Here is a 57671-nt window from a genome sequence, read left to right on the forward strand (position 1 = left end):
CGACAGCGTGATCTTGCCATCGGCATCTCCTTCACCAGACCCGTCATCTCCCCCGCCTCCGCAGGCGGCAAGAACTAGCGAAAGACTGGCTGCCAGGCTCACAGCGCCCAACATTTTCCTTCTCATGGTCAACTCCCTCGTTGTTCACGCCCTATGGTGAGAGCGCTCTCACTAGCGTGTGTCTGAGCTTACATTGATCACGGGAAGGCGTCAATAAAGTCACTGAAATCCGTGCGGGACGAAACGCTGGACGACCCCGAAAAGGTTACGTTGCCACGGCTCACAGGGATGCAAGACCACTTCGGCAAACGTACGCCCGCGCAGACTCGCTCCCTTTCAGCAGGTCTGCGCGGGCGTAGCTGGCGTCGTCGTCGGAAAAACTACAACTAGTCTCGCACCATCAAGGTGACCGTCTGGCTGTTCCAGATGCGCTCTTGATCTGGAAGGTCCTCGACGCCGTCCATGCCGCTTTCGTCCAGCGCCGTATCTACCGGCACGTAGAGGCCGAGCGGTGCGCCGTCAAGGTCAAGCGAGAGGACGCCACCATCATTGCTGACGGCAACGATCTCATCGGTCTCACCATCTTCATATTCCACGTTCGGATAGTCGATGGTATAGCAGCCATGAGTCGCGTTGCCCTCAGTGTCCGGCGTAGGGCACCAGCTGCCATTGACGATCTCCGGGCTGAAATCATCATCTGGCCCCTCAGGGATCACGCGGCCCGCCATATACCAGACCTTGTTGACCGTCTTGGTGGCAACGTCTTGGCCGCCATCTTCACCAACAGTGACCGTCCAGAGATCCTCGGACTGATCGAAGATGGGTGCCGAATCGTCATCCGGAATCAGGATCTCTTCGAGAGTCTCGGGATCATCGGCACGGCTATAGGCAACGAGGTAGCCGTCCGGCGGGCTCCACGCCCCGCCATGGACCGCCGCGAACGTGGAGCCATCATCAAGCTCCACCCATAGAGGGATGGGATCCTCGGTGGCGGGCGTCTCAGCAGGCGCCTCGCCATCTAGCGCCACATGCTTGAGGTTCTGCTCCCCTACCGCGTACTCATCCAGGCACGCGATCTGCATGCGATCCTCCGTGAGCCAGCAGGCGCCAAGGGACGCCGCCGTTGGTCCGCATGTCACCGTGTTTGGACCGGTGCCGTGCGCTGACTCGTAGCAATCTGCCGGTGCTTCACCATCTTCGGGCTTGCTATGTTCAACATTCCACCCGTCATTCAAGAACCCATTTTCGTTGTATGGGGTAATTTCGCCGATTTCAGTGGCTGGTCCTGCCGTTGTTTCGCTTGGACTTGGCGTAGATGTTTCGGTAGCGGTTGGGGTTTCTGTGCCGGTTGCAGAAGGTTCTTCCGAGCCACCTCCATCACAGGCAGCAAGGCCGGAGCCCGCTAACACCAGTGCCGCTATTGCGATAATTCGACGTTGAGTCCTCATGAGATTTTCCCTTCGTCACTCTGATCGGAGGGTATCCGACCCATGGTAGCCGAATTTTAGACGGTGTGCCGTGGCTCACTGTTTCGTTTCCGAATTGTGATGCGGGTGGGGCAAGAGACCCGGAAGTGCAACCTCGTTGCCACGGCCCCTACCTCACCATGCACTTGTAGAGCCGAAAACAACTCATCGACGGGATCGTACGATCCCATGTCTTATTGGGGGACATCGCGCGATTTCTCAACGCACAGACACAAGCGAAGAAACTCGCTTGCACTGGGGCCTAAGGGGCGTAGGGATTCTCCGTCAATGTGAGGGCACCATCAACAACTAGAACGGCACCGTTGATATGGCGAGCGCCTGGACTGGCGAGGAACTGGACAGCGGCAGCAATATCCTGCGGGGTGCCCATCGCTCCCCCGGGAATCATCGCGTCCATCAACGCCAAGCGCTCGGGCCCGTAGTTTGCCTCGAGTGACTCTGTTCGTATCAGACCCGGTTCAACCGCATTCACAGTAATCCCAACAGATGCCAGCTCAATGGCGGCCGTGCGAACTAAACCTTCAAGACCTGCCTTCGCCATAGCGTAGGGTGCCATGCCACTAAGTCCGGTTCGTGGGCCCGTAATCGAGGAAATAGCGATGAACCGGCCGCCACGATCTGAATCTGTAAGGTGATTGATCGCAGCGGTAAGTGCCGAATAGGCCGATAATAGGTTAACCGTCAAGCTCTCTGTCACTTGTTCAAGAGATACGGCACCGAGGCCGCCCCGTGGATCGAATGTGGCAGATCCGAATACTACTGTATCCAGCGCTCCCATCGCCGAGGCCGCTTGATCCACCACCTGAGCCCCCACCGCGGGATCGGTCAGATCCGCCTCGATAAAGGGAACGGTGCTGGCTCGGGGAGAGCGCGACGCATACATTACGCGCGCGCCATCGTGAACAAAACCATCGACGATCGCAGCGCCGATTCCCCGGTTGCCTCCGAATACCAATACGGCTTGATCCTTCATATTTCCGCCTATACAAGACCACGAAGCACAGAACTGGCCGAAACCTTCGAAGCAGATTTTAAGACTGCTAGGTTATCCGTGATATGCGAGTTGAGGTAGACACCGCGTTCCGGGTTGAGAGCGCTTTGATAATTGATCAGAAGCGTGCGGACTGCCACCCGGACCGGCGCCGCCCACACCACAACTTCGAGTTCTGTTGTAGTAAGGGGGCGAACCTCACGGTACCCGCGAACAATGCTCCGTGCCCGAACCCAAGGATCGGATCCGGATGGTGTGAGCTGGCTAGATGCCGCAATCGCTAGATCGAACGGAAGAGCCGTGTATACCACGTCCCCAAAATCGATCACACCGGAGATCTCAATACCAGTTTTCCAAGGAAAACGGCGGCTTCTTGGGTTACTAACCCCATGCCTAATGAGGACGTTATATCGGTTCATATCATTGTGCACAACTTGATGTGTAACATCTGGCAGCCGGGGAACAATCTGTTCGTCAAAAATGGCGAACTGACGCATGAGCAACTCGCGCATCTCTGCACTTTCGGTATAACGCAGAAGAGGTTCCAGCTTTGGAAAATTAGCGAGATCCCAAGCCAGCGGCCGTTTCGCTTTCGGATGACCAAAACTTGACAGCGCCACAGAAAGCCGCGCATCCAATCTACCGATTTGTTCATGGTTGGCACGAGAAACGTTCGTAGTGCCCAGAGGCTCGCCGTCAAGATAGCTTAAAACCCGAAGTATTCTAGGAAACGGGCCAGACCCTGAAAAGCAGCCAATCATGAGTTGACCATCAACAGTGCGAAGAATTCGGGGAACGGGAAGGAAGACATCTTCCTCGGCTACGTGTTCGAGCACCGCAGATTGGAAATCCACCAGATCGGGATCCTCAAAGGATGAAGAAATCTTTACCAGATACTTCTGGCTTGGGGGATCTCCTTTTCCTTCAGCGGTGAGAACGAACGTATCGTCCTTCTCAGTTGCTATCCGCTGCAACGTTCCGCGCAGACCATAGTTTTGCATCAGTTGCTCGCCCACGGCCTCTGGATCTAGGCGCGCTTCTTGCACTTCAAGAGCTGATTCGCCGAGCAGATCTGTGAGGTTGGCCAGCATCGGCGAATGCTTAGGTGGATCAGTCGCGTGTGGCATCAAGAACCTCCGCCAAAACCTCCACCAAACGTGCACCATCCTCTCGTCCAAAGACGAGTGGCGGGCGGATCTTTAATACATTGCCATCTGCCCCGCTGGCAGAGATGAGTACGTGTTTTTCCCTCATCGCGTTGACTACCCGAGAGGCCAACGCTGGATCGGGGACGCGGGTGCCTTCCTGACTGACAAACGCAACTCCCAGCGCTAGGCCTTGCCCGCGAACACACCCGATTCGGGGATCGGATGAAGCAAGACTCTGAACCTCCGTGCGAATCTGGTAACCCAAGACTTTGGAATGAGCTACAAGGTCCTCATTCTTGATCGTATGGAGGACAGCAGCGGCCGCCGATATAGCGGCCGAACTGCCCCCAAATGTGTTGAAGTAGCGAACGGTTGGACCGAACTCTTCAAGAAGTTCGGGGCGGAATACGGCGGCGGCCACGGGATACCCATTGCCCATAGACTTCCCCATGGTGACGATATCCGCGCTTACCCCGTGGCGGGTAAAGCCCCACATGCCAGCGCCAAGGCGCCCGAACCCGGCTTGGACCTCATCGGCAATGAACAAGCCCCCCTCACCACGCACAATCTCGGCTGCTGGAGCTATCCAAGAGACCGGGTTTGGCAAGATCCCATCAGAGGAAAACAGCGTGTCCAAAATGAGTGCACTCACGCCGTATCCGGATGCCACGAGATCGTCCACTGCGGCTCGCACGTGAGCCAGCATGTATTCCCTCAACTCATCATCACTCACGGCGAGCATGTACCGATCCGGCGCGGGAATCAACCTGACATTGGCCGGACGCGGCACACCGGGACCAAGCGAGGGAGAGACCCCCGCCATCACCGCAGTTGTTCCGTGGTACGCATTCTCTGTAATGATGAGGCCAGAGTTTCCCGTAACGAAATTCGCGACGCGTACCGCCAGATCGTTAGCCTCCGAACCCGTGCACGTAAACATCACGTTGCCCAACTCCGGCGGGAAAGTTGCTAGGAGTTCTTCGGCATAGTCCACCACCCCATCTTGCAGGTAGCGAGTGTTCGTGTTGATCAGACGCAGCTGCTCAGAAACAGCATTCGCCACCGCAGGATGTGAGTGCCCAATGCACGGCACGTTGTTATAGGCGTCTAGGTACTCCTCCCCAGCAGAGTCGTACAGATGCACGCCGGAGCCACGAACAAAGTGAACTGGATCATTGTATAAGAGCCGATAAGCCGGTCCGAGTGACGCAGCACGGCGGGCCATCAATTCCTCATCGGAGCCAGGAATGACGCTCTGAGACGCTCTCATGCTGGTACCACCGCGATATCGTCCGGGTTCCACGACACGTGTACCCTTTCTCCCTTCTGCGTTGCGGCCTCGGGCAAATGGGAACGTACGCGCACCTCAACATCGAATCCGAAATCCGTGTGAACGAAGAAGCGGTAGGCCGTACCCATATAAAGAACCTCTGTCACAGTTCCCGCGAGCTCACGCCCGATTACCCGCGCGGACTCATCCGTAGAGGTGGCACAACGAAGAGTTGCCTGCTCCGGGCGTACAACAATCGCTGCCCCAGATCCCTCGAAAAACTTGCGGGCACCGGGCTTAGCAGATAGTGGGAAAACCTCGCCATCTGAAACCAGAGTGTTACCTTTTACCTTTCCCACAAGCACATTAGATTCCCCGATGAACTCCGCAACAAACCGCGACGCAGGGTTGAGGTAGAGGCTTTGTGAGGTGCCGAACTGTTCAATATTTCCCTCGTTGTAGATGGCGATCACGTCACTCATCACCAAGGCCTCTTCCTGATCGTGGGTCACGAACACTACCGTGGCGCCCAACTGCTCTGTAATCCGCTTAATACTCACCTGCATCTCTTCGCGCAAACGGCGGTCCAGAGCGCCGAGCGGCTCGTCCATCAACAGCAAATCCGGCCCGAACACGAGACTTCGTGCCAATGCAACACGTTGCTGCTGGCCACCCGATAGTTCACGGGGCTTATCCTTCGCTCGATCTTTCAGATCCACAATCTCCAGGTACTCGAGAGCCTTCTTCATTGCCTCTTTGCGAGAGGCGCCTCGCACTTCCAGCGGAAACGCCACGTTTCGGGCAACAGACAGATGCGGGAACAACGAGTAGTTCTGGAACACCATCCCAATATCTCGCTTGTTCGGAGCAAGCCCCACGATGTCCCTGCCGCGCAAAAGGATCGATCCAGCACTTGGCTCAAGGAATCCGGCGATCATGTTGAGCGTGGTGGACTTTCCGGAACCAGAAGGCCCCAACATGGTGAGGAACGTACCGGTGTTCAGAGTAAAGGAAACATCGTCCACAGCCACGGAGGTCCCGAACTTACGTGTGACGCCACGCAGCTCCAAGGCGGGAGACTGAGAATTTGACTGTGTGGTTTTTGGAGAATCATCAATCAAGATGGTCATTCGCTCTTTCCTTTCTTCCTGCCCTGAAGCAGATTGACGAGGATCAACGCTCCGGTGGAGACGAACATCAGGAGGGTGCTGAGCGCCGCTAGCGTTGGTGTCAAAGTTGTACGGGATTGCGTCCACATCTCCACGGGTAGAGTTCGCAAGCCTGGTGCCGTAAGGAAGGTAGAAACGATTACTTCGTCCCAGGATGTAACAAACCCAAATAGAGCCCCAGAGAAAACACCAGGAAGGATCTGTGGAAACACCACACGGAAGAACGTTTGTCTAGGATTGGCTCCCAGTACCAACGCGGCCTTTTCTTGTCCCGGATCAAATTCAGCCAATGAAGCCGTGACCGAAACAACCACAAATGGCAGTGCGAGAACCGCGTGGCCCAACACAAAGCCCGTCATGGTGCCATACAAATTGAGGTTGAGGAATAGAATATATAGCCCGATGCCCAAGATCACCGGTGGGACAACCATCGGTGCAAGGGACATACCTTGCAATGCCATGCGAAACTGTGGAACCACTCGCGAGAGAGCAAGTGCCAGTAACGTTCCGGCGATGGTAGCAATGGCCGTGGCACTCAACCCAACTTGGAGGCTGACTAGTGCCGTATCTGCCCACACCGGATTGGAGAACAGCTGCTCGTACCATGCCAACGTCCATCCGTCTGTCATCGTTCCTAAGCTAGGACTGGCATTGAGGGACATTGGGACGATGAACAAGGTTGGCAGTATTAGATACAGCGCTACAAGGCCCACGAAGATCGCTAACACGACGTGGCGCACCGGCACTCTGAAGCGTGCCTTTGTTCGGATAGTGACAGTGGGCTGAGGCTCCGGTTGGCTTGAGTTACTCATCATTTTCCGCCTTTCGTTGCCGATGGCAGTTTCTGCAGCGCCTGGACGAATAAGAAGGAGAGCACCATACCCACCAGCAGTAGAATCCCGATGGCGCTAGCACGTACGGTGCCGATGCGCTGAGTCTCTTGCACCAGGAGCTCCGCCACCATCATGTCGCTAGGCGAACCCAGCATCGCCGGCGTGATGTAGAAGCCCAGCGCCATAACGAACACCAGAACACAACCTGCAGTGATACCAGGGACCGAAAGCGGCAGATGCACACGCACGAATCGCTGGAGGGGTGAAGCCCCAAGACTCTCCGCCGCCTGTAAGAGCCGCGAATCGATTGAGGACATCGCATTCATTAGGGAAATCACCATGTATGGAAGAAGTACATGCACCATACCGATCAACACACCCCAAGGAGTCCGGATCAGTTCGAGCGGTGCCGAGATCCATCCCTGTGACATCAAGAATGAGTTAATCACGCCGGTATCTTGAAGGAGCCCTACCCAAGCAAAGGTTCGTGTCAGCACACTCACCCAGAAAGGCATCATGACAAGAGCCGTGAGAATGAGACGAACGGTGCGCCCCGAGCGCCTGATCGCATAGGCGTATGGATAGCCCAGCAGCAGACACAGCGAAGTGGTTAGCAAAGCGATACGAATCGTATTGCCAAACACCTTGCGTATGGCCTCGGAAGTGAGCACATCCTGGTATGTTCCTACGCCCTCAGCTAGCGATTCGGCGGCCATCAGTGCAAGCGGCCCGATGAAGCACAGCAGCAAGAGGGCCAGTGCTGGGACAAGCAGGCCAAGTGTATTCAGCTTATTCGCGGTCTTAGCTGATTTGCCCAGCCTTGACCGCGGAGGTTTTCCTCCTTTAACGGTCAAGGCACTAGTTGGCGCAGTTTTTACCACAGACATGGTTTTACTCCGTCATCCAAGCGTTCCACCGCTCCGCAATATCGATGTAGTTATCAGACCACCACTCATCGTCCACCGCGATCTGGCCTTCAAGATGGTTGGTTGGACGGCGAGGATTATCCTCAAGGTCCGGTGATTCAAGTGCCTCGGTCGTTGTGGGTCCAAACACGATGTTGTTGGACCAATCCACCTGCTTCTCGGGCTCAGTTATACATTCAATGAACTCATTCGCCAGTTCCGCGTTCGGTGCACCCTTGGGTATGATCCAGTAATCATCTGTTTGGATCCACTTATCAAAGAGAACCTCGAATGGGGCACCGTCGATTTCGATGGCATCATCTGCACGGTTCAGCCATACCAATGCAGCGCTCACCTCACCGCTAGCGATAAGGTTTTGAGAGGATGCTCCGGTATCCCAAAACACTAGGTCTTCCTTGATCGTATCCAGCTTGTCAAAAGCGCGGTCCAGATCAAGAGGGTACAGATCCTCAGGTGCAACACCATCGGCTAACAGAGCCATCTCGAGGAGTCCAGCAAACAGGTTTCGTGGGACACCTCGCTTCCCAGGGAACGTATCCGTATCGAAAAATGCCTCTGTCGAATCGAAATTGGAACCAAAGGTCTCTTGGTTGTATGTGATCACCGTGGCCTGAACATCCGAGCCAACCCGGTACTCCTGAGCGTAATCCCCCGTGAACTTCGAGGCGTCCACAACATCGTAATCGATCAGCTCCAGCTCCTCAGGATTGGTGCCGAAATCATTTTGCACATTGACGATGCTCCAAGGAACATTTCCTGAGTTTATTGCGGTCCTAATCTTCGAGTAGTCGAGTGGTTCATCAACCACGAATTCGACATCTAGTTCCTCCGAACAGGTTGTGTAAAGCGCACGGATATTGTTTGCCTCATATCCGTTGCCCGTTGGGCCTCCCCAGTCAAAAATAGTGATCGAATTCGATGAGCTTCCAGAAGACGAGCCGGAGCTGTTACCAGAACCGCAGCTGGCAAGCATAAGCGCTGCGAAAGATGCGATGGCTACGCGAGCGATCCGGTGGTTGTTGCGTGTCATTTTGACCTCCAGTGATGGAACGAACGAGGCTTGGTGATGCAAAATGCGGCTTAATACCGCGGATTATCCTTTCCTTGCTACGTCAATTAGAGGCTTGACGCATTTGCGCTGATCGAGATCGGAATAGGCCGTTGGTACGGCGTCTAGGGGGTAGCGCGACGTGAACACAGCGCCAGGGTTGAGATTGCCAGCAAGAACTTCGGACAGCAGTCCCGGAATGAGTGCACGGGCGGGGCACACGCCTCCGGCGATCCCGAGATTCTTGGCGAACATCGTTGCCGGGTCAATCGCGACTCCGTGCGGAAGTCCTACATAGCCCACCGTTGTTCCGGCCGCGGCAACACTCAAGGCAGTCAAGAAGGACTGCTCGCTTCCCACACACTCAACCGTGGCATCCGAGCCCAGACCATCAGTAAGGTCCCGAACCTGCTCAACAGCTTCGTCTCCTCGGACGTTCAGAACAGCCTCAACGCCAAGGTTGGCTACAAGATCGCGGCGGACCGGATGGGTACTTCCTAAAACGATCACGCGTCCAGCGCCCATCCATTGCGCCGCCATGACAGCAGAGATCGCGACCGCGCCATCCCCAATCACGGTCACCGTATCTCCCGGGCAGACTTGAGCACTGCGAGCCCCGTGTAGGCCCGTCACCATGACATCTGTCAGGGCAACAAGACTTGGAATCAGGGAATCATCGGGGCGTTCGCCGCCGCTGTATGGCTTGATGAGTGTGGCATCGGCGAATGGAACACGAACGTATTCTCCTTGGCCCGCCGCCTTCACCTCACGGCTCCAAAACCCACCGTTGATGCATGAGCAAGTTAAGCCACGCACACAATACGTGCATTCCCCACATGAGTACCGAAAGGGAACGATCACCCAATCATCTACGGCAAAATCGCAAACATCCGTACCGGCTTCTACTACACGACCTACAAACTCGTGTCCTATTCGAGCACCAGGAACTACTGCTGATTGCCCTCTGTAGGTCCATAGATCTGAACCACACACACCGGCGGCCTCCACTGAGATGATTGCATCAGTGGATCGTTCAATCACAGGATCAGGAACAGTATCAATGGAAATGTCACCGATTCCGTGGAATACGGCGGCCCTCATACGGACGCCCCAATTTCAGCTTCAACATCGGTGATGACGTCCCTGAGAATTGCTAAGCCTTCATCTACAGTCTCGCGATCCACAACTAGTGGAGCAATGATTCGAACGCAATCATGGTTGGTCCCGCAACCTAGGAGAAGCAGCCCCCGCTCGCAACACAGGGCACGAATTCTCGTGGCAAGGTCCCCTCCTATCTGACCATCTGGATGAGTTAGCTTAACCGCCAGCATCATTCCGAGGCCTCGTACTTGGCTCACAATGGAAGAGTCAGCGCAGATTTCTTCAAGCTGAGAACGCATATATTCTCCCTGTGATGCACTCCGCGCCAGCACGTCTTCCTTTTCGAAGGCATCGAGCACTGCAAGGCCAGTTGCTGCGCACACCGGATTACCTCCGAATGTTGAACCGTGAGTGCCGCTTATCCACTTGTCCATAATGTTGCGAGTACTCACTACCGCGCTCATAGGCAAGCCGCCAGCAAGTGCTTTACCAAGCGTCATAATGTCCGGAGCAACTTGAAAGTGTTCGGAGGCAAACATCTTTCCTGTCCGGCCATACCCTGATTGGACCTCGTCAAAGATCAGAAGCATTCCGTGCTGGGTACAGATCTTGCGAAGTCCTTGAAGGAAAGAGGCATCTGGCACCACATAGCCGCCCTCACCCTGCACCGGCTCCACGATGATGGCCGCAACGGACTCAGGCGCAACAAGGTACTCGAGCACCTGTTCCAACTGGTCTAGCGCAAACGCTGCGCGGCCCTTGGCATCCAGCCCTGGCGAGCATTGTTCTTCAGCGGGGAAGGTACTGAAATACACTGATCCCATCAATGGTTCGTAGGAAGAACGATAATTCGCTGCGGAACCCGTCACGCTGGTTGCGCCGATCGTGCGGCCATGAAACGAACCTTTAAAAGCGATGATTCCAGGCCGGCCGGTTGCCGTCCGTGCCAGCTTCAGGGCCGCATCGGTTGCCTCGGCCCCCGAATTAGTAAAAAAGGTAGTGGACAAATCACCGGGAGCTATCTCAGCGATACGGCGAGCCAACTCCCCGGTTTGCTCGTACCCCACAAGATTGAAAGATCCCGTCATAATCTGTGCAATCTGTGTTGTCGCGGCCTCCACAACACTGGGATAGCAATGTCCAAGGGCATTTACTGCGATGCCTTGTACCCAATCGATGTATCGGCGGCCTTCGGTATCTGTGAGATATGATCCTTGGCCAGATTGAGCAACAACTGCGGTTGCCTGAGTGAGAACTGGGCTAAGGAACTGACGATCTTCTACAAACGTTGTCATAACCATCCATTTCATGTGATGAAGCAGAACGTCACGAACTAGGAGAGGCCAATTTGAACCACATTCCTAGATGAATGAGCGCTTATGATGATGGTATGGAGTCTCGATTGCCGAGCGATTACCCGCCTATTTCGGGATCGTGGAGATACGATTAAGGTCTGGTTTCCCCTGTATTTTCAGAACGAGTTGCACAGGTAGCCTGTCGATTTCACGGCCGTATCCATTTCATTACGTTTCAAGAATGAACAGGGCTGAAGGCATACGGTTACTGCGGATTCGACTCAGCATGGTAGGACTACCCCTACGATTTAGATCTTGGGCATGGGCGGAATGGCCCGTCGTCGTTAAAAACTACCCCACCACGTACTCGAAGAGCCGGAATGCGCTCAGATCCGTGGTGTCGTAGTGGAGATCGTGAAGCCCAAGGTCCCTGAAGCCGCACTTGCGGTAGAGCTCGATGCCCGGGAGGTTCTCTATCTAGACGTCCAGCCGGACTACAAGGCAGCCACGTTTCCGCGCCACCCCGATGATCTGATCGATCAGGAAGCGGGCCACGCCCCGATGCTGGAACCTGGGCGTGACGCCCAACCCGTGCACAATTAGCACCTGCTCGCGAGCCGCCTCGATCCCCCACGCTGCATCCGCATAACCACCGGGAGCGTTATGATCCAGCGCCACCAGACCAGCGATGCCACCACTCGCCTCGCCGCGAGCAACGTACAGGTTCCCCGTCGAAACCCACTCGGCCACCAGATCCGATCCCGGGTGGTTCTCACTGTGCCAGTGCGGGTAATCAACGGTAGCGGCGAGGTAGTCGATGATCTCGCGGTAGGCCGCCTGAACCGCGGCGGCCTCCCCCAATTTGGCCCGTTCGAAATTCAGGCCCGTCCTTCCATGCGTTTCACTCACCCGGACAAGTTTAGTGATTTGGGTGTCGGACGTGCGTAGTTCTGGGGCGGGCTAGTCATCTACTCCGACCCAGTTCTGCAGATCCCTCACGAACTCGTATGCATCTTCTTCAGCAAAGGGAGATTCCAACCCCTCGATAATGAGAGCCCGCAGCTCTTGCAGATCGGCGTCATGCTCCATGAGGCCAGCTTATAACGCAGCTCCCACACCCGCATTGACTTCGTAACCGGAAGAATTTGACTCATTATCAATCCCAAATGGACGAGATTGGCAGTGCCCATACTCCGTCACCGAGCGAAATACGATCCGGAACTAGGGACAGCACAGCACCTCCGCAAAACGCGGGGAGCCAGCAGCGGGGTACCCTCCACCTGACGTTCGCGGTAGCTCTGCCCGAACGTTTGCGGCAACGCGTGACCTGACACTATTGTCGCATTTCCGTTCCAGCCTTTCGGGCGTACCGGGCCGATTTCCGACGTTCCGCCAACGATCCGGGGACATCTCGCACGCCACCATGGGCCTCACCCTACATGAGCTTCGTGGACTCCAGATCCTCGCGCAGGCTGCGGTTGAAGCTGATGAGCGGGCGGCGTAGCACGAGCCCGAGCAGCAACACCGGCAACACGAATGCCAGAAGAAGCAGGATACTCTGCCAGTAGTCCCCACCGTAGGTTCCGGCCATCGCGGCTCGCGCCGCATCAATCGCGTGGGTGGCAGGCAGGAACGGACTGATGTTCTGGAACCAATTGGGCAGGAGCTCAAGCGGATAGGATCCCCCGGCCCCGGCGATCTGTATCACCAACAAGATCACGCCGATCGCCTTGCCCAAGTTCCCAAACGCGACAGTGAACGTGTAAATCATCAGGCTGAACACCAGCGAAGCCACCCAACCCGTCAACATGAGCAGGAACGGGTGCACCGGCTCAACTTCGATGAAGAAGATGAGGCCCAGCGTCACTAGGGTGCTCTGCGCCAGCCCGATCAAAGCGAAGATGCCGTACCGGCCAACATACTTCTGGGTGTTGGTGAGCCGGCCGCGCTCGGGCACCACTTCGCTGCCAACATCCGCACGTATGGCCACCGCCATGAGCAGCGCACCCACCCAGAGGGACAGAACCAGGTAGAGCGGGGTCATTCCCGCTCCGAAGCTCGCCACCGGGAACACCGGGGTGCGATCCACCCCAACCGGCTCGGCGAGCGAGGTTGCCAGTACGTCTGGATTGGACCCGATCGCCTCAGTCAACGTGCTGAGATCCCCCGATTCGGCAGCGTCGGCCGCCGCCTTCTGGACGTCCTCGAACTTCCCAGCCATATCTGTCAGCGTGTCGGACAGCTTGGCCGTTACCTGCTGGGCCTCCTCCAGAGCGCCCTTGATCGAGTCTCCGGCCCCGGACAACGTCCCGGAAATCCCCGAGAGATCCTGTTCGATCGCCTTCGCATCCGATCCGATCGCGCTGAGCTGCCCTGATAGATCGTCCAGTTTCGGCTTTAGCCCGGTCGAATACGCCGCCTTTGCATCCTCGATGGAAGCCTTCGTTTCAGCGACGGAATCCTTCAGCCCCTGATGGGTTTCCTGAACCGAACCATTGCCATTCGCAATGTCGTCTTGGGCGGCAACTATCTTGTCATGAAGGCTCTGCTGGCGGGCGATCGCATCGTCCACCTTGGCGATCACCGCATCGAACTGCCCCTGCAAAACATCCGGCACCAGTGGCCCAACGTCCGATTCCAGCGAGTCGCGCAGGTTCGTGTAGTTATCGATCTGCTGCTGGACCTGATCGGCTACGGTGCCGAGTCCTGCACCGCCGTCCTCACTCACCGAATCGAGGTTCGCGAATATATCGTCAATCTGCCCACCAAGGGCGTCGAAGCTATCCGCGGTTGCCCCCAGCGCCTCCTCAAGCGCACCCGTGGCACTGCCTAGATTCGACTGAAGATCGCCAACCGCGTCCACCCCCGTGCCCACTGCGCCCTTGGCATCATCGAAGGATGCCCCGGCCGATTCAATAATCCCGGCCGAACTATCGATGAGCGGAATGGAGGAATCGATCAGAGCGGTGAACATATCAGCGGTCTGGGCGTTGTTAAGCAACTGCGTGGAGATGTCCCCGAGCCGGCTCTCCAGATTGGTCAGGACCGCCTCCGTATCCCCGTCACTGAGGAAATCGGACAGTGAAGAGACCAGCCCGAGAGCCACATCCCCCAACGTCTTCGTGAATACCTCGTTGATCTGGGCGGACACGGCATCCGCCCCTTGCCCGGTGATGATGGGCGCCACCGAGTTCTTCTTATCGTTCGTGTAGTAATCGATGTGCGTCCGCTCGGCACCCTCGGCGTAGAACGTCAACATGTCCTCGCTGAAGGATTCCGGCAACACAATCGCGGCGTAGTATTCGCCAGATCGCGTGCCGTCTAGGGCGTCCTCCTCCGAGGTGATGATCCAGTCCAGATCATCGTTCGCCCGCAGTTCGGACAGCACCTGATCCCCCACATTGATCGGGATCGGCACCACGTCGCTCTGATAGCCCGCGTCCGAGTTGGCCACGGCCACCTTGAGATTCCCAGTGCTCCCGAATGGATCCCAGCTTGCCAGCACATTGAACCATGCGAATAGCGACGGAATGATCACCAGCCCGAACACCACGGTCCACGCCATCACGCTTTGCGACGCACGCCGGACGTCGCCCACGATCAGCCCCAGAATGTTCCTCACTTTGTGGTCACCTCCGCTGCTGCGGGCTGGGTTTCGTCGCGGTTATTAATATCGACGACGTCGAAGCTCGCCTTCACGTACTCCAACGCGATCAAGGCTCCGATAATCAGGAGGCACCACAAGGTGAACAGGCCAAGTACTAGGGCTTTGGCGCCGGTGACGTGAGCGGCGACGACGGCGAACGCGATCACGCCCACCAGTCCCGTTCCAACGATGGCGCGCAGGATGATCGGATAGCGGCGGGCGAACCTGACGCTGCGAACATCCCTGCCAGCGTGACGGCCACGGCGCCTCGTGAGGGCCGCGATCACGTCCGGGAGGCTGAGGCCACCGCCCGTCACTTCCACATTCTCGGCGGCGAAGAGGCCGGTTTTCGTGATCTCGCGGTTCACCAGCACGTGGAAGTTTGTGAGGCGGCGGCGCAGCACTAGGCCTAGGAGGAAGGAGAGAACAACGAAAACGGCGAGCATGCCGAGGTAATGCCAGTAGTTGCTGCCGTAGAAGCCGCCAATCGTTTCGCGCAGGGCATCGATGCCGTAGGAGAACGGCAGCAGCGGGTAGATGGCGCGGAAGAAGCCCGGCATCACCTCGATTGGGTACAGGCCGGAGGCGCCGGGGATTTGCATGCTGACAAGGACAACGCAGAGGCCGCGGCCGACGTGCCCGAAGGCCACCGAGAGCGCGTATATGACGGAGAGATACACCAGGCCGATGAGCACACTCGTACCCACGAAGGCCAGCGGGTTGACCGTTTGGACGCCGAGGATCAGATCGCCGATCGAGACGATGAGCGCCTGAGCAATGATGATGACCGAGAGGAGCGAGAATCTGGCCATGTAGGCCTGACGGACCGTCACGCCCTTCGCGTCCTCCGTATCCACCTCAAGCTTGAACATCACCATGAGCATGAACGCGCCAACCCACAGGGACAGGTTGGTGAACAGGGCGGCCATGCCGCTGCCGTAAGAGTTGACCGGGTAGACCACCTGCTCCTCCACCTCGATCGGTGAAGAGATAAAGGAGGCGATCTGGTCCGAATCTAGGCCCGTAATGGTGGAGAGCTCGCCCCACTGGTCCGCCGCAGCCAGGGCCGTGATGTCGGTTTGGGCGGCCGATATCGAATCCTGTGTGGCGGTGAGGTTTGTGTCCAGCGAGCCGAGGGCTTCAAGGGTGGTGCCGAGCTGGGCGTCTAGGTCCGCGAGGAGCTCGCTGGCTTGGGCCAACGTGTCCTTGTTGGCATCGAGAGCGCCGCTCAAGGACCCGGCCGATGCCGAAAGCTCCGACATCGCGGCGTTAAGCTGCGGCACTTGGTTCGTGAGGGTGGTCTGGAGATCCCCGGACGCGGCTTGGGAGGCCGCAAGGGCTTCATCCAGCGAATCGCTCAGGGACTGCACAGAATTAACGGTGTCCGACGTGCTGTTCTTCAGGTCTTGGAGCTGAGACAGGAGCTGCTGATCGGATTCGTTGCGCGTGGTGAGGGTGTCGATGGCGCTTTGGAGCTGATCGCTGAGGGCGGGGTCTAGGTCCGCTTGGTTCAGTAGGCCTTGAAGGGTTTCGATGGCCTGAGCATTGGCGTCAATCACAGCGGAGATATCGTCGATTGCACCGTCCACGCGGACACCGGCGGTCTCCAAGCCCTGCGTGACTTCGGTGATGGCCGTATTCGCCTTGGAGGAGGCGTCCGCGAGCTGGTTGATGCCGTCCGTGTAGGCGGCGGTTGCCTCATCCGCGAAATCAATGATCTGGGCTTGGGCCTCAGCCATTAGGGTTTCGGCTTGGGAAAGGGCGGTCTGGACGTCTGTCAGGAGCGCGTTGACGTCCGCGAGTGTGTCCTGAGTGCCAGCCAGCGAAGTTTGAGCGTCTGTGATCCCAGACTCTAAGGAGCCCAGATCATCTTGGACGTTCTCAAGGTCCTGATTCGCCATGCCGAGGGCGTTGAGCGCCGAATCCTTCGAATCGAGTAGCTGGAGCTCGATCGATTCGCCCGCATCCTTCAGCTGGTCCGTGACCGCGGTGGCGAGCTGGTTCTTGAACGCGCTCGTGATCTGCTGGTCGAGCTGGCTAGCGCCGGTGTCCGTCATCTTCGGGGCTACGGCGCTGGCCTTCTCATTGACGTAATACTGGAGATTGGGCTGCGTGAAATCCCCCGTGGCCACGCTTAGCAAGTTTTCACTGAAATCTTGGGGGATGACGATTGCGGCGTACACGTCCCCACTTTCGACCGCCTGTTGAGCCTGGTTTTCGTCCATGAACTGCCAGCCGAGCTGTTCGTTCTCTTTGAGCTGGGAGATTACCTGAGAGCCGACGTCAATGTCGCCCGTCAGGTCCGAGGTGGCTCCTTGGTCAACGTTCGCTACTGCCACGCGAATGTTGCCCGTATTGCCATAAGGATCCCAAAATGCGCGGATGTTAAACCACGCATAGAGCGCCGGAATAATCATGATGCCCAGCACGATGATCCATGCTTTGGGTACTCTGAGGATGCGCTTGACGTCGCGCTTCAGAATATGCCAACTCATTCTCACTTAGCACAGTTTACTGGCGGCGATCGTCGGCTTACAGTTCTTGCGGCGTTTCGCTAGTCACCATCACCGAACCTCGTTCTCGACAAGCCGACGGACCCATCTCGATACGCTCATATCTTCAGCCTCAGCTCTCTCCCGCACTTCCTCTGCAACCTGCTCACTCAATACCACCTGAATTCTTGGCGAGTGTTTGCCTTGACCAGAAAGGGACTTGCCTCCTGGAATCAGACCGCTCGGAGGTCCAGATTCTTCAGCAATAGCGCTGAGAGTGTCGATCAAGTCTTGATCGATTCTCTCGCCATCACGCGTCAAGTGCTCCTCTTCGGGATTGAAACGCTCGAACTCCTTAGTCATCGTTTCCTCCATCTCATTGGCATTGCGTGAATCAATATGATCGCTCCATCATCCGTCTCGAATCCGGCAACCTCGTATTGTTCACCATCACTTCCGCTTCCACACCACCACATCAAGTTTGATGAGTCGATACCGAGGTATTCACCACTCCGGCAGACCTCGACCACAGCTGAATACGACACCCCATGTTTCAGGGCGCTATCTGCAATACCAACTCTCATGAACCGAGCATATACTACTTGCTCGTTTAATTGGAAGATTCACGTAGCTGGATTATTCGTAGGCAATTGACGTTAATTGGCGGCGCCACGTCGTGGATAAATAGACGTAAGCGCCCGCAAAGTGGCACAGTGGCGAGGGCGGCTCCGCGCCGGGGCCGTCGGGACTTTCAGGAGAATTTATGTTGAATTCACTAGATCCAGACTTTAGTACCGAGCAGGCAGAGGCATTCCGCCACGATTCGTTTGCGCGCATCGTTCAGAATGCAGTGAGCGCGCAAGGCGCCGACGAGGTGAGTCTGGACCGGGAGACGGTGAACCGCATCGACGAATCCACGTCCGAGCGCTTGGACGCTTGGAAAGCTACCGATCAGAAGAAGTCCGGCCGGTGCTGGGCGTTCGCGGGGCTCAACGTGATGCGGGCGCGGATCATTGCAGAGCTTGGGGTGGAGGACTTCGAGTTTTCGGAGAACTACGTGGCCTTTTACGACAAGCTCGAAAAGGCTAATCACGTGCTAGTACGCGCGATCGAGACTGCTGGGGTTGGGGCTGATGACGAAGCGGTTCGGCGGATTCTGGAGAGCACCGCACCCGATGGTGGGATGTGGCACCAGTTCACGGACCTTGTCCGCAAGTACAGCGTAGTGCCCGAATGGGCGATGCCGGACACCGAATCCTCGGGTAACACCCTGCAGCTCAACCGAGCAATTTCCACGTCACTACGGCGGGCCGTGGGGCGGATTCGGGAAGCCGGGGCTGCTCAGGCTGCCTCAGAAGAAATGGACGCAATCCGAACAAAAGCGATGCAAGACGTGTGGCGCGTGCTCGCCATTCACCTCGGGACGCCGCCGGAGAGTTTCGTGTGGCAGTACCGAGACAAAGAGAAGAACTTCCACTCTGAGGGTTCGCTGACCCCGCGCGAGTTCGCGGAGCGATACGTTACCGAGGAAATCGCCGACTATGTGGTTCTTGGGCACGACCCGCGCGAAGAGAATCCCGTCGGCCGAAACTATGCCAGCGATAACACGCCGTACATGATTGGCGGCACCCCGTACTCCCACGTTTCAGCACCGATCGAAGATCTCAAGGCCGCCGCTGTTGCGGCAATTCGGGCGGGCGAGCCGGTGTGGTTCACGTGCGATGTGAAGAAACAATTCGATAAGAATGCGGGCATCTGGGACGCCAAGCTGCATGACTATGACGCGCTCTACGGAGTTGGTCTGGATATCTCTAAGGCAGATCGTTTGCGGTTGCGCGAGACTTCGCCGAGCCATGCCATGACACTCGTGGGCGTGGACCTAGTGGACGGGCAGCCAAGGCGCTGGCGAGTGGAAAACTCATGGGGCGACTCCGTGGGCAACAAGGGGTTCTTCACCATGGACGATTCCTGGTTCGATGAGTACGTATTCCACGTGGCTATCTCCCCCGAGCACGCCACGGAGGCGCAACGCGCTGCTGCTGCGGAGAAGCCAATCGTCCTTCCGGAATGGGACATGCTCGGCTAATGCTGAAAAGGCACGCCTTAATTGGGCGGGAGTAAGTGCTCATGTAATTGGGTTGGACAGGCTCGCCTAGTTGAGTCGGAAGCCCCCATTTGGTCAGAACTGCCTAACCGCCTGCATAATCTCGTAGGTGGAGGCCGAGCCTCGGATATAAGCACGGCAACGCTCTCTGACACGAAATCATGTACGCGCTGTGCCGGTCCCGACCACAAGATCGAGATTTTGGACCACGAAATCTGCTCCCGGACGGCAGAATCCTGGCGTACGCCATGCGAACCGGCGCGGGTCCCCACATCAACAGTTATCCTTGCGGGCTAAGGCTTTCGGTGCTTTCCTGCACGAATCATTCTCAAAAGGCTGAGTTGCGTTGCCTCCCACTCATGCCAGATTTGTTGATAGCTCAGTCGTAGGGGCTCATACCCCTGATCACGTGCTGCCAGATCGCGCCTCCTATCGTTCGCATAAGACTCTCGGGACGAGTGGTAGGCGTCGCTGTCGCACTCAACGATGAGCGAATCACCCACCACCGTATCAACCCATCCCACGTCGGGAATCAGAACTTGTGCAGCGACTCTGATCCCACGCCGTTCAAAGAAGTACCGTAGACGAGTTTCACTTCCAGACATCGCTCGCCCATTCACGTAGGGCGCAATCCTCTGCACTTTTCTCGGCATGTTTGTCAACATTTCTATGGCTTCCGAATGGCGAAGCAATCGCCTATTTATCGCAGATTCAAGAATGATCAGAGCTGTCTCGTGGTCGTGGTTCAGTAAGACCTGTTCGATGCATTGCCGAAGAGGCCATACTGCTGCCACCGGCAAAGGTACGCCGTACCTGTGGATCTGGGTGCGAGGCCTCTGGCGCGGCTTCTTGCCAGTTCCATACACAATATGCGTATCGGGGCCTCTTGGCACCCACAGTCCGTGGATCCTGCAGCCGGACAGGCATCCCAACCGTGCACCGTTTTGGATGGCAATGGTTGCATCCGAGGCATAGGTGGTGGTCGTGTAGATTCCCTGATGCAGCCTCAGCAAAATACCCTGATCAACAAGTTTCACAATGTCATGACGCGTAAGGCCCCTAGCGCGCAGGCCTTGGTATGAGAGTATTTCGGGCACATCCATGTTTGCATTATTGGGGTTCTCAGCGGCGGGTGCTGACGCTACTCACAGGTGTGGATAACAATGGCTGCATAATTTCGTAGGAGAAGGCATAGGTCCCGTTGTAGGGAAGCCAACGCTCTGAGCTACGAAGCTTTGCAAACAACTCGTCGGAAAACCCCTTTTAGCCGCCAATCCTTACTCAGAGCAGCATTCTCACCGTGGACCCAAACCTAGATAACCTCAACTGAATTCTGTTGGAACCCCACGCATACACAAAAGCGGTGGCAACTATCGGTTGAGTCCGATTGACTAGTAGTGGAGCTCCGGTGTTTCCACGTGAAGGGCCGCTGCCTCGCCGGTAATGTTCAGCCGCTCCGTGGCCGACCCCATTGGCCGACGTGGCGCCCAACGTAGCGATCGGCCCGCCTCGGCCCCCCAGACCAACCAGAGCAACGAAACGTCACTCAAGATCCCAGCCCAATCCGACAGCAAAGGAGAGCCCAGTGCCAACCGAAACCACGATGATCTTCACAGGCGATTCATTCATCACCCGCCGACTCCCGGAAGATGGTTACGAGGGATTCGGCGCTCTGCACCGGATCATCTAAGACTTCCAAGTGCGATTCACCAATTTGGAAATCACGGTGCACGACGAGGAGGGCTATCCGGATGCGCAATCGGGCGGAACGTGGGCGATGACCGAGCCGCCTGTGCTGGACGATCTCCTGCGCTACGGCTTCAACCTCTTCAATACGGCCAATAATCACGCGGTGGATTACGGCCATGGCGGACTACTCGCCACGATCGCTAACCTCAATAAGCGAGGCTGCATTTCGGCTGGCGCCGGCCGCAACTTGGCGGCAGCCTGCCGCCCCGCTTACCTCGAGACAAAGGATGCGCGCGTGGCCCTGATCGGCGCGTGCTCCACGGGTTTCCCCACGGGCATCGCTGGCAATCAAAGCCCCACGATGCAGGGCCGCCCTGGTCTGAACCCGCTCCGGTTCAACACCACCTATCACGTCACCCGAGAGAACTTCGAGCACCTTGAAGGTATCGCGAGCGCGACGAACCTCAACGCCTGGCAACAGCGGCTCATCGATCTTGGCTACGAGCCTCCACTGCCCGAAGGTTCCCTCAATTTCGGAGGACTGCAGTTCGTCGCTTCTGAAGAGGACTACCTTTCCACTACGGTCCACCCCGGAGACATGCAGCGGATCCGCGCCGCGATAGATGAAGCCACCCGCCAGGCCGACTACGCAATCGTCAGCATCCACGCGCACGAGGCGCTGGACGGCGACCCGGCCAAACCCGCAGAATTCCTCAGGGAGTTCGCCCACGAAGCCATTGACTGCGGGGCGGACGCGATCATCGGCCACGGCCCGCATGAGCTCCGCGGAATTGAGATCTACAACGGCAAACCCATCTTCTACAGCCTGGGCAACTTCATATTCCAAACGGAAACGGTCACCACTCAACCCGCCGACGCATTCGAGAAGCACGCCATGCCAACCGATACCGGCATCGGCTCCTACATGGACAGCCGCAGCCAAAACGGCACGCGCGGTTGCCCCACGGAACCGCATATCTGGACATCCGTCATGGCGGGCATCAGGTTCACGGATGGCGCCGCCACCCAAATCGAGCTTTACCCCATCGACCTTTCCATGGACAAACCACGAAGCAGACGCGGCACGCCCACACCCGCAGCCGGCACCGAGACGCTAGAGTATCTCGCCGATTTAAGCGGAGAATTCGGCACCAAGATTCGGATCCGGGACGGCGTCGGACTTGTTGACATCCGTTAGTGGTTTCCAGTTTTGTTTAACGACGACGAACTTGTCCCCTAACCACTCACCCAACAAAAGGAGCACACGGTGAAAATCAGCAACGATTTAGAACGGCAACTCATTGAATGGCGCCGCGACTTTCATAAGTACGCTGAGCCCGGATGGACGGAGTTCCGCACTACCGCGAAGATCGTCGAAGTGCTGCAGGGTCTCGGTTGGGAGGCTGTATACGGCCCTGACGTCCACGATGCCGAAACTCGTATGGGCGTCCCTGATTCCGAAACTCTGGTGGCAGCACGCGAGCGTGCCGTACAGCACGGCGCCAATCGGGAGTTGGTTGAGGCAATGGGCGATGGCTTCACGGGCGCTGTCGCGATCTTGAAGACAGGTAGGCCGGGGCCGGTTCTCGGGTTCCGCTTCGATATTGACAGTAATGATCTCAACGAATCGACGTCTCCAGAACACCGTCCTACCGCCGAAGGCTTCGCGTCGGTCAACCAAGGAGCCATGCATGGGTGTGGTCACGACGGGCATGCGGCAATGGGCCTAGGCCTCGCAACGGTACTGGCCGAGCACATAGATGAACTGACCGGCACCATCAAGATCTTCTTCCAGCCAGCCGAGGAGGGTGTGCGCGGGGCACACTCGATGGTTGCCGCCGGTTGGATGGATGATGTTGATATTTTTGTAGCCACTCATCTGCACTCGCGGCTCGGGCTCGGCAATATTTGCGTTGGCTCGGACCGCTATCTGGCCAGCACCAAGTTTGATGTAACCTTCACAGGCGTGGGGGCGCACGCTGGTGGCGACCCCCAGAGTGGAAAGAACGCCATGTTGGCCGCCTGCGCTGCAACAACAAACATGTTCGCGATTGCGCGCCATTCTAGCGGTGCATCCCGGATGAATGTCGGGACGCTCACGTCTGGCGAGGGCCGCAACGTTGTTCCACGCTCGGCGTTCCTTCAGGCCGAATGCCGCGGGGAAAACAGTGAGATCAACGATTACATGTTTAACCGGGCCAAGCAGGTTGTTTCAGGGGCCGCTGAGATGTTCGATGTCCAGTACGACATCAGGCTCACGGGCCGTGCGGAAACCGCACCGCCCAGCCCAGAGCTGCTCCCCTTTGTCCACGAAGAATTTGCTGCGCTGCACGGGGTCAATCAGGTGACTGATTCAGGCGGCACAACCGGTTCCGAGGACGCCACCGCCATGATGAATCGGGTCAAGGAACGGGGCGGGCTCGCCACCTACGTATCCCTTGGTATGGACACGCAAGGCGGCCACCATACGGAGAGCTTCGACGTATCTGAAGAAGCTCTCCGCATGGGGGTAGAAGCAGAGGCGCAGATAGTGTTCGAAGCTCCGGCGTTCCTAGAATCTATCGGGCGCTGACGTCTCCGGCAGCAACTACATGAGCGGCTCAGACTCTGCCGGGAACCGCTCGCCATACCCAGAGATCTGCCGGGGTACCGGGGTTAGTCGCTTATCGCCGGCCACTAGCAGTGCCTGTTGCGTCTGCGTCAGTGTCACGTTCATACGTCAGTCTCACGCCGTAGTGGCCCCATCGTGGGCCCCGCAGGATCCTCTTACTACCAGTTCCACGGGGAATATCGTTTGGTGAGGCTGGCCCTCAGCACTTGCGAGGAGATCAACGGCCGTCTTCGCCATAAGCTGCAGAGGCTGCCGCACAGTGGTAAGTGCTGGGGACACGTATTTTGATTCGGCGGTTCCATCGAGGCCAACAATTGCGAGATCATCAGGAACGCGAACGCCGCGTTCCTGAGCGGCGTTGAGCACTCCGATCGCCATGAGGTCTGATGCGGCAAAGATCGCCGTGGGAGGCTCTGGCAGAGAGAGGAGATCATTTGCGGCCTCGTAGCCGCCATCCCGCGTCCACGCGGCAGTTTTTCGTTCAAATTGCGGCAGCCCGCGCTCTCTTAGCACTGCTTCGTAGGCATCGGCTCGATGGTCAGTCTGCATGCCCGATAGGGGGCCGCTGATATACGCGATCGCTCGATGCCCGTGATCGGCCAAATGCTCCACCGCCATGCGTGCGCCAGCTCGGAGATCGGCATTAACAGTAGACAACATGGATCCGGACAACGATCGATCCAAGAGCACACACGGTTTGTCGGTAGCACCCAGAGACCGGAGCCTATCGTCTGTTAACCGACAATTGATGAGGAGCAGCCCATCAACTCCTCGCTTGATCAGATTCTGAATTAAGGCCTCTTCGCCCTCAGAATCGCCGTGGCTGATTCCGAGCATGAGTGAAAGACCATCTTCGTTCGCGGCCGCATCGATGGCCTCTACGAACTCCGCATAGTGGGGATTAGTAATGTCACTAACCACAACCCCAAGAGACTTGGTGCTGCCAGTCTTCAGCGCCCGGGCGCTGGCATTAGGACGGTAATTTAGCTGCTGGATGGCGCGGAGTACTTTGTCCCGTGTGGCGTCAGAAACCCCGCGGGGCCCATCATTGACCACATAGCTAACCACCGCGGTAGAGACACCAGCGAGCCTCGCAACGTCGGCGCGCGTTGTAGCGCGACCTTGTTGGTTTGCCATGACACCTCCGAAGTTGGAGCGATGCGGTTCTCGCCATGATTGCCGCGCGCAGATAACACCAATGCAATGGTACGTGAGCCGTGCTGATTCTCAGAGCGCTCAGCAATTGCGTTCATAAGTCTACACCAGTAGACTCCCAAAGTGTTAAGCAACCAATGAAGGTTTGGCGGATGCAAATTCGCGATGACTAGAAGGGCGGTTGGGCCGCTGTGATTACGCAGAATACTTTCGAGGTGGCACACCTCCGTGCAGCTGGTGTTTCCTTGATCGTTGAACTCCCTAATCATGGGACGCCGGCAGTCGCCTATTGGGGCAAGGACGTTGGCGAGCTATCCCCTTCGGCGTTATACGCACTGTGCCAGGCACGGCTAGCTCCGTTTGAAAAGGATCCACTAGATTCGTCTGTCCGGCCCTCTCTGATAAACCTTGCGTCCGATGGATGGATGGGCCGCCCAGGACTTGTCGGGCACCGCCCGGACGGCTCGGGTTGGGCTCCTCGCCTCCGAATTCGCTCTGTGGAGTTGACCTCTGATACAGGTATCAAAGCCGACACTGTCGAGCCAAAACCAGAGACCCAGGACAGCCCCATATCAGTAATATCGGGCGGGCCGGCACAGATCATCTGTCATCTTGATGACGAGGAAACGCAGCTGGCCGTTGACCTCACTTTGGAGCTCTTGCCACAGGGACTAGCGCGGTTCCGGGCCTCCTGTACCAACATCGACCCCGCGCGCCATTACACGCTAGAGGAACTTTCAATCACGCTTCCGCTGCCGCTAGAGGCAGATGAGATCTTGGACTTTTCGGGACGTTGGGGAAACGAGCGCTACCCCCAACGCTCGCAAGTTAAGCTGGGCTGCCACCTGCGGGAAGGCCGTCATGGCCGCGCCGGTTTCGATTCGCCCATGATGATGTTTTGTGGCTCGCGCGGTTTCTCATTCGAACGTGGCCAGGTTTGGGGCTTGCACGTAGCACATTCGGGCAATCACAGATCATGGATCGAACGCTTACCATCAGGCGTCCAAGTTATCGGTGGCGGCGAACTGCTGCTTCCAGGCGAGATGGTCCTTGCACCTCACGAAGCCTACGACAGCCCGTGGATCTACGCACAAACAGCAGACGGTCTGGACAATGCTGCCCGGGCTATCCACCGGTGGGAGCGGACCTTGACGTCTCACCCGGGGATTGATCGCCCGGTCTCACTTAACGTGTGGGAGGCCGTGTACTTCAATCATGATCTCGACGTCCTAAAACGCTTGGCAAACCGAGCCTCAAAGATCGGGATCGAACGGTTCATCCTCGACGATGGCTGGTTCCGAGGCCGCCGTGATGAACGATCGAGCTTAGGCGATTGGGAAGTAGATCCCGATATCTGGCCGGATGGCCTTCATCCGTTGGTCAATTACGTTCGGGACCGCGGCATGCAATTTGGGCTATGGATCGAACCGGAGATGGTGAGCACGGATTCTGAGTTGGCCCGCAACCACCCTGAATGGATTCTCCGTGCACGTTCTGATTCGCTGCCGATTGAACAGCGCTACCAACAAGTCCTCAATCTGACGCTCCCCGAGGTCTGGGAGTATGTACGTTCGCGAATGGATGCGTTAATAACGGAGTACCAGATCGAATACCTCAAGTGGGACCACAACCGTGACCTCGTAGATGCTGGCAACGGCAGCGCAGGCCGGGCCGCCGTCCATGAGCAGACGCTGGCGTGTTATCGGTTGATGGACCGGTTGCGCGCGGACCACCCAGGGCTAGAGATCGAGTCATGCTCCTCTGGCGGGGGCCGCGTTGATCTCGAGATGGTTCAGCACGCCCAACGGTTCTGGCTATCTGATTGCATCGATCCTCTAGAACGCCAACACATCCAACGGTGGAGCTCGCAACTTCTGGCTCCAGAACTCATGGGTACCCACATTGCCTCGGAGCACTCTCACACAACCGGAAGAGTTTCCGATCTTTCATTTAGGGCGGCAACTGCCCTGTGGGGCCATCTTGGCTTCGAGCTGGATCTGCTGTCCGTAAGCGATGAGGACTTGGAATCCTTGGCAGATTGGGTGGCGTTCTACCGGGACAACCGTGGTTTTCTGTTGGCCGGTGATGTGGTCCGCCGGGACGTAGCCGACGGAAGCCTGTGGCTCAACGGCGTTGTTTCTCCAGGACGCGATCGCGCACTATTCGCACTCACCAGTATGTTCCGTTCGCCTATGTCACCACGTGGAATGATCAGTCTCCCCGGTCTGGAGCCGGGCCGTTCCTACAAGGTCGAAACACTGCTCATTGGCGGCGGGCCGAACGGTCTTTTCCTCCCTCCATGGGCCGAAGGAATAGTCATGGATGGCGCCGCTCTGGATATTGGCGTGCACACTCCGAAGCTAATGCCGGAGCAGTCTTTGGTGATATCGGTCCAAGAGGTTTCAAGATGATTTGCAATGCAGCATCGGCCCATATCTATGGCCGCATGAACATTGACAGTGCAAGTTCTACACCAGTAGAATCCGAGGTGCTGAGATGATCGGGAAGCAGTCTACTGGTTTAACAAACGAATACTCGCCAGAGGCATCTAACCAAGTGCATCCAAGGTGGGAACTGTACTTCACAATCAATGGTGAATCGAGATCGCATAGTTCAGCCCAGGCGCAGGCGCATGGGGAAAACACAACAAGGGAGTTCTGATCATGAGAAATAAGAAGTCACGTTTGGGGGCGGTAGCGGCAGTTGCTTCTACTGTGTGCCTGACACTTGCCGCCTGCGGAGGTGGCGATTCTGATGCAACAGATGGTTCAGACAACGGAGATAGCGCGGCCATCGCCCAAGAGGCTTGGGAATCCGAGGCGCCGGTAACCATATCGGTCTCTGATCTGCCGCCAACATCGAAGCCAGAGATCCGGGAAGCGCGGCTCGCGCTGATCGAGGATTTCGAGGATAAGTATCCGTACATAACCGTCGAGCCTGAGGAAGTCACGTGGGCGGCAGACACCTTCCCAACGATGCTAGCTTCCGACACGGTGCCTACGGTGATGAACCTGCCTTTCACTGAGATGCAGCCGATGATTCAACGCGAGCAAGCAGCCGACGTTACCGATTACGTTGCGCTAGACGAGGCACTCGGAGAATCGAACGAGAGCCTCGTAGAGCTAGCAACTGGCCCGGACGATCGCCAGTACGGTGTCCCAATGGATGCCTACACGATGGGCCTGTATTACAACCGCTCCTTGTTTGAAGAGGTTGGGTTGGATCCAGATGCCCCGCCGCAGACATGGGACGAAGTTCGCGAAGCCGCAACGAAGATCAATGATGGGACGGACGCTCAAGGCTTTATCTTCATGACGTCAGACAACACGGGCGGATGGGTATTCACACCAATCGTCAACGGATTTGGTGGCGAGACCGTCTCTGAGGATGGAACCACGGCCACGCTGGACGATCCCGCCGTCAAGGAGGCGCTGCAGTTCTACCATGACGTGAGGTGGGAAGATAACTCGGCCGGGTCGAACTTCTTGGTTGCCTTTGATGACGCGAACCAGCTCTTCGGTGCTGGTCAGGCAGGGATGTACATTGCTCCCGGAAACCAGTTCAACAACATCGTCACCAACCTCGGCATGGACGTGGATGAGATCGGCCTAGCTCCGTTGCCACAGGATAGTGACGGCATTGGCACCTTGGCTGGTGGAACTCACGGGATGATCAACCCCAAGGCATCGCCAGAGGAGATCGCAGCGGCAGTCAAGTACCTGAGCTTCTACAAGTTCCAGCAGTACACGGATGAAGAGTACGCCGTTACTTCGGCCGAGGCTCAGGCCGCTGACGGCTCCTTGGTAGGAAATCCAGCGGTTCCGCTTGTGAGTAACGAGCTGGTTGATCAGTGGCTTACTTGGATCGACGACGACATCAACGTCCCCCGTGATCATTTCGATGCATATATCGCTTCAGTGACTCCTGGTGACCCAGATGAGCTTCCTCTAATCCAAGAGCCTCGCTTGGCCGCTCAGCAGATCTACGCAATCGAGGACACTATTATCCAGACGGTCCTAACTGACGAGGGAGCGGACATTGACGCTCTCATTGCGGATGCAAACGATCAGGCCCAAGCCGCGATTGACGAAGCAGCATCTGAATGATTGAGAGTTCAAGGGGTGCCCCAACGCTTTTAAGTCACCGGGCACCCCTTGATCTATTGAATTGGAAAGACAATGAAGAGGACCGGAGGTTGACCGATGAGCGCACCCGCTGTTGCGGAACCTAAGAGCGTTGCGCCGTTACCGAAAAGGCGCCGTCCCTCGCCGATTCGGTGGGTGAAAATGGGCGGGCTGAGCAAGCTCGGATTCGCCCTCCCCATCATCTTCGTGTTCGGCCTATTCTCGTGGTATCCCATCGTCAAGTCCGTCATCATGAGCGTTCAAAAAACGAACTTCGTGATGGACCCACAATATGTTGGGATGGAGAACTTCGGGAAAGTTCTCAATGATCCCTTGCTGGGTCAGGCCGTTCAGAACACGATCGAGTTCACGTTCTGGTCCATACTTATCGGCTTTCCACTCCCCTTGATTCTGGCAGTTGTTATCGGCGAGCTCACCAGAGGCAGGACCGTAGCCTCGATTCTTGCCTACCTTCCTGCCATTGTCCCTCCCGTCGTCGCCGTTCTTCTGTGGAAACAACTCTATAAGCCGGAGGCTTCGGGCCTATTCAATACAATCCTCGGATGGTTCGGGATGGAACCATCGGGCTGGCTAAACAACGTAGATCTGGTGATCCCCGCGATCGTGGTGGAGATGACGTGGGCTGGCGCCGGAACCACGGTTATCGTCTACATCGCCGCGCTCATGAGCGTGCGAACAGAACTTTACGAAACGGCAGAGATCGATGGCGCGGGTATCCGCCAGCGCATCTGGCACGTGACGCTGCCACAAATGCGGCAGATTATGCTCCTGATGCTGCTCCTTCAGATCATTAATCTGGGGCAGCTATTTACCGAGCCATACATCATGACCAGTGGCGGCCCACGCAATGAATCACTCACGGTCATGCTGCTGATCTACCGCTACGCATTTGCGGACGGGAACTATGGAAAGGCAACGGCGCTCAGCGTGATGCTGGCCTTGGTTCTGGGAGTGTTGTCGCTCGTGTATCAGTGGGTAACGAGGAAGTGGAGTACGTAATGGTGACTATGCAGCGGCGCCGCAAGAAAAGCGAAGATGCAGATTCAAATGACCGCGGGATTTTGTCCGCGCATGATAGGCAGAAGTTTGGAATCCGGCTAACGTCCGGAGGCATCGGAACCTTCCTCTTTATAGCTCTCATCATCGTGAGCATTGGTCCGATCCTCTTCATGTTCAAGGCCGGAACATCGACCGCGCAAGACACTATCCGAGAACCGTTTGGTCTGTGGCCATCGGGCTTCACATGGGAGTTCTTTGGGGACGCGTTCTCGAGGGTAAACTTCGGCACCTATCTCCTCAATACTCTGTGGGTATGTTTAGGTTCATGGGTGGTTGCCATTGTTGTGGCAACCACGGCGGGATATCTGCTTGCAATTCTGCGGCCACGGTACGCGATAGTGCTCGAGGTTCTGGTCATGGTGACGATGCTGATCCCTTCGGTGGTCTCCATGGTGGCGTTGTACTCGATGATTGTTGACGTCCCAATTCTGCACGTGAATCTCATCAACACTTTCTGGTCCGTATGGTTCCCTCTTGGGGTTAGCTCGTTTAGCGTGTTGCTCGTAACCAATTCCTTTAAGACCATTCCACGCGATCTGTACGATGCCGCCCGGCTGGACGGTGCATCAAACCTCAAGATTCTCCTCTCAATTGTCTTACCCATGCAGAAGCCGATTCTTGGAGTGGTTTCGCTACTATCTCTTGTGAGCGCCTATAAGGAATTCCTGTGGCCGATGCTGACGCTGCGAGATTCCTCTATGCAGCCGCTTTCCGTGGCACTGCCACAATTAGAGGGCACCACGGCCCTTCCAACCTACATGGCTGCCCTGTTCATGGCACTGCTGATTCCGGTCCTGATCTTCTTCGTCTTCCACAAGCAGTTCCTCAGTTCAGCCGGAGCTCAGGGCGCGATTAAGGAATGACAAATATGGCGAACAAGATGCACATGGGTGTGAACTACATACCCTCACAGGGATGGCTGTATTCGTGGACCGATTGGTCCGCGCAGTCAATCCGCGCCGATCTCACCGCTATCGCGTCATTGGGCGTTGATCACGTCCGCGTTCACTGCATCTGGCCGATATTTCAGCCAAACCGCCATCGTGTAAGCCCTACTGCGTTGGCGCATCTGCGCGAGCTGGTAACTATCGCGGGCGATCTCGGGTTGGAAGTGTCCGTGTGTGTACTAAATGGATGGATGTCAGGAATCTACTTCCGGCCGTTCTGGCAAGTGGACGGGGCAAGCGTCTTCACGGATCCTCAGGCGATAACTGCTGAGCGGGATCTACTGACCGCAGTCATCGATGCGACTGCAGACCTCCCAGGATTTATGGGGGTCGATATTGGCAACGAACCAAATTGCATGTCCATGTTCGCTGGCAATTCAGTGACTCGCGAGCAGGGCGATGCCTGGGCCACCGATCTCCTTCAACACTGCGAGACCCTCGACCCGGAGAAATTTCACGTGGTGGGCGTTGACCACTCCCCTTGGCTGAGCGACGATTCCTGCTTTAGCAGGCCCATTTTGGGGCAGATCGGACAGGCGAGCGTTGTTCACTCGTGGGTATTCTTCACGGGTGCGCTTGAACGATATGGTTCCGGCGGCGTGGGCACGCTCCACCTCGCGCGGTATCTCACGGAGCTGGCGCGAGCCTTCGGGGACGTCCCTGACCGGCCGGTGTGGATTCAGGAGGTCGGGTTATCCGAGGAATGGGTAGCGCCAGACGAGCTGCCTTCGATCGCTGGGCAGATCGTGGACAATGCCGCCAAAGCCGATCCATGGGGAATCACTTGGTGGTGCTCTCATGATATCGACCGCTCGTTGTCAGGCTTCGCCAGCTTGGAATACGGGTTGGGTCTATTCGACACGGAGAACCGTCTCAAACCAGCCGGCCAAGCCGTGAAGGAAGCGATCAGCCGGAATACGGGTAGAGAGGCGGTGGCCAGGCCGAGCGAAAGTAGCCGGCCAGCGCTCCACCTCCCCTCCAACGTTGTGCCTGATTTGGACTTCGCCGATGAGTATTTCGCCATGGTTGCTCGCGGCGAGGACCCTGAGATCAAGCTGGTCCCGGCAACTTAAATTCACGCTCGTTTCGGCAACTTAACTGTCAGCATAGATCCTTATAAGCGCGCTTGCGCCACCCTAGAGACTCGCTTTGTCCGGCTTTGAGACCGCGCCGCATTAGTGCGCCGAGCACACCGTGGGTTCCGAGTAAACGCGAAGACCATAGAGACTCGCATAGTCCGCGCCATTGGTTGCATGTATGAGGATCCGTACGCTGCTGGTGCGTACTGGCACTTCGAGATTGTGCACACGATGGGTCTGGACATTGCCGTTTACAACAACCACATCGAGCCACTCATCCTGCTCACAAGACCACACCTGCACAACGTAATCTCGAACGGTTTCCGGATCGGCTCGCCGCATGGGCAGCTGGTCATAGTCACGCAAAAGGTGCCCGCACCACTGCAAATCAACCTGCCCAACCAGAACAGGATCGTTCCAACTCACACTCACCCACTGGCCGTCAACATCCTGCTCCGACCTAGACCGCCACTGGTTGGTGGACTCTACTGGCCGCGCGACCCCGGATACTATCTGCTCCGCTTCCCACACTCTCTGCGCAGGCGAAACGCGATGGCAGAGTGAAACCCCGTGCCTGAATCGCTGGAGACGCTCTGGGGCCACGGCTACTCCCGCCAAGCATCCTGGAAGCACACCGTTAGCTCGCAGCCACGAGACCTCTGGGCAAGCCTGCACATTCAGCCGCACGTAGCCTGACGTGAGCTCAGCTCCAGCAACATCGATCTCCCAGTTCACCCAATGCGGGCCACCCGGCGGGACCAAGAGCACGGCCCGACGGAGAGCCCGCTCCGGACGCACCTCATAATCCCAGATACCATCCACGGGTTCCAGACACACCTGAAGCTCGATGGGCGTGGAGGAAGCATTGCTGAGGTAAAGACCAAGTGCATCAATCCCAGGCGCACCCTCCCCAGTCTCCACGGCGATCCATTGCGAGCGTCCGAACGTTAGCTCATCATCATCGGCCCCACTGGCAAATTCCTCTGGTCCGATATATTCCACGTCGAACGACGTCGCGTCGGGCCCCATGCCCTGATTGGTTTCGCATGAGGAGGCCTCCACGCTGGCTGCGCTCAGGGCAAGATCGCCTGGATCAGAATTGACCACATGAGGGAGAAACACCCCATCGCGCAGCAGCGTCTGCTGGAGGCTGGGGACGAACGTGGAGCTCAGATCGGATGGGATCCGGTAGCCATCATTCTGGATGGGCGGAGCTTCATCGCTCAGCAGCATCGCGGCCGCGGTTCCGACAGCCTGACCCATAAGCGATGTGGTTCCTTGCACCCGAACGGCCCCTAGTGCCACATGAGTGGTGGATATATCGCGTCCAGCGAGGAATAGATTGTCTACATCGCGCGCGATGAGCGCACGTAGAGGAATTCCGAATGGAGGAACGGCGGTTGTAATGGAGGCTGAGCCACCTAGCCGGTAGCCTTCGGCGGCCGTGGCCTCTGAACTGGAAGCTAATAACCCTCCCGGAGTATGGAGATCGATATTCCAGCCGCCGTATGCAACCTCGTCAGGAAAGCTGCCTTCTCCAGTGAGCCGCTCCCTTAGGAGATCGTGCTCTGTAATGCGATGTTGCCCCTCAATACGTCTGCTCTCGCGCTTGCCAGGAACTTGCCCAATCCAGTCCAATGCGAAGTTTGCGAAGCGGTCCTGATACTCGGTGGAACGGTTCTTGATCCAGTCCCATACCCCTAGAGCGTGGCGTGTCAGTTCGTGACGAATCACCTCGTTATCGCGAATCGTGTCCCACGGTGTTCCGAGTTCCAGCCACCACCAGCCCGATCGCGTCGAATCCGGAATACGGCCGCCTTCTTGAAAGAATTTTTCGTCGTCGTAATACTCTGCCCAATCTGGGGCCGTAAAGCCGATCGGGTAACCAACGTTCTTCGTCATAATCTGGATGGAGGTCCCCTGAACACCGTCAGATGGTTCAAGTGGTGCGTGCGGCTCACCAAATTCGGCCCGGCCCTCGCATCCCATCCGCCACGCGTTTCCCGCCATTGCAGCTACCACGCCATCGCCCGTGGAATCGACGTACAGGTTACCGGCCAGCCGCCACCGCCGCTCTGCCCCTGCCGTACGTGCGAGGACTGCGCCGATACGCGAGTTGTCAGCCATCTCTACCCCGTCAATTGAGGTATTGAGCAGAAGTGTGATTCCGGGGTTTCGCTGGACCAGATCATAGAGGATCATGTCCCACACGGAGTTCGTCCAGCCTGTTCCTCCAGTGGCAGCGTGGTTGGTCATGCGGTCTGCGATGATGAGTTCTGAAATGATGCCAGTTTCGCGCGCGTACCCGTGAAAGTGAGCGGCACCTTGCGGAGATACACGGATCTCTGAGGAGGAACATCCGCCAAGTACAGGACGGTCGCCAACCAGAATCACTTCAGCTCCGTGGCGTGCAGCTGCGACGGCCGCACACAATCCTGCTAACCCACCACCACACACGACAATATCGGCGGTGAGTAGTTCCCGAGATGTTGCAGTATCCGAATCGGTCATCGATGCCCTCCAAAGCCTGGCCCAACGTCATGTTCTACTCTAGTAGACTTTCGGTAACAACAGGAGGTTCAGTTGCCAATCATTCGAAAGACGGGGGCACTGAGGGCCGCTCAAGGGCTCATGCCCCCGGCATCGTTCGACCCCACTTATGGGTACTCGCTTGCGGATCTTGAGCAATGCGCAGCTCCCCAACCGGCAGACGAACCAGCCGATTTTGACCAGTTTTGGGATGGTTTGCGAGAAGCTGCCCGTGCAATGGATCCGGTTCCCACGTTAGGGCCGTGGTCTCCTTGGATGTACGAGAGTGGTTTTCCTAAGAACGACGACGGCTACGAGATCGCTGATCTGACATTTACCTCTGTTGGTGACGTTCAGTTAGGCGGATGGGTGGTGCGGCCCGTTGGTGGAGCCACTCAGATCGCTGTGTGCGGGCACGGATATGGTGGCCGCGAAAAGCCTGAATGTGATGACGTTGCACCGGACGCACTGTGCGTGTATCCGGTGGCGCGCGGCTTGCCAACTCGGTCCTTAGTGCCCGATATTGGATCGGGGGTAGGCCAGACGCACCATGTTCTCTGGGGGATTGAATCGCCCAGAACCTATGCGCCGATACTGTCAGCCGCGGACTTTTCAGTGGCGGCAACGGTAGCGATCGAGCTATTTGAGGCAGAGTGTCGGGCGCGGTCAAATACCACCGGCTCGGCCACACCAAGCGAAAACGCTCCCTTGATCTACCACGGCGGAAGCTTCGGCGGAGGCGCAGGGATCATGGCGCTATCGATTGATGATCGGTTCACCGGGGCGGTGGTCAGTGTGCCGACCTTCGGAAATCAGGTAGTTCGTGTAACGCAGCACTCCGAGGGATCGGGACAGATTGTCAGGGAGTTCGTTGCGGAACACCCCGAAGCGCTAGAGACTCTTCAATACGCTGATGCGGCTTCGGCTGCTCGGAGGGTGCGTGTACCTGTTGTCGCTTTCCCCGCCCTTGCAGATGGTGTGGTTCCCCCTCCTGGACAGTTCTCGGTTGTCAACAGTCTGGCGGGGCCCGTGTGGCGTCACGTCTTAGCTGGCGGGCACGGGGATTGGGATGATTTCGATCCAGAGGTTCGATCTGAGAATCCCTCTGATTGGGCGGGTGATGGACAAGTTGCCCGCCTATCACCCAACACAATCGCCCAGTTCTTGCGGGAACCAACGCCATTGGTTGCGTAAACGCCCAACCATCACCAGAGCGCTACCCCTTCCGCAAGAGTCCGGATCCGCTCTGGCCATGCCAACTGGGCCCCGAGTTTTTCGGTAAGCATCGCCTGCAGTTCGCGAAGCATCCCATCGTCCGAACGCACTGTGGCGGGCTCAACCCCATGTTCATGGCACATTTGAGCGAGGGCACCAACAGCCACTCCGATCGACCACTCCACAGGATGAACTCGGTAAGCGCCATTCGTGATATGTGTGGTGCCAATGTTCTTAGCTCCAGCCAAAAGGTTTCCCGCATCTCGTGAGATCAGGGCGCCGAGCGGAATCTGAAACGGGAAACAACCAATGTCCACATAGCTACGTCCAGCTGGTGTTGGATGGAGATCAATACGGTAGTAGCCGGTTCCCACCGTGTCGCGAACGGTTGCGGAGCCGCTGTGCTGGCCGCGCATCTCAATTCCTATATCGCCTTCAGTGACGGTGTCGAGTGCGCGGATACGCCGCGATTCCCGATAGTATGGCTGCCTTGCCAACCCGTCTTTTGTCCCAAATACGTCGCCACGCAATCGAAGTTCTGGGTAACCGTATCCGCCATCGTGCCGGGGCGCCACCGTCTGGAGCCAGTGGACAAATGAGAGCGTAAGCTGCCGGGATTCATCCTCTGCCTGCCTACGGCTCTCTTGGCTTACTCCTAAAAGCGGCTTGTCCCAGTAATCTATCTGGGGCCAATTAACTAGCGTGATCTCGCCGCCCGGGAATTCTGGGGAGAGGTTTGAACGCGAGACGATTCGCCTGTAGTGCCACAGATCTCCAGAACGCCCGGGAGGAGTGCCGGAAGAATCGCCGGCGAGCATCGCCCGCGTTCGCGTTGAAAGCGAGACGGGTTCGATATCCTGCCACGAGAGCTGCGGGCCGGGCCAAAACTCGGGGACTACAGTTGAGAATCTTTCATATAATGCTGGCCGATCAACAAAATCGGCGTTTCCTTTCCTCCATTCAACGGCGCAACACCAGGTGATCGCTTGCTGATCATTAGGGTCGGCTTTCTTTGGGGCGTGAAGCTCACCGTATTCTTCCTGGGACTCGGCCCCGATGACGTGCTCGATAGAACCGAGTTCCAGCACATCGCCAAGTTCTGTGGCATCAACAAAGATTGGTGCACGTAGATCTGTTTCCTCCCCAGTCACGAGGTCACATACGGTGATCTGTTCAACGCGATCTTCTGACCTCACCACCTCCACTGGTTCGTGCTCTCGTAGCCAAACAATACGTCCACTAGCAACGAGCGGAGAGATCATCTGCTCAAGCACGAGCGCGGAAACACGTGGTTCGTGGCAAAGCCGCGAAACGTCTCCGCCGCCCGGATTCAACTCCACATCGGAGTGCGCCCGAGGCGTCAGCGGATAGAACTGCCGGTAATGGTCCCGAATTAGAGATCGCAGCTCGGCGTAACTCGCCGAGGTAGGCAGATCTTCAATCCACGGAGTTTCATCCGGCGGCACACCTTGTACAGTCATCTGGCCGCCAAGCCACGTATCTGCTTCCGTCAGCACGACGCGACACCCGAGCCGTGCCGCCGTGAGCGCAGCCGCAACTCCTCCCAATCCTCCTCCGATGACAACCAAATCTGCTTCAAGTCGGTTCTTCATGGCTGCGTTTCCTTCGGTTGCTTCGTTGCTTTACGTGCGCTTGATAACTCACTATTGAGACGTCTCGCTAGGCAAATGCATAACGTTACGCGCCCATCTATTGATCACTAAATCTACTCTAGTAGATACCTCGAACACTACACGATCAAGACTTCGGCGAGTGCGCCATTGTCAGATTCTTTCACCAGCACTTAAGCGCACGAAACCCCCGACTCGATTGCGTGGCGAACGTTTGTGAGAGAGGATTCGTCGTCGTCAAAAAACCTATAGCGCCCCACGACTCTACAATCCCAGCCCGCCCTAACCCCACCAATTCCTATTTCCCCTAGCAACCGTGGCAGCGCTGTCATACAATATTTCCAAGTTCGCGGCGCCGGGAAGAAGGAACCGGCGCATCGGTTACTACCACATAGGAGTGAGTAGATGTACCACCAATGGATTAGCCGGCGCCCAAGTGCGGGCCTCATGGCCGCAGCAGTTGTGTGCGCCGGACTCGTAGTACCCATTTCCCCAGCCACGGCCGCGCAAGTCGATGCTCTGGACGCAGTCGATCCCTTTATCGGCACCGAAGAAACGGTATCGATCAACGAAGGAAATGCACGCGGCAACGCCGCCTACGGCAACACCATGCCGGGTGCCACCGTGCCCTTCGGCATGATCCAATTCAGTCCAAAAACGTATGCAACCGAGCAGGTCAACAGCGATATCAAGCACACCCGCGGCGGCTACGAATATAACGCGGATACCATCACGGGCTTCGGGCTCACCCGACTGTCCGGAACCGGCTGCTCCGGCCGATTCGGCGGCAACGATTTCCCTTTGACTCCATACACAGGGGCGCTGGAGGACGGATCGCTCCCGGTGAGCCCGCGGGAGGAAATCGAATCTTTCTACCTGCCCTTCGAGCACGCGAACGAGGATGCCGAACCTGGGTATTACACAGTCACCACGGATGACGGCGTGCAGAGTGAGCTCACCTCCACCACCCGCACGGCCGTAGGACGCTTCACCTTCCCCGAGGGCGATGACGGCTCCAATACACTGATTCTGGACGCCGGCGGGTCCAACAATGATCTATCCGGCTCCGAAATAGCCATTGATCCAGACACACAGACCGTCACGGGCAGCGTCACCGCAAAAATAGTATGCGCCTCGGGCCCGTCCTACACTGCCCATATGACGGCCACGTTTGATCAGCCGTTCGATGCTTATGGAACCTGGGATGGCAACGGGCTGGACCCGGAGGGCACCAGCGCATCGGCTACCACCACAAAGCACGGTTCGGGCGCTTGGCTCGCCTTTTCCGGGGATGGACCTGTTACGGCCCGCATCGGGCTGAGCTACGTCTCTGTGGATGGTGCGGCCGGCAATCTCGCGGCCGAGAGCTCGGACCTCTCCTTCGACCAGGTTCGAGAACAGGCTTCGGGGGCATGGGGCGAGGCGTTGGGCACCGTGGACGCCCGGGGCGCCTCAGCTGAACAGAACACCAAGTTTTATACCGCGCTCTACCACGCGTTCGGGCACCCCAACGTTTTTGAGGACGCCGACGGGCGCTACATGGGCTACGACGATCAGATCCACAGCGTCGAGTCCGGCCGCCATTTCTATGTGAACTTCTCTGGCTGGGACACTTACCGAAGTCAGGCTCAGCTTGTGGCCCTCACCCACCCGGACGTAGCCAGCGATATCAACCAGTCGATCATAGACATGGTGGATCAGTCAGGCGCATGGTCCTCGTGGCCCAGCTACAACCGGATCCAGACGAAGATGAGTGGCGATTCGCTGCAGGTGATCGTCGCGCAAACGGACGCTATGGGCGCCACGAACTACGATCGCCACCATGCGCTCGAATCGATGGTGGAAAGCCAATCCGTGCCGAACGCCGCTACTCAATCCAACCGTTCAGATGCCTTCCTCTATACCACCCTTGGGTGGGTTGACGGCGATAAGAAGGGCGCGGCCACCTCACGCACCCTCGAATACGTCACGGACGATTTCGCGATCGCTCAGCTGGCCGAGCGGCTCGGGGATACGGAATCTTACGAGCTCTACAGCCAGCGATCCCAGAACTGGAAGAGCATCTTTAACTTCCAGAACGGCCACGTCGATGCACGTAACCGTAACGGGTTCATGGACACGGCACTGAACACGCAGGGCGATCAGTTCGAGCAATCCACGGGCAAGCAGTACAGCTTCAACGTCCCGTTCAACATGGAGGGGCTCATCGAGGCTCGGGGCGGCGTTGACGAGGCCACCGCGGATCTTGACAAGATGCTCGAGCAGCTGGATGCCGGGGCCTTCAGCGAGTACACGTACATGACAAACCAGCCGAGCTTCGGCCTTCCTTGGGTTTATAACTGGCTCCAAGACCCCACAAAGGCCACCGATACACTGGATCGCGTTGTGGATGAGCTCTACGGCACCGGGCCCGACGGCCTGCTTGGCAACGATGATCTCGGCTCACTGAGCGCTTGGTATGTGTGGGCAAGCCTCGGCTTGTACCCCGGGATTTATGGGACAGGCGAGTTCTTGGTCAGCTCCCCCATGTTCGAGGACGTGACGATTTCTGCGATCGGTTCTGATCGGGTCATTTCCATTTCTGCACCGGGCGCGACCAGCGGGGCCAGGTATATTTCGGAGCTTTCTGTGGACGGCGACGCCTCCACATCCTCCTGGCTCGAAGAGTCGTTTGCGCGCAATGGCGGATCGCTGGCCTTCACCATGACGGCCGATGCCTCGGCTACCACGTGGGGAACTGCGAGGGAGGACGCTCCCCCGTCCTATACCCAAGGCGTTGACGATCTCAACGGGCGGGGCATCACTCACGATGGCGCCAAGAACGCTGGGACGTTGGACGTCAATGGCGCCACGCTCTCCTACGAGAAGCTTGAGGAGCAGGGCGTTGTGCCGGGTGGCGAGGTCCCGTTCGAGGATGGCGGAGTGACCTTCAGTTGGCCCAAGAGCGCCGATGGCGGCCACCCCGATCACTACATCCCACACGGGCAATATGTGAAGGCAGAAGAGGGACTTTCCAGCACGGGAATCTCCTTCCTTGGGCTGGCCACTAACGGTCCGTCATCCGGCACCGCCACGGTGGTGTACACCGATGGCACGGAGCAGGATGTTCCTGTCTCCTTCAGCGACTGGACTACAGACTCGCCCACGCAGGGCGATACGGCCCTCCTCACGTTGAATGGCCGAAATACGAAGGACGGCGGATCTGACACCGCCAAGCCGAATCTGTACGCCACGGAGGTGGTGGGGCTCGATGAGTCCAAGACTGTGGAGGGCGTTATCCTGCCGACGGATGTGGACAAGGGCATCATGCACCTGTTCTCCGTTGGGTTCCAAGATCCGGCCGCGGGTGCCGCGATTGCTACGAACACCTCACTGAGCCTCGGTTCATCCACAATCGATGAGGGTGCCACGGTGACGGCCGATGTCACTGTGCGGCCCGCGGATGCTCAGGGTACTGTGACTGTCTTGGACGGCAGCTCTGCGGAGTTGGCGGAGGCGGAGCTGGGCTCGGACGGAACGGCGCAGATCGAGCTGCCTAATTCGCTGGAACCTGGCAAGCACACGCTCACCGCAACATTTGCGCCCGAGGATGAGACGGCCTTCCGAAGCTCGATCTCGAGCGCTGTCACTCTGACGGTGCTTCCGTCAGATACTCCTCGCGAGGGGACCGCTCTGTGGACGCGATCGTATGAGCAGGGCACCCCCGCCCCTGCCGGCTTCCCCCAGAGTGGGGAGGCCACAGGGATTCGTGGGGAATCGGCCGTTCAACCCAACGACGTTGCCCAAGTAGTTTCTAACGGACCAAACCTCGGCAACATCAAGGAATACGTCTCGCGGTTGGCGGATGGGAACCCTTCAACTAAATGGTATGCAGCCGGGTCGGGAGCGCCCACGGAGGCAGAACCGCTCTCCGCGGTGTATGAGCTAACCGAGCCGCGTACGGTCACCGGGTACTCTCTCACGGCAGCCGGAGATTCGGCGAAGTTCCCGAACCGTGATCCCAAGTCGTGGCAGATTCTCGGTTCCAACGCCGAAGATCCCGATCTGTCTGGCGGTTCGTGGGAGGTTATCTCCACGGAGACTAACCAGACGTTCGCCTCCGATGGCCTCACCCGGTTCTATCAGATTGAGGATCCCGGCAAATACTCCCATTACCAGCTACGCATCACGGGGAACGCGGGTGGTGAAGCGAAGAACGAGAACACTCAACTCGCGGACTGGACCCTATCCTCCGATGCAGGGAGTAAGACTAAGTCCTTGGGGATCTCTGTCCACCAGAACGGAACCGCACCGGATGGCGATGGTAGTCAGGCTCTTCGGTATTCCGGGCGGGTGTTGGATGATGGGCCAGCCTCTTCTACGACAGTGATTCAGATGGATATGGACGTTCCTATCTCCGATGGCACCTCGTTGTCCTACCTCGTTCGGCCCGATACAGATGCGGCCGCGGTTGCGGTAGATGTTGTGTATTCGGGATCGGAAAAGGCTTCGGAGGCGTCCGTCCTTGAAGGCGACCCGTCCAGCGCCGTCGCGGGCGCCTGGACTCCTGTGACCGTGGATCTTTCCTCCCTGGCTGGCGCAACCGTGAAAGAACTGCGCTTGCGGTATGAGGATCCTGCTGCCAAGGCGGGCCAGATCAGCGGGTGGGTAGATTCACTGACCATCGGTACCCCGGTAATAGATTCGGACAACGCATGGACCTACCTCGAGGAACCTGATGTTGATCCCGCCCAAGGTCACGACGATAGAACCGTCTGGACCACCACGGACTTTGAGTTGAGCGATCAGTGGGACCGCGCCTTCGGCCCGTTCGGGGCGAAGGGCACGGGAACAGATCTTGGCTCGGACTTCCCCGTGAGCACCCAGCTTGGGTTGTACAAGGATGGAAAGTCTGCCCCGGTGACCGAGGCGTACTTCTTCAGGTCCTCGTTCTCGCTCTCCGAGGAGGTGCTCAGCACGGGCGCCCCACTCACTGGCACCGTAGTGTTCGATGACACGGCCACGGTTTATGTGAACGGTCAACGTGTTGCCGGATGGAATGACAAGGATATAAACGAAAACATCCAGTATCAGACTCCTAGCGGAACCTCGGGCATCGTGGATCCCCAGCAGCGGACGTTCACTGTTCCTGCCGATGCACTGGTGGCGGGAGTAAACACAATCGCCGTGGAGATTCATCAGTGCAACTCCACCAGTTCGGATGTCTACTTCGCCATGCCGGATCTGCACGTCGACGCCTCGGGAACGCCCATACCGTTCCGTGATGGCCAGTTGAACGCCACATACGATTCGGATGAAGTAGAAGCACCGGATGGCAGTGATTACTACACATGGCTGCTTACGCCGTTCAATGACGCCCAGACCGAGGCCGACATCATGGGGCCGAACGAGGTGTATCCCAGCGGGACATCCCTCGAAGATCTCATTGGGATCAACGATCTGACTGTTGTGAACACCAATAATGGACCTGAAAGGTTTACTGACCGATTCGATCCTGCAGTCGAAGAAGCCCTCACGGACGGGGCGGGCAAGCCTTATGTGACAATGTCTGATGGGCTTGGCGATACGATTGGCCCGCTCTACACGCAGGCGCTGGCAAACAACGAGCTGCCGAAGACCGAGGCACTGCTCAAGTACCGGATTGAAAAGCCAACTGAATCATCACGCGACGCACATCAGAACGCAAAGGATGCCTACCAATACAAGCGCCCCTTCGTTCGGATGGGCTTCACGGAAGATGACGGCCTGATCCAGAAGTGGGATACGGACGGAGGCTACAACGGACTCGCCGGGGACGGATCATTCCCGAGTGGTCACACAACCCATAGCTACGCTCAAGGCATCACCATGGCCACGCTTCTTCCGGAGCTGTCACCGCAGATACTGGCGCGTACCTCCGAATACGGGAACAACCGCATCATTCTCTCCTTCCACTACCCCACCGACATCATGGGAGGAAGAATCGTCGGTGAGGATATGACGGCCCGCCGATGGGCTGATCCGGAGTACCAAGAGCTCCTATTCGAAGCTCAGGACGAACTGACAGCAGTTCTTGCACAGAAGTGCCGAGAGACTAAGTCCGGTGACACGTTCCAAGAGTGCGTTGTCAACCAAGAAGAGGGCCTTTCCGATGACGAAGCACTCGAGATCTATCACGATAGGTTGACGTACGGCTTCCTGCAGGTGACAGATACAGAGCTCGCACCCTCTGTTCCCAAGGATGCTGGAAACCTGCTGCTCACGACCTTCCCGGATCTCACCGATACCCAGCGAACCACGGTTTTGGCCGCAACTTCGTTGCCATCGGGATACGTGTTGGATCAGCCTGGGGATTTCGGCAGCTATCAGCGCCTCGATCTAGCGGCGGCGATGGCCGCCACGGTTGAGGTGGGACCTGACGGTGAACTCATCGTCAACGGCGTTCCCGTGGGTGAAGATGGCCTTCCTATCGATGACGGGGAGGGGCCGACCGATCCAACGGACCCGGACGATCCGGTTACTGTCACGCCAGACGCGGTGACATTCGATGATCGCGCTGGGACCAACGAGGATACGTTCACGATTCCATCGGCCAAGGGCGTGGATTACCTTGTTGGCAGTAACGTACTGCCAACTGGAACATATCCCGGATCTGGGACGGTAACCGTAACTGCTGAAGCCCAAGAGGGATACATCCTAGATACCGACGCGGCCTCGGAGTGGACTCATACCTTCTCCACAGATGGAGACTCCATTCCGGCACCAGAAACGCCCAGTGAATCTGCTTCGCCAGGCAACCCATCAGAGTCTCCACAGGACGGGAATCTGCCCGTCACCGGCGCCCAGGTAGCTGGAATCGCAGCCCTTGCTTTGCTTCTTTTGGCTGGTGGCACGGCGCTCGTGGTTCGGCGGCGTCGTGGAAGCGCCGACGTAGATGGAAGCGAAGGTTAGTCACCTAGGCATAAGCTAGGCGCACGATGAGGGGCCGGAAGGTGCATGGAGCGCTGTCCGGCCCCTCTCCGTGGCCTTAGGAGTTGTTCGAGCGGCGTGGAAACTCTTCGACGCCCCATCGTTCTGGGATATCCGGAGAAGGTAGCAACCTGCCAGTGCCAACACGTTGAATGCGTGAGTTCTAGGCGCCAGCCCAATACTCACGGACCTTCTTGGTGGTTTCCTCATAGCCCACATCGGCGGACATGGTGACCCAGCGGTCAAAGGCCACTTCGGCGTTGGAGTCTAGCCGTGACCCTTCCCAGACGAGCCCACGCACGCACTCCTCACCAAACACCGTGGCGGCAGATTCCACATCCTCAAAGATGTTGATGAGGCTATCGACGATGATCGGCTCCATGATGTTCAGCTCAAGCTCACCGGCCGCTACAGCCATTTCGACGGTCGAAGCCGCACCGCGCACGCGGTAGCTCAGTTGCATCACGTATTCGGGGATCACGGGGTTGATCTTGCCCGGCATGATAGAAGATCCGGCCTGCACGGCTGGCAGCGTCACCTCTTGAAGTCCGCCGAGCGGGCCCGAAGAGAGCATCCGCAGGTCTTGCGCAATCTTTGCCATGGTCAGCGCGGCCCGGGCAGCCACATGGGCGATGGACGCGTATCCGTCTAGATTCGAGAGTGAATCAAACATATCCGGCGCAGGCTTAAGTGCCCGCCCCTTGAGCTTCGCGAGTTCAGCTACAGCCTCCTCCCGGTAACCTTCCACGGCGCCGATTCCACTTCCAAGAACGGTTGCCCCAAGTGGTACTTCATTAAGAACGACGACGGCGCCCTCGAACTCCCCCGCCAACCTTCTAATTGCCGCCGAGTGAGAGCGGTGGGTCTCTCCTACGGTCAGGGTGACTGCGTCCTGTAAGCACGTACGGCCAAGTCGGACTGTGTCCTCGTACTCGGCCGCCTTGGCATCAAACTCATCCGCGAGCGCCCGGAGCGCCTTGATCGGAGCCTCAGCCAAGTCCATCACAGTCAGCGCCATTGCTGTCGGGTAGCTGTCATTGGTAGATTGCGACGCATTCACGTGATCATTCGGATGGATCTTCTCGCCCGCGATCTGAGCAGCACGGGTGGCGATGACTTCATTTGCGTTCATGTTCGTTGTTGTTCCACCTCCACCCAAAACTAGAGCAGTTGGAAACTGGTCATCGTGCATACCTGTGGCAACTTCGTGCGCGGCGGCTTCGATAGCCTCCGCCTGTTCCGCAGTAATCACGCCGAGCTTCGCGTTCGCGCGTGCGGCGGCTTGCTTAACGAAGCCGTAGTTCTTAACAAGAGCGGGGACGTCCGCCACCGTGCGGCGGCCCGGGCCGAAGTTCTGGACGCCAAGCTCAGTCTGCTTGCCATATAGCTTTTCTGCTGACACTGTTTTCTCCTTCGATGACTTGTATGCGGGGCCCCGCGATGTGATCGCCAGCTAGGTTCGTATGCGGCATTCTGGCTTCTCAACGCCTGCTAACGTGGCCGGGAGCAAACGCGGCATTGTTGCCACCGCACCGCCGATCCAAAACCACAATCCCTCGACATCAGCACCGTGTGCACCCAAGGTGTGGGCCTACGAAATCCTTCCGCCAATCGAAGCACCGTCTTGGATCGATCCGGGCAGGACCACAGTTTCTGGGAGTGCGTCGGGATGATCGAGCCGATCCAACAGAATCTCGACCGCACGCCGGGCCATTGTTTCAAGGGGCGGTACGAACGAGTAGATACCTCCGCCCCAGAAGGAGAACCATTCGGGCGCGTCGTAGCTAACAAGAGCAAGCTCATCTGGAACTTGGACGTCGTGCGCAACACAGGCCGCTACCGCGCCAGATGCGATTCGCGGGCTGGCGGCGATGATTGCGGTTGGCCGGTTCTCGGAACGCAAGAGAGATTCCGTCGCAGCTCTCCCCCACTCCGAATCGAAGGCACCACACATGGTTCGTACCGATAACCCGGCTTCTCCGAGCGCCGCCTCGTAGCCGGCAACTCGAGCCTGAGTAGTTGAGAAGCTCTCCTCGCCCACGACCATCGCGATTTCGCGGTGCCCACGTTCGATAAGTGCCTCAGTAAGCTGGAGGAATCCAGAACGATCGTCGCATAGCACGGCGGAAACATCCTGTAGTTGAGACCTTCGATTGAGTTCGACGACGGGACAGGGCACATCAACTGGCAGTGCAGGGTCTATCGGAACCCGCACAATGCCGTCAACTCTGTATTCAGCAAGCGAATCTATGGCGTTACGCTCCTGCTCGGGATTCGCTGACGCAGCGATAATGAGCTGGTAACCACGCTCTCGCAATAGGCGTGCCGCTGCCGCAGACCCCACTGAATAGAACTCGTTCGTATAGTCCGGTACCAGGAGAGCAACGAGATTCGATCGATTGGATCGCAAGCCGGCGGCCAATCGGTTGGGCCGGTACCCGAGTCGGTCTGCAGCCGCCAGAACCTTGCGCCGAGTGGACTCCGCAACGTAGCCATTATCAGAGAGGGTTCGTGAGGCCGTACCAAAACCGACACCAGCCTCCTCGGCAACATCCTTCAAACTTGGGCGGCGGGATCTACTGGCACTGCGTTCCGGCACTGGTGTCCTCCTTAGACGATCTCACCTTTAGAGTGTAGACGAATCCGCAAGTTCACCTAGGAAACTGTCATCCAACCACATGAAAAGCGAGGTGCTCCCCAAGGAATCCACCGAAGAAATCAGTATTATCCCTTGGGGAGCACCCCATATACTGGCGCGATCATCTATTTGCCGATCACAGTACGGCCGTATCTAGTCCCAGATCCGCACGGGCTTGCCGCGCAGCATCGATAGCGTCACGCACCGTCTGCACTTGCGACGAATTCAGGCTTTCCAGCGGGGCAAACGGAGTACCAACATCTAGACCCGTCAGGGCAAGCCCTCCCTTCACCATTGGTGCGGGACCGAACGCGGCGAAGGCCCGACACAACGGCCAGAGACCGCGCTGCAATCGCCAGGCCGAATCCCGATCTCCAGCCTGATAGTAGTTCCACATCGCGACAGATGAACGAGGAGCAATACAGCACGGCCCGCCCATCCAACCGCGCCCACCTAACTCCCAAACGAGCATCTGTACATGAGAAGACGCCGAATACAATTCGAGCTCAGATCCAGCAGTCGTCAGCGACATCAGGAACCCAGTATTGGGTGAAGCATCCTTCAATGCATAGATGTTTGGGACCTTACTAAGCTCAATAAGGGTATTCAGATCAGGCTGAGCACCCAACGAAGGCTGCCGGTAAAGCACTAAGGGCAAATCGGTGGCCGTAGCCATCGCATTGAAATACTCAGTCATAGATGCTTGACTGACTTTTCCCCACGGCCGGATCATCGCGACGATGCCAGAGGCGCCCAGCGCCGTGATCGTCGCGACGCGAGTAGCAGCATTCGTCGTCGTTCCAGAAAGCACCCCCGGAACAACAGGAAGCTCACCCGCGTAATCCACCACGTTCTCAACAACATCGTCAGCGACCGCATCGGAAATCGACGGTAGCTCTCCCGTTGAACCAAGTGGCGAAAGCCCGGAGACTCCTGCCTCAGCAAGGGCATCAACCAACCGATGAAGCGCATTGTTATCCAGCGTCCCAGAGCTAGTAACAGGAGTTGGCAGATAGGGGATGATCCCAGCAGGAAGAGGGTGTTTCATACTCACCATATTCCCACTAAACTCATCCAGCCGGAACCAATTACGAGCCATATCGTTACAGAAACGAGCCCAGCAATTGCCGATACTCGCCACCACTGTCCAACAGTGTTGTAGCCACTCCCGAAGATTGCCGGTGATGCTCCACCTGCATATTGAGTCAGTGACGTAAACGCATTGGATATATACCCGAGAAGGAGCGCACCAAGAAGCGGAGGTGCGCCAAGCGCTATGGCGGCGCCAAGGAACGCCACATACATCGCTGAGATATGCGCGGTTGCCGAAGCGAATAGGTAATGAGAGAAGAAGTAGACAAGACAGAGGATCGCAAGCGCTGGAACCCAACCGAGGGAGCCCATAGATCCAGCTATTGAGTCAGACACCCAAGCAATCAGACCATACTTGTTAAGCGCCGTAGCCATCATAAACAGCACGGAGAACCAAATCATCGTGTCCCAGGCAGACTTCTCCGAAATGATGTCCTGCCACGTCAGCACATGGGTAATCAGCAGTATAACCACACCGATAATCGCGGTTGTGGTGGCGTTTATCCCTAGCACCATGTCTCCCACAGTCCACAGGAACAGCAGCAAGACAAACGTTGCCGTCATAACCTTTTCGCCGTATGAAAGCGGCCCAAGCTTGTGGAGCTCAGACTTTGCCATGTCCACCACTTCAGGTGTGTCCTTAAGCTCGGGCGGATACACCAGATAAACGACCAAAGGAACAATAATGAGCGCGGCGAGACCCGGAACGATGGCACCTAATGCCCATTTTGCCCAAGTGATATCCACTCCCTGTTGCCCCGCCAGAGTAGCAATAAGTGGATTTCCAGCCATTGCCGTGAGGAACATCGCGCAGGTAATGGCGTTAACCTGTCCGACGTTGATGGCAAGGAAGGAACCCGCGCGACGAGCTGTTGGCACCGGCTTTGAATCGTAAACCTCGGCAACAGACTTCATGATAGGCGCCATAATGCCGCCACCTCGGGCAGTTGCCGAAGGGATCGCCGGAGCCATCACTAGATCTGCTACAGCCAGACCATAGGAGACCCCAAGCATCTTCTTCCCGAGTTTCGATACGAAGAAGAGCGCGATCCGGCGGCCAAGGCCCGTCTTGATGAAGCCTCTAGAAATCAAGAACGCCATAACGATCAACCAGATCGTCGAATTTGAGAAGCCCATGAGGGCGTATGGCGCAGTCGGATCATCCTCCGGAGCAGTAAGTGGTACAACTCCCAGCAAGACAGTGGCCAACATGCCAATAATCGTGACTGCACCCATGGGAAGCGGGTGCAAGATAATCGCGAGAATAGTGGCAATAAAGATTGCCAGCATATGCCACGCTTGGGCGGACACCGCATTGGGCCCCGGAATTACCCACATAATTGCAACGAGGGCAACCGGTATGCCAAGCCGCCATGAGAATTCCAGCCAACTGACGCCCCCCGGTGCGCGTACACCCCGATCCTCGCCTGATTTCTTCTGTTCCGTATTAACGCTCATGGGTCAGCCCTTCTGGAGCGCGGGAGTGGAGGACCATGCAGCAACGGCAGAGTCAACGATGTGGCCAGCTTCGCCAAGGTAGTCCTCAGGAGCGACCAGCTTCTCTGGGAGAAGATCGCTCTTGCCAGCATTCTTGGCAACCTCGCGCAGTGCATCTGCCAAAACGAGACTCTTATCGCGGGCCAGCGTGGAAGCTTCATACAGAAGATCGTGTGCATCCTCGCGGCCCAAATACTCTGCCAACTGAATCATTTGGGCCTCAGCCATAATGAGGCCCCCATCGATCTTCAGGTTTTCCTTCATCCGCTCAGGGTTTACTCGTATACCGCTGGCAATGACGATCGCCTCATCCAATGCTGAGCCAGCAAGTGTGCCCATCGTGGGCACGGCCAGCCATTCGGCTTGCCATTCACCCGCAGCACGCTGATGGCCAGCTTCCTGCATCCTGGTGAAGACCGAGAGGAGCGCCGATGCCGTTGACGACATCCCGATGATGAGCTCAGAAGAAATCGGATTGACTTTTTGCGGCATCGTCGACGAAGCACCGCGGTGAGGATTGTAAGGCTCGAACACCTCCCCCACTTCAGACCGTGAGTGATCCACGACGTCACGCGCCAACTTGGCAAGCGTGCCACAGATAGTGGCACAGAAGTAGCCGTACTCCGCAAGGACGTCACGGTCCACGTGCCAAGGAACATCAGTATCTCGCAAGCCAAGCAGCTCGGCCACACGAGACCGCACCTCAATCGAATGCGGACCTTGAGCGGCATTAGTACCACCCGCCCCAAACAGCGAAATCACTCGAACACTGTTGTAAGCATGTGCGAGGCGGTCACGCTGGCGGCGAAGCTCATCAAGAATCACGGCAACGGTTGCTCCAAACGATGTTGGAACGGCCTGCTGAGCGTGCGTCCGGCCCGGCATCACTGTGTCACGGTACTTCTGGGAAATCTCAGACAGAAGGTCTCCGAGCGTCTGGAGTTGCTGATCCATGGCAGCAAGCGACCGCGACATCTGAAGTGCCTGCCCTGAATCCATAATGTCTTGAGTAGTGGCTCCGTAGTGAACGTGCCCGTTAGGGCCGTCAGGCAAGTGCGATGATACTTGGCGAACTAGTCCGAAAATTGGGTAACCAACGTTCTGCGCAGACTTCCAGAGTTCTTCACGGTCGATATTGTCTATACTGCAGGCGTCAAAGATCTGGCTAGCGTGATCCTCTGGGATCACTCCCGCCTCACCTTGAGCAGTAGCTAGTGCTGCCTCAACATCGAGCCAAGCTTTGATAGTTTCTTCGTCCGAATAGATCTTGAGCTGATCCTTGTTCGCCGCAAACTGGTAAAGCATCGAGAATGGCGATTTGCTTGCAATCATCGTAGACCTTTCAACGTTTGACAGTTATTTCCCATCTGGTATGGATTCGATTCCATAGTGTCAGCCTAAATGCGCCACAAATTACTTGTCTATAGTTGAGCCACTCTGAATCCCTCAATATGGATTCGAATCCATATTATTAGTAGAAATATGGGACCTCAGTCCCCACAGGAACGAGACGGAGACTCCTACAAAGGATGCGATTCGCACGAGTCCCGGAGAACTACGGTTGCTTTGCACGTACACCACGTGCACACTGACGCATCACAGGACATGGCTCGCATATATGCCGAGCAACCCTTCCTAGCGCGTCAGCGTGTACGGCTAGGTCACGAACTGCCTCCCAGTCACCCAACTCGAACACTCGAAGCGGTTCCATTGGCAGCGCTGTCACGATAGACTCGCCATGCGCTGCACAGGCCACCCCGCCAGTACCCGCCCGGTTCGAAGCTGAAGGGCGGGAGCAACTTCGCGGCGCGCAATCAAGGAGGATCATGAGAAAACATCAATCCCCACTCAGGCGCCACCGGCGATCAGCCGGTTCTACGTTGGCCGCCACGGCACTTGCCATAACCTCCATCACGGGAGGCGGAGCAGCTACCGCACAACCTACTGCAGCAGGATCGGCGCCTGTGGCACCGGCACAAGCAGCACAACCGGCGCCAGCAGCACCCGCAGCCCAGGCAGAGGGGCTGTCCGCACTAGTCAACCCGTTCGTGGGAACGTCGAGCGAAGGCAACGCCTATCCGGGAGCAACAGCACCTTTCGGTATGGTCCAGCTCAGCCCGGACAACGCCAACTCGTATGGCAATACCTCATATAGCCCTGACAATAGGTGGGTGTGGGGATTCAGCCACCGCCACATCAATTCGGCTGGGTGCCCCGCGGCGGGCGAGATCCTGGTTGAACCCTCCGCGGCAGACTCTCCCATCACCGCCCGTGAGCAGATCGCGATGGTGGATGGCAGCGAAGCCGCACACGCCGGGTACTACACCGTTCAGCTTGAAGGTGGCGTCACGGCAGAGTTGACCACGACCGAGCGTGTTGGCGTCCATCGGTACGAGTTTGCGGATTCGGACACCGGCCACCTCTCCTTGAATGTAGGCGAAACCCTGCGGGATGCCGGCTCCAGCGAAGTCGCGTGGGTAGATGACCAGACCCTAGAAGGCTTTGTAGAAAACGGTGGATTCTGCGGCGGAACGTCCACCACAGAGAAGGTGTTTTTCAGCGCCCACTTTGACCGGCCGGCGGATTCGACGGGCACGTGGGACGGCTCGGGAACCTACACCGAAGAATCACCATCGTCCGTCTCGGACGGCGGCCAGAACGGCGCAGTCGCCACCTTTGACACCACTACTGATCAGGACGTCGAAATCGCCGTGGGCATCTCCTTCGTGGACGTGGATGGAGCCCGAGCAAACCGCACCAGCGAGACGTCGGATGACACCCTGACGTTCGCGCAGGCCCGCGCAGCCGCAGAAGCTGGCTGGGACGATCAGCTCGGCGCTGCCACCATAACTGCCTCCAATGACGCCCGCATCATCTTCTACACGCAGCTCTACAAGGCGCTGCTCTCCCCTACGATCGGCTCGGACGTGGATGGCCGTTATCGAGGGATGGATAAGGCTGTCCACACCGCGGAGGGATGGACGTACCATCAGACGTTCTCGTTGTGGGACACCTACCGGACGCAGGCTACCTTGCATGCCCTAGTGGCCCGCGATCATGCCACGGACATCGTCCGGTCTATGTATCAGCAACGTGTGGAAGGCGGTTGGTTCCCTCGATGGTCGCTCGGCTCGATCGAAACGAATATTATGGCGGGTGACCCAGCCTCTGCTTGGGTAGCCGAAAACTTCACCATGGGCACTGTCCCTGACGATATTGCCGATCCGATGTGGGATTACCTCGTCGAGAATGCAACCACGCCAACACCGGGAGATGTAGCGTCGGTGGGCCGCCAGAGCGCCGATTTCTACAACCAGAACCACCACATCCCGTTCTACTTTGAGAACGAGCCGGGGCTCGGTCAAGAGTATGAGGAATACCGTCACGGCGGATCCTCCTCAATGGAGTTCGCCATCTCAGACGCGGCCATAGGAGCCGCGGCCCAGCGCAGTGGGCGCCCCGAAGCTGCCGAGTTCCTCGAGCGCGGCCAGTGGTGGCGTACCCTCTGGAACCCGGATGTTGAGCTTTCCGGCGATTATCAGGGCATCGTCAACGCCGTGTTCCCTGATGGATCCTTCAACGTTCGCTCCAATGAGAAGGATGACGTCACCAAGTCCGGATTCCACGAGGGCACCCAGTGGCAATACCAGTGGATGGCCAGTCAGGACTATGCCGGCTTACAAGAAGTCATGGGCGGAACGGACGAATTCCTCGATCGCCTCGATTACTACTTCGATATGCCAGCGCTCCTAGAGAATCCTGGCCAGTCCCCCAGCCATTGGGCGAAGGGCGGATCCGATTACTATTCGAGCATTGGCTACAATCCCGGCAATGAGCCCACGATTATGAATCCGTGGCTCTACAGTTCGGCGGGCCACCCCGCTTACGTCAATGACGTCCTAGCTTCCAACCTCAACCGCTTCCCCAATACTCCGGGCGGCGGAGTTGGCAACGACGATCTAGGAACGATGGCTTCTTGGTACGTCATGGCTACGCTCGGCTTCGAGCCCGTTGTGCCGGGTTCGGGAATGATGGCGCTCAATTCGCCCCGGGTCGAGGCCGCTTCGCTACGGCTCGGGCCGGACGCGGATTCCCCTGTTCTCCAGATCAACGCTTCCGGTTCGCATGAATCGATGCCGCGATACATCGAGTCCGTCGCGGTCAACGGCACCGATCACTCAGCCACGTGGTTCGACGTAGAGGACATCCTGAGCGGAGGCACCTTGGACTTCACCCTCACGCAGGATCGCGACACCCCGTGGGGCACCAGCCGCGCCGATCGGCTCCCCAGCGTGTCCGATCCCGTACAGGTCAAGGCTTCGGCCACGGCGGGCTCACCCGAGTTTCAGTCCGGGGTTGAAACAACAAACGTTGTAGGAAAGGTTGAGTTCGAGGAGTTGACGAAGATCGCCGACGACGCCGTCACCTTCCCCACCGTTTCGGCCACCTTCACCGCAGATGGAACAGAATATGAAGCTCAGCCCGAAGCCACTGATAATGGCTGGGAGTTCAGCGTGACGGCTGAGTTCGCCAAAGCAGGGAATCTGTCCGGGACGCTCAGCGTGTCCGCTGGTGAAGACACCCCCAAGTTCGCACCAGAGACATTCGAGCCGGTCAGCGTTGAGGTGCCAGTCAAGGTGTTGGGTGCGGATCCGACCGACGATCCAAGTGAACCCGGCACCGATCCCTCGGATAACCCAAGTGATGGCGGATCGGGTGAACCCGGTACCGGCCCAAGCACATCAGCACCCGATCCGAGTGAATCGGGTGGCACTGTCGGCGCCGGTGACGCCGGCGGATCAGGCAATGCTGACGGCTCGGGTGGAGATGCTGGCTTGCCCAACACCGGTGCCAAGGTGGCGGGCATAGTTGCCGCTGCACTTCTGCTCACGGCAGCAGGCACCGTTTTGGTGGCGCGCCGGCGCAAGCAGAACTAGCCGCTGCTAGAAGCTCTAGCTAACGCTGAGAGCACCCTTTCTACCGCGAGCGCTACGGCTCTTCTCCCGTGGCCCTCAAGGCAGAAGAGGTGCTCTCGGTACGCCTGATATGTACGCATTAAACCTGGTACATGGAGGTCGGCTGAGGTATGCAGATATAGACGCTCGGTGTATTTTTTGGCATACCCTAAGGAGTGGCACGCTCCCCTTGCGGGGACTGCCCCACGCCGTGCTAGTATGTCCAGCGTGTATCGCATGATGTTGCTTTTCCTTTAAGGCTCACTCCGCCTGAGACGCCCCCCCTGCACCCAATGTGCAGATGGACCGCTCGTTGAGCGCCGCTCCGAGCTAGGGCCACGGTGAACCTATTTATTCGCGCACAAGTTTCCTTGTCACGATTCTGTTTTTATTCTTCCCATACCTGAGTGCCATACGCTCGTGTGCCACGAAAGCTAGCTACATTCGGCTTCAGGATTCACTCAGTTGTCCCAGATGAGGGCTACACCCCTCACGCAAAACAACAGAGCGAATGCTGAGAGGAAAGCGCCGGTCAATGACCACAAGGTGGCTGAGGGACAACAAAGACAGTAACTTGCGCGCACTTTTCGAAGGAAAATCAGTGCCACGCACACCCCATATTCAACTAACAGCTACATCGATCTCCATGACCCGCGGAACTACCCGCGTGCTTCATGACGTTAATCTGACGGTGCGGGAGGGATCGAGGATTGGCGTCGTCGGCGAAAATGGCCGCGGAAAGTCCACCCTTCTCCACGTACTTGCCAGAAAACTCAGCCCCGACGAGGGCACGGTCCAGCGAATCGGCGCCCTCGGGATGGCCGAACAAGAAATGAGTACGGAGGATCAGCGAACGGTCGGGCAAGCCGTCGCCGATTCGATCGCAGATTCCCTGACCGCGCTGGCAGATCTTGACGCGGCGGGCGAGGCGTTGGCGGACGGCCAGCCCGGTGCCGACGCCTGGTTCGCACGCGCACTTGAGCAGGCCACCGCACTGGATGCGTGGGACGCCGAGCGGCGGATCCGCGTGGCGCTGGAGGCTTTACGGGCGGAGCCCGATTGGTCGCGGCCTCTCGCCGAGCTCTCGGTTGGCCAGAGGTATCGTGTTCGCCTCGCATGCCTACTAGGCAGTGAAGACGATTTCCTCCTCCTAGACGAACCGACGAACCACTTGGACTCTAGCGGGCTCGAATTCCTCACGTCAGCCATCAAAGAGCGCGAGGGCGGTGTGGTAATCGTGAGCCACGATCGGGCGCTGCTCGCTGACGTGGTGGAGCAGACCATCGATCTGGATCCCACCCCGGACGGGACCGCACGCGTATACGGCGGCGGCTATGCAGGATACCGGGAGGGACGGCGGGCCGAACGCGAACGCTGGGAGCAGGACTATGCGCGGCAACAAGAGGAGCGCACGAAACTCAAGGGCGATCTGAGCGAGGCCCAGAACCGGCTCGTCTCTGGATGGCGGCCAGATAAAGGCACAGGTAAGCACACACGGGCCACGCGTGCACCGGGACTTGTCCAAAGTGTGAAGCGGCGTCAAGAGGCGCTCGAGGCCCACGCGGTCACCGTCCCAGAGCCTCCTCTTGAGCTGAGGTTTCCCAAGCTCGGCGCACGCGCTGGGGCCACTCTGCTCGTGGCCGAGGGCGTCCGGTTCGGAGGGCGGCTTGATGAGCCGGTCACCATGGATATCGAGGGTAGCTCGAAGATACTGGTGACCGGCCCCAATGGAATCGGGAAGTCCACCCTTTTGGGAATTCTTGCGGGAGATCTCGAGCCGAGTGAGGGCCGAGTGCGGCCCACCGAGGCGGCGAGGATCGGCTTCTTGCACCAAGAGTCCACGCTGCCGCTCGAAAAGCGGGCGGCTGAAGTGTTCAAGGATCACGTGAATCGGCTGGTTTCTGGGCGCCGTCTGGCTGCGGGCGAGGCGCTTAGTCTCGGTTCGCTCGGGTTGCTCAAGCGGGATGAGGCGAGCAAGCGGATCGGCGAACTCTCGCTGGGACAGCGCCGCCGGCTTGACCTCGCGATGGTTCTGGCCGAGCGGCCGAACGTCCTGCTTCTAGACGAACCGACGAATCAGCTCTCGATCGCCTTGGTGGACGAACTGACGGAGGCGCTGGAGGCTACCAGCACGGCAGTGGTCCTTTCCACGCACGATCGCAAGCTCTTGCGGGACCTCGGGGATTGGCAGGCGGTTTCGTTGGGGTGAAGTGTCTGGCGGTGGGCGAGGCGTTTTTGGTGCGAACAGGCCCGCACCATGGCACCTCGTCGGCTATGCACTTAGAGTGGGAGGTAACGACCAGTCCAAGGAGTTCAACCACATGAAGACCTTCACCCTCCCCGGCACCTCCCTCACGGTCCCCAGCGTGATCAGTGGAATGATGCGGGTCCAAGATCTGTCGGACGCCAAGGTCCGCGATCTCTATGAAACGGCCCGTGAGTGCGGCATCGATTTCTTCGATCACGCGGACATCTACGGCACCCCGATTCACGCCTGCGAGGCCCGCTTCGCCGAAGCCCTCCGCCTCTCCCCCGCGGAGCGCTCCGAGATCACGATCCAGACCAAGGCAGGAATTGTCCCCTCCGGCCCTTACTTCGATTTCTCCTATGATCACATCATCGAATCGGTGAACGGTTCGCTCGAGGCTCTCAACACGGATTACATCGATATCCTCCTGCTCCACCGTCCAGACATTCTGGTGGAGCCCGAGGAAGTAGCGCGCGCATTCTCAGAGCTAGCGGCGGCGGGCAAGGTCCGCAACTTCGGCGTCTCGAACCAGACGCCGGGGCAGATCGAGCTTCTCAAGAGGTTCGTGAAGCAGCCGCTGATCGTCAACCAGCTCCAGCTTTCCCCGACGCATGCCGAGATGATGGCTCAGGGCGCCGCGATGAATATGCCCCGCCTCAACCAATCCGCCAGCTACGATCTGGGTATCCTTGATTACTGCCGCCTAAATGACGTCACGATTCA

The 57671-nt window shown here is 57.8% G+C and carries 39 protein-coding genes (2 of these 39 only partly in view); 13 read left to right on the top strand and 26 right to left on the bottom strand.

From position 1 onward, the window contains the following. The 16 genes from DD236_RS06780 to DD236_RS06850 all read right to left on the bottom strand — a co-directional run. Window positions 1-126, bottom strand: partial view of an ABC transporter substrate-binding protein gene (locus tag DD236_RS06780; RefSeq protein WP_109093622.1) — the start only. 1146 nt of this gene lie to the left of the window's left edge; 126 of the gene's 1272 nt are visible here — the first part of the coding sequence; its start codon is at window positions 124-126; the stop codon falls past the left edge of the window. 260 nt (window positions 127-386) lie between these two features. Beyond that, window positions 387-1448, bottom strand: a complete 1062-nt coding sequence (locus DD236_RS06785) for a hypothetical protein (protein ID WP_109093623.1) — start codon at window positions 1446-1448, stop codon at window positions 387-389. A 280-nt stretch (window positions 1449-1728) separates the two neighbouring features. Beyond that, window positions 1729-2460, bottom strand: a complete 732-nt coding sequence (locus DD236_RS06790; RefSeq protein ID WP_109093624.1) for an SDR family NAD(P)-dependent oxidoreductase — start codon at window positions 2458-2460, stop codon at window positions 1729-1731. 8 nt (window positions 2461-2468) lie between these two features. Next, window positions 2469-3605, bottom strand: coding sequence for a phosphotransferase (locus tag DD236_RS06795; protein WP_165819850.1), 1137 nt, complete (start codon window positions 3603-3605; stop codon window positions 2469-2471). After that, the gene (locus DD236_RS06800) at window positions 3589-4896 is read right to left on the bottom strand and encodes an aspartate aminotransferase family protein (protein ID WP_109093626.1); all 1308 of its coding nucleotides are present in this window, start codon (window positions 4894-4896) and stop codon (window positions 3589-3591) included. The genes DD236_RS06795 and DD236_RS06800 overlap by 17 nt, the downstream gene beginning before the upstream one ends. Further along, window positions 4893-6026 (bottom strand): ABC transporter ATP-binding protein, encoded by a 1134-nt coding sequence (locus DD236_RS06805; RefSeq protein WP_109093627.1) that lies wholly within the window; start codon window positions 6024-6026, stop codon window positions 4893-4895. The genes DD236_RS06800 and DD236_RS06805 overlap by 4 nt, the downstream gene beginning before the upstream one ends. Further along, window positions 6023-6880: an ABC transporter permease gene (locus DD236_RS06810; protein ID WP_109093628.1), complete on the bottom strand. Its 858-nt coding sequence runs from the start codon at window positions 6878-6880 to the stop codon at window positions 6023-6025. The genes DD236_RS06805 and DD236_RS06810 overlap by 4 nt, the downstream gene beginning before the upstream one ends. Further along, window positions 6877-7785, bottom strand: coding sequence for an ABC transporter permease (locus DD236_RS06815; RefSeq protein WP_109093629.1), 909 nt, complete (start codon window positions 7783-7785; stop codon window positions 6877-6879). Before DD236_RS06815 ends, DD236_RS06810 begins: the two co-directional genes overlap by 4 nt. 4 nt (window positions 7786-7789) lie before the next feature. After that, window positions 7790-8854 carry an extracellular solute-binding protein gene (locus DD236_RS06820; protein ID WP_109093630.1) on the bottom strand — a complete coding sequence of 355 codons (1065 nt, stop codon included), beginning with the start codon at window positions 8852-8854 and terminating at the stop codon, window positions 7790-7792. 63 nt (window positions 8855-8917) lie between these two features. Next, entirely contained in the window at window positions 8918-9973 is a 1056-nt protein-coding gene (locus tag DD236_RS06825) for an alcohol dehydrogenase catalytic domain-containing protein (RefSeq protein ID WP_109093631.1), read from the bottom strand. Continuing rightward, window positions 9970-11268, bottom strand: coding sequence for an aminotransferase class III-fold pyridoxal phosphate-dependent enzyme (locus DD236_RS06830; protein ID WP_109093632.1), 1299 nt, complete (start codon window positions 11266-11268; stop codon window positions 9970-9972). Before DD236_RS06830 ends, DD236_RS06825 begins: the two co-directional genes overlap by 4 nt. Before the next feature lie 477 nt (window positions 11269-11745). After that, window positions 11746-12177 (bottom strand): GNAT family N-acetyltransferase, encoded by a 432-nt coding sequence (locus tag DD236_RS06835; RefSeq protein WP_165819851.1) that lies wholly within the window; start codon window positions 12175-12177, stop codon window positions 11746-11748. A gap of 51 nt (window positions 12178-12228) precedes the next feature. Beyond that, window positions 12229-12357 (bottom strand): hypothetical protein, encoded by a 129-nt coding sequence (locus tag DD236_RS12360; RefSeq protein ID WP_279322748.1) that lies wholly within the window; start codon window positions 12355-12357, stop codon window positions 12229-12231. Between the two features lie 346 nt (window positions 12358-12703). Beyond that, window positions 12704-14890 carry a YhgE/Pip domain-containing protein gene (locus DD236_RS06840; RefSeq protein ID WP_109093634.1) on the bottom strand — a complete coding sequence of 729 codons (2187 nt, stop codon included), beginning with the start codon at window positions 14888-14890 and terminating at the stop codon, window positions 12704-12706. Continuing rightward, the gene (locus DD236_RS06845; protein ID WP_109093635.1) at window positions 14887-17409 is read right to left on the bottom strand and encodes a YhgE/Pip domain-containing protein; all 2523 of its coding nucleotides are present in this window, start codon (window positions 17407-17409) and stop codon (window positions 14887-14889) included. The genes DD236_RS06840 and DD236_RS06845 overlap by 4 nt, the downstream gene beginning before the upstream one ends. A 69-nt stretch (window positions 17410-17478) precedes the next feature. After that, the gene (locus tag DD236_RS06850) at window positions 17479-17769 is read right to left on the bottom strand and encodes a hypothetical protein (RefSeq protein WP_133246073.1); all 291 of its coding nucleotides are present in this window, start codon (window positions 17767-17769) and stop codon (window positions 17479-17481) included. Between the two features lie 400 nt (window positions 17770-18169). Between DD236_RS06850 and DD236_RS06855 the strand changes: the two genes are divergently transcribed. Further along, window positions 18170-19492 (top strand): C1 family peptidase, encoded by a 1323-nt coding sequence (locus DD236_RS06855; protein ID WP_109093637.1) that lies wholly within the window; start codon window positions 18170-18172, stop codon window positions 19490-19492. 311 nt (window positions 19493-19803) lie between these two features. On the opposite strand, the gene DD236_RS12480 is transcribed toward DD236_RS06855, so the two are convergent. Further along, window positions 19804-20613, bottom strand: coding sequence for a type IV toxin-antitoxin system AbiEi family antitoxin domain-containing protein (locus DD236_RS12480; RefSeq protein ID WP_109093638.1), 810 nt, complete (start codon window positions 20611-20613; stop codon window positions 19804-19806). A gap of 596 nt (window positions 20614-21209) precedes the next feature. On the opposite strand from DD236_RS12480, the gene DD236_RS06865 reads away from it, so the two are divergent. Both DD236_RS06865 and DD236_RS06870 read left to right on the top strand, forming a co-directional pair. Beyond that, on the top strand, window positions 21210-22397 hold the full coding sequence (locus DD236_RS06865; protein WP_165819852.1) for a CapA family protein: 1188 nt from the start codon (window positions 21210-21212) through the stop codon (window positions 22395-22397). A gap of 69 nt (window positions 22398-22466) precedes the next feature. Continuing rightward, a complete protein-coding gene (locus DD236_RS06870; RefSeq protein WP_109093639.1) occupies window positions 22467-23771 on the top strand; it encodes an amidohydrolase in 1305 nt (434 codons plus the stop codon). Window positions 23772-23786: 15 nt separating this feature from the next. Here DD236_RS06870 and DD236_RS12365 read toward each other — a convergent pair whose 3' ends face one another. Together DD236_RS12365 and DD236_RS06875 are read right to left on the bottom strand one after the other, a co-directional pair. Then, entirely contained in the window at window positions 23787-23909 is a 123-nt protein-coding gene (locus DD236_RS12365) for a hypothetical protein (protein ID WP_273487826.1), read from the bottom strand. Window positions 23910-23924: 15 nt separating this feature from the next. After that, complete coding sequence (locus DD236_RS06875; RefSeq protein ID WP_109093640.1) at window positions 23925-24947, bottom strand: LacI family DNA-binding transcriptional regulator; 1023 nt, start codon at window positions 24945-24947, stop codon at window positions 23925-23927. A 233-nt stretch (window positions 24948-25180) separates the two neighbouring features. On the opposite strand from DD236_RS06875, the gene DD236_RS06880 reads away from it, so the two are divergent. The 5 genes from DD236_RS06880 to DD236_RS06900 all read left to right on the top strand — a co-directional run bounded on the left by DD236_RS06880 (window position 25181) and on the right by DD236_RS06900 (window position 32189). Next, window positions 25181-27376, top strand: coding sequence for an alpha-galactosidase (locus tag DD236_RS06880; RefSeq protein WP_207785725.1), 2196 nt, complete (start codon window positions 25181-25183; stop codon window positions 27374-27376). A gap of 252 nt (window positions 27377-27628) precedes the next feature. Continuing rightward, window positions 27629-29071, top strand: a complete 1443-nt coding sequence (locus DD236_RS06885; protein ID WP_109093642.1) for an ABC transporter substrate-binding protein — start codon at window positions 27629-27631, stop codon at window positions 29069-29071. A gap of 96 nt (window positions 29072-29167) precedes the next feature. Next, a complete protein-coding gene (locus DD236_RS06890; RefSeq protein ID WP_109093643.1) occupies window positions 29168-30109 on the top strand; it encodes a carbohydrate ABC transporter permease in 942 nt (313 codons plus the stop codon). Beyond that, window positions 30109-31032: a carbohydrate ABC transporter permease gene (locus DD236_RS06895; RefSeq protein WP_207785726.1), complete on the top strand. Its 924-nt coding sequence runs from the start codon at window positions 30109-30111 to the stop codon at window positions 31030-31032. The genes DD236_RS06890 and DD236_RS06895 overlap by 1 nt, the downstream gene beginning before the upstream one ends. Window positions 31033-31037: 5 nt before the next feature. Beyond that, the gene (locus tag DD236_RS06900) at window positions 31038-32189 is read left to right on the top strand and encodes a glycoside hydrolase 5 family protein (protein WP_165819853.1); all 1152 of its coding nucleotides are present in this window, start codon (window positions 31038-31040) and stop codon (window positions 32187-32189) included. 102 nt (window positions 32190-32291) lie between these two features. On the opposite strand, the gene DD236_RS06905 is transcribed toward DD236_RS06900, so the two are convergent. Continuing rightward, the gene (locus DD236_RS06905) at window positions 32292-34706 is read right to left on the bottom strand and encodes an FAD-dependent oxidoreductase (protein WP_109093645.1); all 2415 of its coding nucleotides are present in this window, start codon (window positions 34704-34706) and stop codon (window positions 32292-32294) included. A gap of 72 nt (window positions 34707-34778) precedes the next feature. On the opposite strand from DD236_RS06905, the gene DD236_RS06910 reads away from it, so the two are divergent. Continuing rightward, window positions 34779-35918 carry an acetylxylan esterase gene (locus DD236_RS06910; RefSeq protein ID WP_109093646.1) on the top strand — a complete coding sequence of 380 codons (1140 nt, stop codon included), beginning with the start codon at window positions 34779-34781 and terminating at the stop codon, window positions 35916-35918. A gap of 11 nt (window positions 35919-35929) precedes the next feature. On the opposite strand, the gene DD236_RS06915 is transcribed toward DD236_RS06910, so the two are convergent. Next, entirely contained in the window at window positions 35930-37552 is a 1623-nt protein-coding gene (locus DD236_RS06915; RefSeq protein WP_109093647.1) for an FAD-dependent oxidoreductase, read from the bottom strand. Window positions 37553-37975: 423 nt separating this feature from the next. Here DD236_RS06915 and DD236_RS06920 point away from each other — a divergent pair, with 423 nt between their 5' ends. After that, entirely contained in the window at window positions 37976-44500 is a 6525-nt protein-coding gene (locus DD236_RS06920) for a GH92 family glycosyl hydrolase (RefSeq protein WP_109093648.1), read from the top strand. Window positions 44501-44681: 181 nt separating this feature from the next. Here the strand turns inward: DD236_RS06920 and DD236_RS06925 are convergent, their stop codons facing one another. From DD236_RS06925 to DD236_RS06945, 5 genes are all read right to left on the bottom strand, one after another. Continuing rightward, window positions 44682-45920, bottom strand: coding sequence for a lyase family protein (locus tag DD236_RS06925; RefSeq protein ID WP_207785727.1), 1239 nt, complete (start codon window positions 45918-45920; stop codon window positions 44682-44684). Window positions 45921-46109: 189 nt separating this feature from the next. Then, the gene (locus tag DD236_RS06930) at window positions 46110-47117 is read right to left on the bottom strand and encodes a LacI family DNA-binding transcriptional regulator (protein WP_109093650.1); all 1008 of its coding nucleotides are present in this window, start codon (window positions 47115-47117) and stop codon (window positions 46110-46112) included. Between the two features lie 175 nt (window positions 47118-47292). Beyond that, window positions 47293-48204 (bottom strand): dihydrodipicolinate synthase family protein, encoded by a 912-nt coding sequence (locus DD236_RS06935; protein WP_165819854.1) that lies wholly within the window; start codon window positions 48202-48204, stop codon window positions 47293-47295. Between the two features lie 2 nt (window positions 48205-48206). Continuing rightward, window positions 48207-49706 (bottom strand): anion permease, encoded by a 1500-nt coding sequence (locus DD236_RS06940; protein WP_109093652.1) that lies wholly within the window; start codon window positions 49704-49706, stop codon window positions 48207-48209. Window positions 49707-49709: 3 nt separating this feature from the next. Continuing rightward, window positions 49710-51077 carry a class-II fumarase/aspartase family protein gene (locus DD236_RS06945; protein ID WP_207785728.1) on the bottom strand — a complete coding sequence of 456 codons (1368 nt, stop codon included), beginning with the start codon at window positions 51075-51077 and terminating at the stop codon, window positions 49710-49712. Window positions 51078-51571: 494 nt separating this feature from the next. On the opposite strand from DD236_RS06945, the gene DD236_RS06950 reads away from it, so the two are divergent. The 3 genes from DD236_RS06950 to DD236_RS06960 all read left to right on the top strand — a co-directional run. Further along, complete coding sequence (locus DD236_RS06950; RefSeq protein ID WP_109093653.1) at window positions 51572-54682, top strand: GH92 family glycosyl hydrolase; 3111 nt, start codon at window positions 51572-51574, stop codon at window positions 54680-54682. A 619-nt stretch (window positions 54683-55301) separates the two neighbouring features. Continuing rightward, complete coding sequence (locus DD236_RS06955) at window positions 55302-56909, top strand: ABC-F family ATP-binding cassette domain-containing protein (RefSeq protein ID WP_243410043.1); 1608 nt, start codon at window positions 55302-55304, stop codon at window positions 56907-56909. A 112-nt stretch (window positions 56910-57021) separates the two neighbouring features. Next, window positions 57022-57671, top strand: partial view of an aldo/keto reductase gene (locus tag DD236_RS06960; RefSeq protein ID WP_109093655.1) — the 5' portion only. Its footprint extends 283 nt past the window's final position; 650 of the gene's 933 nt are visible here — the first part of the coding sequence; the start codon lies at window positions 57022-57024; the stop codon falls past the right edge of the window.

The sequence above is a fragment of the Ancrocorticia populi genome, from assembly GCF_003123745.1.
In the GTDB taxonomy this organism is placed as follows: domain Bacteria; phylum Actinomycetota; class Actinomycetes; order Actinomycetales; family Actinomycetaceae; genus Ancrocorticia; species Ancrocorticia populi.

Coding starts and splice junctions, on each gene's coding strand:
- DD236_RS12360 (WP_279322748.1), bottom strand. CDS start 12,357: ATGGAGCATGACGCCGATCTGCAAGAGCTGCGGGCTCTCATTATCGAG.
- DD236_RS06800 (WP_109093626.1), bottom strand. CDS start 4,896: ATGAGAGCGTCTCAGAGCGTCATTCCTGGCTCCGATGAGGAATTGATG.
- DD236_RS06820 (WP_109093630.1), bottom strand. CDS start 8,854: ATGACACGCAACAACCACCGGATCGCTCGCGTAGCCATCGCATCTTTC.
- DD236_RS06920 (WP_109093648.1), top strand. CDS start 37,976: ATGTACCACCAATGGATTAGCCGGCGCCCAAGTGCGGGCCTCATGGCC.
- DD236_RS06830 (WP_109093632.1), bottom strand. CDS start 11,268: ATGACAACGTTTGTAGAAGATCGTCAGTTCCTTAGCCCAGTTCTCACT.
- DD236_RS06940 (WP_109093652.1), bottom strand. CDS start 49,706: ATGAGCGTTAATACGGAACAGAAGAAATCAGGCGAGGATCGGGGTGTA.
- DD236_RS06935 (WP_165819854.1), bottom strand. CDS start 48,204: ATGAAACACCCTCTTCCTGCTGGGATCATCCCCTATCTGCCAACTCCT.
- DD236_RS06855 (WP_109093637.1), top strand. CDS start 18,170: ATGTTGAATTCACTAGATCCAGACTTTAGTACCGAGCAGGCAGAGGCA.
- DD236_RS06815 (WP_109093629.1), bottom strand. CDS start 7,785: ATGTCTGTGGTAAAAACTGCGCCAACTAGTGCCTTGACCGTTAAAGGA.
- DD236_RS06890 (WP_109093643.1), top strand. CDS start 29,168: ATGAGCGCACCCGCTGTTGCGGAACCTAAGAGCGTTGCGCCGTTACCG.
- DD236_RS06905 (WP_109093645.1), bottom strand. CDS start 34,706: ATGACCGATTCGGATACTGCAACATCTCGGGAACTACTCACCGCCGAT.
- DD236_RS06950 (WP_109093653.1), top strand. CDS start 51,572: ATGAGAAAACATCAATCCCCACTCAGGCGCCACCGGCGATCAGCCGGT.
- DD236_RS06945 (WP_207785728.1), bottom strand. CDS start 51,077: ATGATTGCAAGCAAATCGCCATTCTCGATGCTTTACCAGTTTGCGGCG.
- DD236_RS06795 (WP_165819850.1), bottom strand. CDS start 3,605: ATGCCACACGCGACTGATCCACCTAAGCATTCGCCGATGCTGGCCAAC.
- DD236_RS12480 (WP_109093638.1), bottom strand. CDS start 20,613: ATGGATGTGCCCGAAATACTCTCATACCAAGGCCTGCGCGCTAGGGGC.
- DD236_RS06875 (WP_109093640.1), bottom strand. CDS start 24,947: ATGGCAAACCAACAAGGTCGCGCTACAACGCGCGCCGACGTTGCGAGG.
- DD236_RS06900 (WP_165819853.1), top strand. CDS start 31,038: ATGGCGAACAAGATGCACATGGGTGTGAACTACATACCCTCACAGGGA.
- DD236_RS06805 (WP_109093627.1), bottom strand. CDS start 6,026: ATGACCATCTTGATTGATGATTCTCCAAAAACCACACAGTCAAATTCT.
- DD236_RS06810 (WP_109093628.1), bottom strand. CDS start 6,880: ATGATGAGTAACTCAAGCCAACCGGAGCCTCAGCCCACTGTCACTATC.
- DD236_RS06785 (WP_109093623.1), bottom strand. CDS start 1,448: ATGAGGACTCAACGTCGAATTATCGCAATAGCGGCACTGGTGTTAGCG.
- DD236_RS06850 (WP_133246073.1), bottom strand. CDS start 17,769: ATGACTAAGGAGTTCGAGCGTTTCAATCCCGAAGAGGAGCACTTGACG.
- DD236_RS06895 (WP_207785726.1), top strand. CDS start 30,109: ATGGTGACTATGCAGCGGCGCCGCAAGAAAAGCGAAGATGCAGATTCA.
- DD236_RS06790 (WP_109093624.1), bottom strand. CDS start 2,460: ATGAAGGATCAAGCCGTATTGGTATTCGGAGGCAACCGGGGAATCGGC.
- DD236_RS06885 (WP_109093642.1), top strand. CDS start 27,629: ATGAGAAATAAGAAGTCACGTTTGGGGGCGGTAGCGGCAGTTGCTTCT.
- DD236_RS06915 (WP_109093647.1), bottom strand. CDS start 37,552: ATGAAGAACCGACTTGAAGCAGATTTGGTTGTCATCGGAGGAGGATTG.
- DD236_RS06825 (WP_109093631.1), bottom strand. CDS start 9,973: ATGAGGGCCGCCGTATTCCACGGAATCGGTGACATTTCCATTGATACT.
- DD236_RS06845 (WP_109093635.1), bottom strand. CDS start 17,409: ATGAGTTGGCATATTCTGAAGCGCGACGTCAAGCGCATCCTCAGAGTA.